Source organism: Bradyrhizobium sp. sBnM-33, from assembly GCF_032917945.1.
Lineage (GTDB): Bacteria > Pseudomonadota > Alphaproteobacteria > Rhizobiales > Xanthobacteraceae > Bradyrhizobium.
In genome coordinates this window covers 2,803,740-2,861,410 of sequence record NZ_CP136624.1, presented here as the reverse complement: position 1 = coordinate 2,861,410, position 57,671 = coordinate 2,803,740, and the positions used below count along the sequence as shown (strand labels likewise).

The 57,671-nt window shown below is 59.9% G+C and carries 50 protein-coding genes and 11 pseudogenes (1 of these 61 only partly in view); 26 read left to right on the top strand and 35 right to left on the bottom strand.

Annotated features, from left to right (window positions below):
* The 8 genes and pseudogenes from trbE to rlxS form a co-directional block, all read right to left on the bottom strand.
* Nucleotides 1-1,709, bottom strand: partial view of a conjugal transfer protein TrbE gene (gene trbE / locus RX328_RS13215; RefSeq protein WP_213253732.1) — the 5' portion only. It extends 880 nt beyond the left edge of the window; only the first 1,709 of its 2,589 coding nucleotides appear in the window; the start codon lies at nt 1,707-1,709; its stop codon lies beyond the left edge, outside the window.
* On the bottom strand, nt 1,703-1,960 hold the full coding sequence (locus RX328_RS13210; protein ID WP_108519140.1) for a VirB3 family type IV secretion system protein: 258 nt from the start codon (nt 1,958-1,960) through the stop codon (nt 1,703-1,705). The genes trbE and RX328_RS13210 overlap by 7 nt, the downstream gene beginning before the upstream one ends.
* Complete coding sequence (locus RX328_RS13205) at nt 1,960-2,331, bottom strand: TrbC/VirB2 family protein (RefSeq protein WP_249726848.1); 372 nt, start codon at nt 2,329-2,331, stop codon at nt 1,960-1,962. Before RX328_RS13205 ends, RX328_RS13210 begins: the two co-directional genes overlap by 1 nt.
* 20 nt (nt 2,332-2,351) lie before the next feature.
* Nucleotides 2,352-3,335, bottom strand: coding sequence for a P-type conjugative transfer ATPase TrbB (gene trbB, locus RX328_RS13200; protein WP_213253731.1), 984 nt, complete (start codon nt 3,333-3,335; stop codon nt 2,352-2,354).
* A complete protein-coding gene (locus tag RX328_RS13195) occupies nt 3,328-3,882 on the bottom strand; it encodes a CopG family transcriptional regulator (protein ID WP_145963679.1) in 555 nt (184 codons plus the stop codon). Before RX328_RS13195 ends, trbB begins: the two co-directional genes overlap by 8 nt.
* A gap of 11 nt (nt 3,883-3,893) precedes the next feature.
* Nucleotides 3,894-5,921: a conjugal transfer protein TraG gene (locus RX328_RS13190; protein WP_213253730.1), complete on the bottom strand. Its 2,028-nt coding sequence runs from the start codon at nt 5,919-5,921 to the stop codon at nt 3,894-3,896.
* 379 nt (nt 5,922-6,300) lie between these two features.
* A pseudogene (locus tag RX328_RS43575) lies at nt 6,301-7,447 on the bottom strand (GSU2403 family nucleotidyltransferase fold protein).
* 144 nt (nt 7,448-7,591) lie between these two features.
* The gene (gene rlxS, locus RX328_RS13175) at nt 7,592-9,559 is read right to left on the bottom strand and encodes a relaxase/mobilization nuclease RlxS (RefSeq protein ID WP_213253729.1); all 1,968 of its coding nucleotides are present in this window, start codon (nt 9,557-9,559) and stop codon (nt 7,592-7,594) included.
* A 286-nt stretch (nt 9,560-9,845) separates the two neighbouring features.
* On the opposite strand from rlxS, the gene tnpA reads away from it, so the two are divergent.
* Entirely contained in the window at nt 9,846-10,730 is an 885-nt protein-coding gene (tnpA, locus tag RX328_RS13170; protein ID WP_213253728.1) for an IS66 family insertion sequence element accessory protein TnpA, read from the top strand.
* Nucleotides 10,731-10,858: 128 nt separating this feature from the next.
* Here the strand turns inward: tnpA and RX328_RS13165 are convergent, their stop codons facing one another.
* The gene (locus RX328_RS13165) at nt 10,859-11,056 is read right to left on the bottom strand and encodes an integrase (RefSeq protein WP_249726859.1); all 198 of its coding nucleotides are present in this window, start codon (nt 11,054-11,056) and stop codon (nt 10,859-10,861) included.
* Between the two features lie 53 nt (nt 11,057-11,109).
* On the opposite strand from RX328_RS13165, the pseudogene RX328_RS13160 reads away from it, so the two are divergent.
* Both RX328_RS13160 and RX328_RS13155 read left to right on the top strand, forming a co-directional pair.
* Nucleotides 11,110-11,334, top strand: a pseudogene (locus RX328_RS13160) (tyrosine-type recombinase/integrase); the annotation flags it as partial.
* A gap of 113 nt (nt 11,335-11,447) precedes the next feature.
* Nucleotides 11,448-11,585 (top strand): annotated as a pseudogene (locus RX328_RS13155) (transposase domain-containing protein); the annotation flags it as partial.
* Between the two features lie 166 nt (nt 11,586-11,751).
* On the opposite strand, the gene RX328_RS13150 reads toward RX328_RS13155, so the two are convergent.
* The 7 genes from RX328_RS13150 to RX328_RS13120 form a co-directional block, all read right to left on the bottom strand.
* Nucleotides 11,752-12,291 (bottom strand): S26 family signal peptidase, encoded by a 540-nt coding sequence (locus RX328_RS13150; protein ID WP_213253727.1) that lies wholly within the window; start codon nt 12,289-12,291, stop codon nt 11,752-11,754.
* Nucleotides 12,281-12,499, bottom strand: a complete 219-nt coding sequence (locus RX328_RS13145) for a helix-turn-helix domain-containing protein (RefSeq protein WP_057849756.1) — start codon at nt 12,497-12,499, stop codon at nt 12,281-12,283. The genes RX328_RS13150 and RX328_RS13145 overlap by 11 nt, the downstream gene beginning before the upstream one ends.
* Before the next feature lie 153 nt (nt 12,500-12,652).
* Nucleotides 12,653-13,282 carry a DUF2285 domain-containing protein gene (locus RX328_RS13140; protein ID WP_213253726.1) on the bottom strand — a complete coding sequence of 210 codons (630 nt, stop codon included), beginning with the start codon at nt 13,280-13,282 and terminating at the stop codon, nt 12,653-12,655.
* A gap of 1,225 nt (nt 13,283-14,507) precedes the next feature.
* On the bottom strand, nt 14,508-14,825 hold the full coding sequence (locus RX328_RS13135; RefSeq protein WP_057849754.1) for a DUF736 domain-containing protein: 318 nt from the start codon (nt 14,823-14,825) through the stop codon (nt 14,508-14,510).
* Nucleotides 14,826-16,007: 1,182 nt separating this feature from the next.
* Nucleotides 16,008-16,946 (bottom strand): DUF2493 domain-containing protein, encoded by a 939-nt coding sequence (locus RX328_RS13130; protein WP_108523143.1) that lies wholly within the window; start codon nt 16,944-16,946, stop codon nt 16,008-16,010.
* Between the two features lie 348 nt (nt 16,947-17,294).
* Nucleotides 17,295-18,350 carry a toprim domain-containing protein gene (locus tag RX328_RS13125; protein ID WP_213253725.1) on the bottom strand — a complete coding sequence of 352 codons (1,056 nt, stop codon included), beginning with the start codon at nt 18,348-18,350 and terminating at the stop codon, nt 17,295-17,297.
* Nucleotides 18,350-19,306: an ArdC family protein gene (locus RX328_RS13120; RefSeq protein ID WP_213253724.1), complete on the bottom strand. Its 957-nt coding sequence runs from the start codon at nt 19,304-19,306 to the stop codon at nt 18,350-18,352. The genes RX328_RS13125 and RX328_RS13120 overlap by 1 nt, the downstream gene beginning before the upstream one ends.
* Before the next feature lie 921 nt (nt 19,307-20,227).
* Here RX328_RS13120 and RX328_RS13115 point away from each other — a divergent pair.
* The 7 genes and pseudogenes from RX328_RS13115 (at nt 20,228) to RX328_RS13090 (ending at nt 25,064) form a co-directional block, all read left to right on the top strand.
* The gene (locus RX328_RS13115) at nt 20,228-21,742 is read left to right on the top strand and encodes a GMC oxidoreductase (RefSeq protein WP_213253723.1); all 1,515 of its coding nucleotides are present in this window, start codon (nt 20,228-20,230) and stop codon (nt 21,740-21,742) included.
* Between the two features lie 217 nt (nt 21,743-21,959).
* The gene (locus RX328_RS13110) at nt 21,960-22,319 is read left to right on the top strand and encodes a hypothetical protein (RefSeq protein WP_213253722.1); all 360 of its coding nucleotides are present in this window, start codon (nt 21,960-21,962) and stop codon (nt 22,317-22,319) included.
* Nucleotides 22,288-23,280 (top strand): aminotransferase class III-fold pyridoxal phosphate-dependent enzyme, encoded by a 993-nt coding sequence (locus RX328_RS13105; RefSeq protein WP_312018081.1) that lies wholly within the window; start codon nt 22,288-22,290, stop codon nt 23,278-23,280. Before RX328_RS13110 ends, RX328_RS13105 begins: the two co-directional genes overlap by 32 nt.
* A gap of 209 nt (nt 23,281-23,489) precedes the next feature.
* Complete coding sequence (locus tag RX328_RS13100; RefSeq protein ID WP_312018080.1) at nt 23,490-24,050, top strand: sulfotransferase; 561 nt, start codon at nt 23,490-23,492, stop codon at nt 24,048-24,050.
* A 98-nt stretch (nt 24,051-24,148) separates the two neighbouring features.
* A pseudogene (locus tag RX328_RS43570) lies at nt 24,149-24,439 on the top strand (MFS transporter); the annotation flags it as partial.
* 77 nt (nt 24,440-24,516) lie between these two features.
* On the top strand, nt 24,517-24,699 hold the full coding sequence (locus RX328_RS13095; RefSeq protein ID WP_249726843.1) for a hypothetical protein: 183 nt from the start codon (nt 24,517-24,519) through the stop codon (nt 24,697-24,699).
* Nucleotides 24,684-25,064, top strand: a complete 381-nt coding sequence (locus RX328_RS13090) for a hypothetical protein (RefSeq protein ID WP_249726841.1) — start codon at nt 24,684-24,686, stop codon at nt 25,062-25,064. Before RX328_RS13095 ends, RX328_RS13090 begins: the two co-directional genes overlap by 16 nt.
* 168 nt (nt 25,065-25,232) lie before the next feature.
* Here the strand turns inward: RX328_RS13090 and RX328_RS13085 are convergent, their stop codons facing one another.
* The 3 genes and pseudogenes from RX328_RS13085 to RX328_RS13075 all read right to left on the bottom strand — a co-directional run bounded on the left by RX328_RS13085 (nt 25,233) and on the right by RX328_RS13075 (nt 27,694).
* Complete coding sequence (locus RX328_RS13085) at nt 25,233-25,415, bottom strand: hypothetical protein (protein ID WP_213253721.1); 183 nt, start codon at nt 25,413-25,415, stop codon at nt 25,233-25,235.
* 392 nt (nt 25,416-25,807) lie between these two features.
* Nucleotides 25,808-26,800, bottom strand: a pseudogene (locus RX328_RS13080) (IS91 family transposase); the annotation flags it as partial.
* Between the two features lie 11 nt (nt 26,801-26,811).
* Nucleotides 26,812-27,694, bottom strand: a pseudogene (locus RX328_RS13075) (tyrosine-type recombinase/integrase).
* Nucleotides 27,695-28,018: 324 nt separating this feature from the next.
* On the opposite strand from RX328_RS13075, the gene RX328_RS13070 reads away from it, so the two are divergent.
* Nucleotides 28,019-28,351, top strand: a complete 333-nt coding sequence (locus RX328_RS13070) for a hypothetical protein (RefSeq protein WP_057853677.1) — start codon at nt 28,019-28,021, stop codon at nt 28,349-28,351.
* A gap of 7 nt (nt 28,352-28,358) precedes the next feature.
* The gene (locus tag RX328_RS13065; RefSeq protein WP_244608661.1) at nt 28,359-28,592 is read left to right on the top strand and encodes a hypothetical protein; all 234 of its coding nucleotides are present in this window, start codon (nt 28,359-28,361) and stop codon (nt 28,590-28,592) included.
* A gap of 105 nt (nt 28,593-28,697) precedes the next feature.
* On the opposite strand, the pseudogene RX328_RS13060 reads toward RX328_RS13065, so the two are convergent.
* Nucleotides 28,698-29,427: pseudogene (locus tag RX328_RS13060) on the bottom strand (HAD-IC family P-type ATPase); the annotation flags it as partial.
* A gap of 260 nt (nt 29,428-29,687) precedes the next feature.
* On the opposite strand from RX328_RS13060, the gene hemN reads away from it, so the two are divergent.
* Complete coding sequence (hemN, locus tag RX328_RS13055) at nt 29,688-31,043, top strand: oxygen-independent coproporphyrinogen III oxidase (RefSeq protein ID WP_213253718.1); 1,356 nt, start codon at nt 29,688-29,690, stop codon at nt 31,041-31,043.
* Between the two features lie 399 nt (nt 31,044-31,442).
* Here hemN and RX328_RS13050 read toward each other — a convergent pair whose 3' ends face one another.
* From RX328_RS13050 to RX328_RS13025, 6 genes and pseudogenes are all read right to left on the bottom strand, one after another.
* Nucleotides 31,443-32,195, bottom strand: a complete 753-nt coding sequence (locus RX328_RS13050) for a 4Fe4S-binding leucine-rich repeat protein (RefSeq protein ID WP_213253717.1) — start codon at nt 32,193-32,195, stop codon at nt 31,443-31,445.
* 34 nt (nt 32,196-32,229) lie between these two features.
* Nucleotides 32,230-32,403: pseudogene (locus RX328_RS13045) on the bottom strand (insulinase family protein); the annotation flags it as partial.
* 261 nt (nt 32,404-32,664) lie between these two features.
* The gene (gene glmS / locus RX328_RS13040; protein WP_213253716.1) at nt 32,665-34,491 is read right to left on the bottom strand and encodes a glutamine--fructose-6-phosphate transaminase (isomerizing); all 1,827 of its coding nucleotides are present in this window, start codon (nt 34,489-34,491) and stop codon (nt 32,665-32,667) included.
* A 2,461-nt stretch (nt 34,492-36,952) separates the two neighbouring features.
* Nucleotides 36,953-37,459 (bottom strand): isochorismatase family protein, encoded by a 507-nt coding sequence (locus tag RX328_RS13035; RefSeq protein WP_213253715.1) that lies wholly within the window; start codon nt 37,457-37,459, stop codon nt 36,953-36,955.
* A gap of 69 nt (nt 37,460-37,528) precedes the next feature.
* A complete protein-coding gene (locus tag RX328_RS13030; protein ID WP_213253714.1) occupies nt 37,529-38,167 on the bottom strand; it encodes an acyl-homoserine-lactone synthase in 639 nt (212 codons plus the stop codon).
* 191 nt (nt 38,168-38,358) lie between these two features.
* The gene (locus tag RX328_RS13025) at nt 38,359-39,087 is read right to left on the bottom strand and encodes an autoinducer binding domain-containing protein (protein ID WP_213253713.1); all 729 of its coding nucleotides are present in this window, start codon (nt 39,085-39,087) and stop codon (nt 38,359-38,361) included.
* 445 nt (nt 39,088-39,532) lie between these two features.
* On the opposite strand from RX328_RS13025, the gene RX328_RS13020 reads away from it, so the two are divergent.
* From RX328_RS13020 to RX328_RS13010, 3 genes are all read left to right on the top strand, one after another.
* Entirely contained in the window at nt 39,533-40,411 is an 879-nt protein-coding gene (locus tag RX328_RS13020; protein ID WP_213253712.1) for a LysR substrate-binding domain-containing protein, read from the top strand.
* A gap of 210 nt (nt 40,412-40,621) precedes the next feature.
* Nucleotides 40,622-41,953, top strand: a complete 1,332-nt coding sequence (locus RX328_RS13015) for an IS1182 family transposase (protein ID WP_317258702.1) — start codon at nt 40,622-40,624, stop codon at nt 41,951-41,953.
* A gap of 135 nt (nt 41,954-42,088) precedes the next feature.
* Entirely contained in the window at nt 42,089-43,054 is a 966-nt protein-coding gene (locus RX328_RS13010; RefSeq protein ID WP_317258655.1) for an IS481 family transposase, read from the top strand.
* Here RX328_RS13010 and RX328_RS13005 read toward each other — a convergent pair.
* Complete coding sequence (locus tag RX328_RS13005) at nt 43,043-43,744, bottom strand: alpha/beta fold hydrolase (protein WP_213254911.1); 702 nt, start codon at nt 43,742-43,744, stop codon at nt 43,043-43,045. The genes RX328_RS13010 and RX328_RS13005 overlap by 12 nt on opposite strands.
* 429 nt (nt 43,745-44,173) lie before the next feature.
* Between RX328_RS13005 and RX328_RS13000 the strand changes: the two genes are divergently transcribed.
* The 7 genes and pseudogenes from RX328_RS13000 to RX328_RS43565 all read left to right on the top strand — a co-directional run bounded on the left by RX328_RS13000 (nt 44,174) and on the right by RX328_RS43565 (nt 47,108).
* Nucleotides 44,174-44,419 carry a hypothetical protein gene (locus tag RX328_RS13000; protein ID WP_213254909.1) on the top strand — a complete coding sequence of 82 codons (246 nt, stop codon included), beginning with the start codon at nt 44,174-44,176 and terminating at the stop codon, nt 44,417-44,419.
* Between the two features lie 157 nt (nt 44,420-44,576).
* A pseudogene (locus tag RX328_RS12995) lies at nt 44,577-44,796 on the top strand (cysteine desulfurase NifS); the annotation flags it as partial.
* A gap of 4 nt (nt 44,797-44,800) precedes the next feature.
* Nucleotides 44,801-45,023, top strand: a pseudogene (nifT, locus tag RX328_RS12990) (putative nitrogen fixation protein NifT).
* Nucleotides 45,020-45,154, top strand: coding sequence for a hypothetical protein (locus tag RX328_RS12985; protein ID WP_256441740.1), 135 nt, complete (start codon nt 45,020-45,022; stop codon nt 45,152-45,154). The pseudogene nifT and the gene RX328_RS12985 overlap by 4 nt, the downstream one beginning before the upstream one ends.
* Nucleotides 45,151-45,378, top strand: a complete 228-nt coding sequence (locus tag RX328_RS12980; RefSeq protein ID WP_057849738.1) for a hypothetical protein — start codon at nt 45,151-45,153, stop codon at nt 45,376-45,378. Before RX328_RS12985 ends, RX328_RS12980 begins: the two co-directional genes overlap by 4 nt.
* Before the next feature lie 597 nt (nt 45,379-45,975).
* On the top strand, nt 45,976-46,560 hold the full coding sequence (locus RX328_RS12975) for a hypothetical protein (RefSeq protein ID WP_213254905.1): 585 nt from the start codon (nt 45,976-45,978) through the stop codon (nt 46,558-46,560).
* 374 nt (nt 46,561-46,934) lie between these two features.
* On the top strand, nt 46,935-47,108 hold the full coding sequence (locus RX328_RS43565) for a hypothetical protein (RefSeq protein WP_375293266.1): 174 nt from the start codon (nt 46,935-46,937) through the stop codon (nt 47,106-47,108).
* 321 nt (nt 47,109-47,429) lie between these two features.
* Here RX328_RS43565 and RX328_RS12965 read toward each other — a convergent pair.
* Nucleotides 47,430-48,084 (bottom strand): annotated as a pseudogene (locus RX328_RS12965) (IS630 family transposase); the annotation flags it as partial.
* A 27-nt stretch (nt 48,085-48,111) separates the two neighbouring features.
* On the opposite strand from RX328_RS12965, the gene RX328_RS12960 reads away from it, so the two are divergent.
* Complete coding sequence (locus tag RX328_RS12960) at nt 48,112-48,990, top strand: hypothetical protein (RefSeq protein ID WP_190242232.1); 879 nt, start codon at nt 48,112-48,114, stop codon at nt 48,988-48,990.
* Nucleotides 48,991-49,050: 60 nt separating this feature from the next.
* Here the strand turns inward: RX328_RS12960 and tnpB are convergent, their stop codons facing one another.
* From tnpB to RX328_RS12945, 3 genes are read right to left on the bottom strand one after another with little or no spacing between them, the layout of a single operon-like run.
* Nucleotides 49,051-49,221 (bottom strand): IS66 family insertion sequence element accessory protein TnpB, encoded by a 171-nt coding sequence (gene tnpB / locus RX328_RS12955; RefSeq protein ID WP_249727018.1) that lies wholly within the window; start codon nt 49,219-49,221, stop codon nt 49,051-49,053.
* Nucleotides 49,209-49,370 carry a hypothetical protein gene (locus RX328_RS12950; protein WP_213254921.1) on the bottom strand — a complete coding sequence of 54 codons (162 nt, stop codon included), beginning with the start codon at nt 49,368-49,370 and terminating at the stop codon, nt 49,209-49,211. The genes tnpB and RX328_RS12950 overlap by 13 nt, the downstream gene beginning before the upstream one ends.
* Nucleotides 49,367-49,714 (bottom strand): transposase, encoded by a 348-nt coding sequence (locus tag RX328_RS12945; RefSeq protein WP_317258729.1) that lies wholly within the window; start codon nt 49,712-49,714, stop codon nt 49,367-49,369. Before RX328_RS12945 ends, RX328_RS12950 begins: the two co-directional genes overlap by 4 nt.
* Before the next feature lie 1,341 nt (nt 49,715-51,055).
* On the opposite strand from RX328_RS12945, the gene RX328_RS12940 reads away from it, so the two are divergent.
* On the top strand, nt 51,056-51,241 hold the full coding sequence (locus RX328_RS12940; protein ID WP_145963793.1) for a hypothetical protein: 186 nt from the start codon (nt 51,056-51,058) through the stop codon (nt 51,239-51,241).
* Nucleotides 51,242-51,513: 272 nt separating this feature from the next.
* A complete protein-coding gene (locus RX328_RS12935; protein ID WP_108523191.1) occupies nt 51,514-51,990 on the top strand; it encodes an Lrp/AsnC family transcriptional regulator in 477 nt (158 codons plus the stop codon).
* Nucleotides 51,991-52,236: 246 nt separating this feature from the next.
* On the opposite strand, the gene RX328_RS43560 is transcribed toward RX328_RS12935, so the two are convergent.
* The 4 genes from RX328_RS43560 to RX328_RS12925 form a co-directional block, all read right to left on the bottom strand.
* Complete coding sequence (locus tag RX328_RS43560; RefSeq protein ID WP_108523203.1) at nt 52,237-52,425, bottom strand: helix-turn-helix domain-containing protein; 189 nt, start codon at nt 52,423-52,425, stop codon at nt 52,237-52,239.
* A gap of 1,962 nt (nt 52,426-54,387) precedes the next feature.
* On the bottom strand, nt 54,388-54,945 hold the full coding sequence (locus RX328_RS43555) for a 4'-phosphopantetheinyl transferase (RefSeq protein ID WP_375293227.1): 558 nt from the start codon (nt 54,943-54,945) through the stop codon (nt 54,388-54,390).
* A 583-nt stretch (nt 54,946-55,528) separates the two neighbouring features.
* The gene (locus RX328_RS12930; protein WP_244608732.1) at nt 55,529-55,774 is read right to left on the bottom strand and encodes a hypothetical protein; all 246 of its coding nucleotides are present in this window, start codon (nt 55,772-55,774) and stop codon (nt 55,529-55,531) included.
* Between the two features lie 1,038 nt (nt 55,775-56,812).
* Nucleotides 56,813-57,286, bottom strand: a complete 474-nt coding sequence (locus RX328_RS12925) for an FkbM family methyltransferase (protein WP_283772422.1) — start codon at nt 57,284-57,286, stop codon at nt 56,813-56,815.
* Nucleotides 57,287-57,671: the final 385 nt, after the last annotated feature.

Below are 57,671 nucleotides of genomic sequence, written 5' to 3'. Positions count from 1 at the left end.
CCCTCATCGTCGACATCCCGGAGTGGCTGGAACGCAAGTCCGCCCTTCACCCCCAACTCATACCAGGCGCCGCCGAGTGCAAGCGTTGCCGCGCGGGCCGAACGGCCCTTGTCGAAGATCACAAGCTGGGATCCTTGATAGCGGCGGAATTGAAGAGCCAGTACCAACAGAAGGACAGATTTGCCGGCGCCCGTTGGTCCGACGATCAGGCTGTGACCGACATCGCCGACATGCAGCGTCAGGCGAAACGGCGTCGCGCCCTTGGTCTTGGCCAAGAGAAGCGGCGGTCCATCCAGATGTTCGCAGCGCGCCTCGCCTGCCCATACGGCAGACAAAGGACACATATGGGCGAGGTTGAGGGTATGGACGATCGGCTGACGCAGGTTCGCGTAGACCTGTCCCGGCAGGCTGCCGAGCCAGGCTTCCACCGCGTTGACGTTCTCCCGGATCGTGGTGAAGCCGCGGCTGTTGATGGCCCGTTCCACCGCGCGAATCTTTTCGTCGGCGGCGTGGGAATCCTCATCGTGAACCGTGACTGACGTCGTGATGTAGCCGAACGCCACGAGGTCATCGCCGAGTTCCTGGAGCGCCGCATCCGCGTCCACCGCCTTGTTATCCGCATCCGTGTCGAGCAAGGCTGCCTGCTCGTTGAACATCACCTCCTTCAGGATAACGCCCAGGGATTTGCGCTTAGCGAACCATTGCCGCCGATAGCGGGAAAGTGCTGCTTGGGCTTGCGTCCGATCGAGCGGTAAGAAGCGCGTGGCCCATCGATAGGCGACGCCGAGCCGGTTCAAATCATCGAGCACCCCCGGAAACGTAACGGCCGGAAAGCCCAGTACGGTCACCATACGAAGGTGGCTGCGGCCGATCGCTGGCGAGAGACCGCCGGTCAGCGGCTCATCGCTTAAGAATGCGTCCAGATAGGCCGGAATCTCGGGAACACTGACGGGATGCCGCTTCGTCGAGACGCAAGTGTGCAGATAGGTCAGCGTGTCCTTGTCGTCGAGCGGGGCGATTTCCGGCAGAACGGACGAGAGCAGATCGACGGCACGATCGGTTTCCTGAATGAAGCGCTGGAGATGCTCCTGGTATGCGCCCGGCCGCGCTGCGCGTTGCGGCGGTTGACGGTCGCTCGTGTTATCGTGTCGCGGCGTGGTGCGGTCGGCCACGTGCTGCGGGCGAACGGCGTGCTGTCGCCGAAATAAGCGAGACAGCGGGTTCGAGCCGGCCGTTTCATGGCCCGGATTTTCCAGAAATAGGCCTTCCAGCCTTGAGACTCGCTCGACCGGCGGCAGATACATGAGTGTGAGATGCGAGATGCTCTCAAAATGTTGGCCCCCCTGACGCGAAGGGTCATCCCATGCCGTGTCAACCGTTCCCTCAAAGGACGCGCGTCGCTCCTCGTCGACCAGCCAGGACACCGCATCGGGAAATTGCGACCGCGGGTATTCCGGGGCCGGTATGCGGGTGGCATCGAAGAACAGCGCCCAGCCTGACCCGAATCTCTTCAGGACATTGTTGACGCGGGATGCGGCGCTCATCAGTTCCGCTTCGGTTGCGCTGTCGAGATCTGGACCACGGTAACGAACCGTGCGCTGGAAACTGCCGTCCTTGTTCAGGACAATTCCGGGCGCAATCAGACAAGCCCAGGGCAGCCAGTCGGCCAGCCGATGTGCGTGAGAGCGGAATTCGCGCAGATTCAGCATGCGAGCCATCCCTTGTGCTTGGTGTGGCGCACCGCGATTTCGACAAAGGCCGGATCGCGCTTGGCAAGCCACACCGCGATCGCATGCCCGACGATCCAGAGCACGAGGCCCGCAAGCCAAAGCCTCAAGCCGAGCGCCAGCACAGCCGAGATCGTGCCAAGCAGGATCGCGGCGGCGCGCGGGACGCCTCCGATCAAAATCGGCTCAGTCAGCGAGCGGTGAAGAACAAGTTCAAAGCCATAGCTTCGCATCAGATCAGCGCCCCGCCGCCGAACGAGAAAAACGACAGAAAGAACGAGCTGGCCGCAAAGGCGATGGACAGGCCGAACACGACCTGGACCATCTTTCGGAAGCCGCCGGACGTATCGCCAAAGGCGAGCGAGATACCCGTCACCGTGATGATGATGACAGCGACAATCTTTGCGACCGGCCCCTGCACGGATTCCAGAATGCGCTCGAGCGGCGCCTCCCACGGCATGCCAGAGCCCGCCGCGCAAGCGGCCGACGCCGTCAGTAACGTGACAATGGCGCCGGCGCCGAAGTCGACGATGACGGGTTGGGCAACATGGCGAAGCCGTCCAACGCAACCACGCGCGGCTGAGACTTGCAGTCTGAACGTCATGAACTCTCTCCAGGTCTTGATCAGGGATGATTGACGGGGTTCGGCAGGCCGGGCGGTATCTCCAGGACGTAGTCGCCTGAAAGATCGAGGCCTTTGACCTCAACAGTTGTCTCGATGCGGCGTCCGGGGCCGCGTCCCTTGATGAAGACGACGAGATCGATCGCTTCTGCGATCAGCCGGCGGGGAACGGTCGTTACCGCTTCCTGGATCAGTTGCTCGATCCGATAGAGCGCCGCACGCGCGGAGTTGGCGTGTACGGTTGCGATTCCGCCGGGATGGCCGGTGTTCCAGGCTTTCAGCATGTCGAGGGCTTCCCCTCCCCGGACCTCACCGACGACAATGCGATCGGGGCGCAGCCGAAGGGTCGAGCGCACGAGATCGGCGAGCGTTGCGACGCCGGGCTTGGTCCTCAGCGCGACCGCGTCCTTGGCGTCGCATCTGAGTTCGCGGGTGTCCTCGATGATGATCACGCGCTGGTCGAGACCTGCGACCTCGGCCAGGAGCGCATTGGCAAGCGTGGTCTTGCCCGAACCGGTCCCGCCCGCCACCAGGATGTTGCGCGCTTCCGCGACTGCCTCGGTGAGGATTTTTGCCATCGCGGGCGAGGCAATCTGCGCTCTGACATAGTCTGACAAATGGAACGTGGTTGTTGCGGGCTTGCGGATCGCAAAGCAGGCCGCAAGCGCCACTGGTGGCAACAGCCCCTCGAAACGCTCGCCGGTCTCGGGCAATTCAGCCGACACGATGGGGGACAACCCGCTGGCCTCCGCGCGGACATGGCTTGCGACCAGACGGATGATCCGCTCCGCTTCGTGGGGCGTCAGGACCACGCCGGTATCGGCTCGTCCGGAACCATGGCGGTCGAGCCAGAGCCGGCCGTCGGGATTGACCAGAACTTCAACAACGTCCGGCTCATCAAGCGCTAATGCGATGGCAGGACCCATGGCGGTACGCAGCATGTTGCGCCGGCGCTCACGGGTCTCGGGCGAGAGGAGATCAGACATAGCCGACCTCCTCTCGTCCTTCCGGAGGATGCTCCGGCGGCTCACCCGTTGCTTCGGTTGCACGGGGGTCGGTTTTGTCTCGTGCCGTCGGCTGACCCAACGGCGCGCCCTCCTCCAGATTCCGCAAGAACAGATCTGGATTGGACGTGCTGACCCGCTCCATCACGTCGGCGACGAGCCGTCCGCCCGAGGCGACGCGTTTGCCGATCTGGGCCACGAACATCTCAAAGCGTTCGCGCCCTAAGGCGCGCGCGGCGTTCTGGTCACCCGACGGTAATGGCGGCGTGATGGTGAGGTAGTAGCGGACAAACAGCGCAATGGTTTCCGCCGTGATCGAAAGATCGCGATCCATCCGGTCGAGCTGCCGGCTCATACGATCGAGGCGGCGAACCAGGGCTGCATCGCCGCTCTGATCGCGCTCCGGATTGAGAAAGCGGTCGAGCGCCGCGTCAACAATTGCCGACTTGTTGGTTCCAGGCCGGCTGGCTGCCTGCGCAAGACGCTTGGCGACATGATCAGAGACATAGGCAGACAGTTTCGGTTTCATGGTTTGGTCCATCAAAAAGCTGGAAGCAGATCGTCATCGTCCCGCGTCACTGCATGGGCGCGGCGAACCGTGGCTGTCCCGCTGGCCGCGCGCTGCATCTGGCTACGATCGGAGGCCGCGTCGGAATCGTCTTCAAAGAGCCGTTCCTCGCCTGAAGAAGTCTCCCCGACGCCACGCGCAGGCTCGTCGAACAGGGGAAGTTGCGGCTTGAGGCCGCCCTCATGCTCGGCGTCCTGCATCAGATCGCGGAACGGAAGCGTCGCCAGCCGGAGATCGACCTGCCTGAGCTGATCCTGCCAATCATGGGTTCTCGCGGGTGGGCGATCAGCGTAAAGGCCGGCATCAAGCCGCGGCGTCGGAAGCAGCCGCCCGGTGAAGTTTGCGTCCTCATAGTGCCTCAGCTTTTGGGCGCGGACGGGCGCAAGGCCGGACACGAGAACGATTGCCTCACCCTGAGGGAGCTGCATCACCTCGCCCGGCGTCAGCAGCGGCCGAGCAGTCTCCTGCCGGCTGACCATGACGTGGCCCAGCCAGGGCGCGAGCCGATGGCCGGCATAGTTACGTTGCGCCCGCAGTTCCGTGGCGGTGCCGAGTGCATCCGAGATGCGTTTGGCTGTACGCTCATCATTGGCGGCGAACGCAATCCGCACGTGGCAATTGTCGAGGATGGCGTTGTTTTCGCCATAGGCCTTGACGATCTGATTGAGCGACTGCGCGATTAGGTAGGCGCGGATGCCGTAACCGGCCATGAACGCCAGCGCGCTTTCGAAGAAATCAAGCCGCCCCAGCGCCGGGAACTCATCTAACATCATCAGGAGTTGCCGTTGCCTCGGCGCTCCGTCATTTACGTTCAACGTTTCGGTAAGACGGCGCCCGATCTGATTGAGGATCAGCCTGATTAACGGCTTGGTGCGGCTGATGTCGGAAGGCGGCACCACGAGGTAGAGCGTGACTGGCCTGTCGTCGGCAACGAGGTCGGCGATCCGCCAGTCACAGGCCTCAGTATTGCGGCCGATGGTCGGATCCCGGTAGAGGCCGAGGAAACTCACCGCGGTCGACAACACGCCGGAGCGTTCATTCTCCGACTTATTGAGCAGTTCCCGCGCGGTCGCCGCGACCACTGGATGGACCTTCGGCGAATCCGTCGTGCCAAGATGGTTGGTCGCCAACATGATCCGCAGCGTTTTCTCAAACGATTGGGCGGGATCGGCGAGGATTTCGGTGACGCGGGTGAGTGTCTTGTTCTTCTCGGCGTAGAGGACGTGAAGGATCACGCCGACGAGCAGCGCGTGGCTGGTCTTCTCCCAATGGGTGCGGCGTTCAAGCGCTCCTTCTGGATCAACCAGAATGTCGGCGATGTTTTGAACGTCCCGGACTTCGGCAGCGCCCTTCCGCACCTCAAGCAGCGGATTGTACCGGGCACTGCGGGTGTCGGTCGGATCGAACAACAAACAATGCGAGAAGCGCGACCGCCAGCCGGCTGTAAGTTGCCAGTTCTCGCCCTTGATGTCGTGAACCACGGCCGACGAGGTCCAGGAGAGCAAGGTCGGCAGCACCAGACCGACGCCCTTGCCCGAGCGCGTCGGCGCAAAGCACATCACATGTTCTGGACCATCATGGCGGAGATAGTCTCCGTCGATGCGACCAAGGAAAACGCCCTGGCCCCGGAACAGTCCGGCACCAGCGATTTCCTTACGTGTCGCCCAGCGAGCCGAGCCATAGGTCGTGACCAGCTGATTTTGCCGGGCGCGCCACACCGAATTGATGACCGCAAACAGCGCACCCGCAATTCCTCCACCGGCCGACAGGGCGCCAGCGCGCTCGAATATCTCGGGCGCGTACGCTTCGTAGGCATACCACCACTCGAACAGCCGCCATGGCAGATAGACCGGATAGCCCGACAGCGTTATCCAGGGCGAGCCAAGGCCGTCCTGATAGCCGAGTGCGCTGGCCGTCCACTGCGTCGCGCCCCACGTCGAGGTGACGACGATGCCGAAGACGACGGCGATCTGTCCGACGTAGATTTTTGCCGGAAACATTCTCTGCCCCATTCATAGCGCGACGTGAACGGGGCGATGAAGAGGACGAGAACGATGCACATTCAATCGAAATAAAAATCGTGCTCCGCAACGAAATCCGCGTTGATCAAATGCGAACTGGAGAAATCACGCGCGCTCCAATGTCAGCGCATGTCAGGAAACACCTCAATAGAATGTGAGCAGTGCGACGACGTTTGCTTACGCTTCCAGCATCCATCTGGCGGACGATGGACTGCTGGGAAATTCCGATCGGGGCATCCCGACTCGGCGTTCTCTACGACCCAGCGATCCTCCGATTCTATTAGCCAATCCTAGATTTTGAGCCATTCAATCAATCGATCGCAGCTCGGACCGGTACGCGGTTCCCGTAATCCGCGCGTCATTTTGGGCGGAGCGTAGGGGCATCGGTTGGCTTATCTGCAAGATCGTAATCGGCAGGGTTGGAGCCAAGCTCGGTTACGCCCTTGGCAAGCTCGGTCCGGAACGAATGCTGGAAGCCGTAGTCGTAGGTCACGATGCTGGTACGGATCGCTGCTCTCCAATGATCGCCGCGGTCCCACGCTTCCGTAAAGGCAGAAGCAAGATCGGCATGCTGCCGGTTCGCGATCATCGCTTCGATGATTGACCGAGCCTGAAGCCGGTCTTTCGAACTCTTTGCGGTTGCGTCGCGATCCGCCTTCCGGCGGGATCCGACAATGAGTTTGTGGATGGCGTATCGCTCCGGTGATGGGATGAGAACTGGCACGCCGGCGCCGTGCAGCAGCACCGCGCGGATGGTTTCGTAGATCAGGTAGTCGAGGAAGCGTAGCGGGAGTGCCGCCGCGCCGCCCAACGCCGGCATCGGGACTGGCTTGCCTGCCTGGTCGTCGGACCACTGATTGGGCGTCAGGAATTCCACCTTGAAGTTTTCCCTCGAGACGAACTGGGTGGAGACCCTGCCGTCGACCGACTTGGCTCGGAATCTCGCGAAAGGTCTGATCGACCTGTCGAAGCACCTCCAGGATGGGTGGCATGGAATCCTTGATAGCCACCGAGATTTCGTGGAACTGCGCAAAGTCAGCATCGCCGGTCTGCATGGCGACTGCATCAAGGCGTGTACCGAGCACGGCAGAGTAACATTGGTAGGCAACGGTGCCGACGAGCACTCCCCGCAAGCGGAAGAAGCCGGCCTTGGCCAGTGCTTCCACCACCTGACCGGTCATCGGCAAAGGACGCGGCAGATAGGCCTCGCGCGTCAGTGTGGAAACGAGACGGCGGCGTCCTTTCAGGTCGGCCTTCAGATCCTTGAACGCTTCGACCCTTTTGGTGATTTCGGGATCGTCAACCGGACCAACGTAGCGTCGATTCTGGGCGCCGCCCTCAGGCTTGGGCGTGTCGAAGTACCAATACTTCTTGCCCTTGACCTCGACGGCCACGAATCTGCCGTTCGCCGAGAACTCGGAGGTAAAGCTCTCGTCGAGGCTACGCTGGACCAGTTCGGAATAGAGCGTCTGATAGGTGATATCGAGACGTTGGGTGGAAGCCATGGCGGATGATCCGTTATACTATTTTAGAAAAAATAGTATAACTGCTGGAACTCGAAAGACAAGTCAGTTATACTAAATCCATAAAACTAGTATAACTTACTGGCATATCAATAGCTTATATGGAACTTATGACGTTAAGCTGAACTATAAGCCCAAAACGCGCTTTTGTCCGATCGACCACGAGATCCCCTCGCCGCCGACGACGCCAGTGACCGCCTGGCCCTTGGCCCGCTCAAGCACTGGTCGCCACGGCACGAGGCTGAAGTCGCGCGTACGCTCAATCAGCGCGAACCGCCCGCTGCTGAGCGTCAGCATGCGGTGATAAATACCTGTGATCCGGTCGCCCGGTTTGGGCTCGGCGTAATCAAGGCCGGTATCGCGGGTTATGCGCGCGCCGACCTCGGCTAGTTCCCGCCGCTCCAGCGTTTGCAGCAGATTGCGCGCGTAGGCGATCCGTCCGCCCTGCTCGCGCGCAAGGCCTTGCGCCAGCAACCACTGTCGTCGCAAGCGAAGCGCGCCCTCGAATTCCGCCCCCAGTCCCCTCGATGAGATCACCTCCGGCGATCTGGCAACGAGTTGCTTGTCGAGCCAGGTCGCGCCGGACGCGCGGGGCAATTCGTCGAGGCTCTGCCAGGATAGCACCGTGATCCGCGCCGGGTTGCGCGATCGCTGCGCGGCCTCGAACTGACCGGCGCGTTCAAGATGATCCGCATCAATGGACCAGTCGCCGCTAATGGAGCGCTCGACCAGGCCTTGCCGCCGCATGGCTTCCAGCCGGCGGACATGCGCCTGAATGTACTCCCCGGAGGCCTTCGGATCGAACTCTCGATGCAGTTCGGCGCTGTAGACGCCACGGTTGCGGCCAGCGACCTCCGCGATCGTCCGGTCAACGTCGCGCGGGCTGACGTCGCGCGCGCGAACCTCGACGATCGTATTTCGGATCAAGGGTTCGTCGGTAGCCTGCCGGACTCCAAGATCGGCGTAATGCGTTCGCCCATCGATCCCGTCCACGATGACGTATCGGCGGTCGTGCAACTCGTCAGAAACCCCTTCCGCGACCAGCCGCCCGATCACGCGCGCGGCGCCGGCCTGCCCGTCGAAGATCACATGGTCACCGGCGGCACGGTGGATTCCTGCGGCGGTCAGATCGCGATGCATCGTCTTGATGATATCGCAGCGCTCGCCCATCCGCCGAAGCGCCTGCTCCATCTCCGGCATGACCCGCCAAACGCCGGGCGCGGTCTCCTGCGCCAGGCCCATCTGCTCCAGCGTTCGCAGCCGCCCCATACGCATGGCGTACCGCTCCGGATGGCGCTCAGGTTTGGCGGCAAGCCTCAAGGTTCCTTCGGTTGGGTCACGCAGGATGGCACGATCGAGTCGGGTAAACCGCTCGGCGCCGACTTCGTTCTCAAGCTTGCGCATTGCCTCCAGTTCGCTCTCCGGTCCCAACTCGCGGGTGATGAGCTCGCTGGCGCGCGCGCGGATGCCATGTGCGATGTAGTCGCGCGCGATCACAAGGTCCTTGCCCCGATCGTCCTTGCCGCGCACCACGATGTGGCTGTGCGGATGGCCGGTGTTGAAGTGATCGACTGCCACCCAATCCAACCTCGTGCCGAGGTCCGATTCCATCTGCCGCATCAGATCACGCACGAACGGCTTGAGATCGGCAAGCTCGTTGCTGTCTTCCGGGGCGACGATGAACCGGAACTGGTGGCGGTCTTCCGCGCCTCGTTCCGCGAACGTCTTCCCGTCCGCACGGTTGCTGCCAACATCATACAACTCGCCGGGATCGCCCTCACGGGTAACGCCGTCGCGCTGGATGTAGCGCAGATGCGCTCTCGCGGCGCCATTGTCGCCTGCCTTGGCGCGGACAATGCGGGCCTTGATGACCACGCGGCGCGTACCTGCCGAACGATGGCTCGCGGAAACTGCTCCCTTGGCATGGCCGCGGCCGATCCGCGAGCCGATGAAAACCGCCCGTCTGCGCGGTCGTCCCGTGCCACCTTTCGCGGCGATCTTGCGCACGCGTTTGACGTAGCTTGTGGCCTTGCGGCCGCGGCGGTTGCCAATCCGCCCGAGCCTGACCCTGAATTCATCGTCGGTGTCCGACATCGCCGCTCTCCGCCGTCGCGGCGGAGCATGTGCGTGCTCTCACGTCTAGTCGCAAGACGCAGACGTGTTTCGTCAATCGCGCCAAGGCGCTGCTGTCTCATTGGCGACAATGCCGTTACGGCTGGCGACAAATCCAGGATGTGCAGACAACGACTTAGGCGCGCCTCGGCGCCAGTGCTTTTATCTTGCCCTCCGGCTTCGCTCGTAAGCGTCCGGAGCTTGCACGACTTTCTGAGAGTGCGTTCTCGTTCCATTTCGGGTTCTCTGCTGCATTGGAGAATCTCCGGTGGGTCCAAAACATTTCCAAAGCAAAGCCAGACGCGAGTGGTGGTCGATTCACATCGAGGCCTGGCGGCGCAGCGGCGTTTCGCGTGTCGCGTATTGCCGTCGGCATCGATTGGACGAGGGAACGTTCGCGCGCTGGCTCAACGCGCTCACTGGGGAGGAGGCTGCACGCAAGCTTACGGAATATCAGACCGAATTGCGCCGCGAGAAGCGTCGCGAGGAGCGAGAAAAAGGACTGAAACGACGCCAGCGGCGGCGCTTTAGTGTGAGCACCGACACGCAATCGCGAGCAGTTCAGGCGTTCTGGGCTATGCACGTCGAGGCGATGAACTGGAGCGGAATGGGCGTTCGCGAATACGCTGCTGCGCTGTGTCTGTCGCCCTATGCGCTCCGCAAATGGCTTGACCGGTTGGACGGCGGCGAGATTGAAATCGACTGGCGCGCGCATCTTCACCACTCCGCCCGCCCCGTCGTTGGCACTAGTGCTAAGAAATCGGCCTCCGAAAGCCACTTGACAGGAGCAGCAAATGACGCTGCGCAAACGCCAGCGACGCCCGTCCGGCGCTTCTTCAGCGATGAACAGAAGCTTGCGATCGTAATGGAAAGCGAGCAGCCGGGTACAACGGTCTCCAGCGTTGTCCGCAAGCACGGCATCGTTACCGGGCTGCTGTTCCGCTGGCGGGTGGAGTTCGCCGTAGCGCAAAAGAAACGTGCAAGGCTCGCTTCCGTCGCGCTGGCGGACGACATAGTAGCCACGCGCTTTCTGCAACCGCCTGACGGAACGACGGCTGTTGATCCGCCCGACGGGCGGCAGGTCTTTGCTACCGCCGACAGCGATCCTGATGTCGTGCGGGCGCGCGTTAAAAGCGGAGAGATCGCGCCATGATGATCGTGCCCGCGGGCGTAAAGGTGCATGTGGCGCTGGGCTATACCGACATGAGGATTATGCGGAGCGCACGGTTATGCAGAGTCCGCGGCGGAATGTTGCGGCCGCCGCGGCTTTTCTCGTAGATCTTACTCCGCATAATCCGGCCTGCGTTTGACCGTGCTCAGCATGGCGAGCAGCTTGTCAGGCGCGCGGAAGCGTCCGGGCTTCAGCATCGGCGGCACCATGGCGGCGAGCGCTTCGAGCTTTTCGGTCGGGTCCGCGCGCAGGTAGACCTCGGTACTTGGCAGGTTGGCGTGTCCGAGCCAGAGCGAGACCTTCCGCACGGGTTGCCTACAGGGTGTGCATCGCGCAGGTATGCCTGCTATATCGACCAAGACATAGGCGACACAGCGCTGCGATGGAACTGCTGTAAGCCGGCGTCGACTGCTCCGTGATCGCGCTGTGACTCGGTCATGAATCGGTCGAGACGACGCAGACGTACCTGCACGCCCACCTCGCCCTCAAGGAAGCTGCCCTGGCGAAGCTCGAGCCGTACGAGCGCGGCAAGCGAACCCGCTTCCAGCCGAACGACCGCCTGCTCGCCTTTCTGGAGGCGCTCTGAACGACCAGATTATGCCGAATGGAATGGGGCTGCCGTCGACGCGATCGACGGTGCCAGCGTGACAACGGCGTGCCATACCAAACCCGTTCGGCATAGTTCGGCGGGCGACATAAACCTGCAAACTCAACGGTGTCGAACCCTACGCTTACCTGTGCAACGTGCTCATGCGAATGGTGGATGGTCACCCCATCAACCGCCTCGACGAACTGCTGCCGTGGACCTGGAAAACAGAAAATCATGTCAAGACCTGACTGATGTGCAAGCTCCGGACGCTTACCTTCGCTCGTTCACCCGTTGGTCTCAATGGAAGAGCTTGCTTGACCGCAGGTTCGCGATCTGCCCGAACGAAGGCTCAGCGGCATACCGGGGAAGGTGCGCGCCTTTTTCTGACACGCACGATCGCTGTCATGGGCAACTTCAAATATTTGGATTCCAGGTCCAGAGCGGATGCGCCACGCCCAGGACGTCGCAGCGCAGCACCGGGCCGAAGTATCGCGAGTCGAACGAATGAGGGTGCGGCTGCAGCAGGAAAAATTCTCCTTCAACAAGCCGCAAGCAGCCTTCCCAGGTTGGCAGGGGCCGTCCCCCTCGATCGTTCTGAAGCACCTCTACAATGACCTTTCCATTGACCAAGATCGATTCGATCGGTGCTTTGGCGCGGCACACTTCATCGCCGCCGGCCGCAGCCACCTGCTTCAGAAGGGGTACCGGCCCGGGCAAAACACCATGCGCGATGATCAGGAGCTCAATAGCCGGCGGCGGTCTGAACAGCGCCAGTTCACCGTGCGCGGGCAGCCGTTGCTCCAGATAGTAGAAGCCGAGTGGCGCGCTGCCCGAGGCATTATAGATCAACAGCGGCATCCCGTTCGCGAAGGAAATCAGCACTGCGATGATGCTGGCGCACATGGCCGAGAGCACGGCCAGTTGGCGCCAGGGACTTGCGCGATCAATCAGCATCGGAGGTTGACCTCCGCTTATTGGCTTGCGAATATTCGATGAGGTCTTCGATGTGGTAGCGGACATAGCGTCCGTGCTTGCGGTAGGCGGGCCCTCTGCCGTTCACCCGCATTTTTTCAAGGGTATTCTTGGTGAGGCGCAGCCAGGCGGCAGCCTCTACCGTGTTGAGAAACGGCTTATCGGACTCTTTGTCGTCACTCTTCGTCATTTCCGAGGCTCCTTGTCACCTACCTCATCAAGCACGAGGCGTGAGAAGAAGCGTCGTCACATTGGCAACCTAATTGGGAGTGGCGAATGCGGCAGGGTCTGTTTCGCCATCCCGCGAAAGCAAGTCTCGTCAAGCAGCCGCGACAAGAAGCGGCTAGCTCAGGAGATCGCGATAGCCGCCCTTCATCAATTCGGTTCCCTTGGCAACAAGCCGTCGCGTGCGATCCTTCAGGAATTGACTGTGCCCGTGCCATTCCTCCGCAACTTTTTTCTCCCCGAAGATCGTGATTGCGATCTGGCGGTAGGTCTTGCCCTCCAGGCTTTCATCGAGCGCGATCAGGGCGTGGTGCATACGTTCGTCGCTTGCGAACGGCGGCGTTTGTATCGTCCTCTGGCCAGGCTCGGTGAAACGCTTCAGGCGCTTCAGAAGCTCGATTTGCGCGGAGAGGTCGCCGAGGCCATGGAGCTCAAAGACCGGCGCAAAGGGCGCAGTCAGGGCAGGAAGACCGCGAATTTCGAGGGGGACATGAACGCCCGCTCCCTTCACCAACACCAATGGGATTTCGTCGACACCGATGACCGCCATTCGATTGACCTTGAAGTCCGCAAGCGTGGACGGCGGCGTGTTTTCGTTGCCATTTCGCATTTGGGCGTTGAGGCGGATCACCCGCTTCAGGGCATCGACGTGCCAGAACACCGGTGCCTGCCGGGCGCGTAGCGCGGGGTCGGCAAAGGCATAAAGTCCCCATCGTTCGGCGCGAGGAAAGCGTCGCCGCAGACGCAACAGCCACGTCCCATCGCTAAGTCTGATGTACGGCAGACGTCGAGGAACGGAGCCTCGCCACTCGGCGATATAGTCTTTGTTCCGGCGCAAGAACTCCCACGCCCAGTCGCATGGGTCATAGCCCGCCGGATCAAGGCGAGCGATGCCATCGCGCGGACGGCGGTGCGAAGACATGTCGGGATGGTTCAGGGCCTGCCCCAAGCTAGAAAGCACTTCGGAGTGCTGATCGTTTCGGCCAAATGGGGCAACAGAACGGCCCAGCGGGTACTTTTGGGCGCCGATTGCATCAGTCCGCCAGTGTCCCGATCATACCCGCGCAAGTTTCTGCTGGTGTCTTAGCGGATCGCCCAACGCCGGATCACATAATGAAAATCGGCCGTGGTTGCGAGAACCCTTCTCTCGCCCCCGTGCTGACCCCACGGCAGACACTCGAGCGCGGTAGCCCACGAACAAGACGTCTCAATGTCAATCTTGCAAATTCCATGGTACGCTTTCTCGTGTGCGGGCCGATTCCGGTCTGCGCAGTAAGCGATCTCATTTGAGATTTAACGGAGGGGCATATGGCCAAGAAAGCGAAGAAGGCGAAGAAGACCACCGGGAAAAAGGCCAAAAAGAAGAAGATGAAGAAGTAAGTCTTCGACGACCTTCTGCTCGTTCCGAGCAAGATGCAGGCTGCGGCAACGTTTCGTCGACCTCGCTTTGGTCTGAATGGACCGATCAATGGTTGGGCCGGACCGCATGGCGCCTTAGGCACCGTGCAGTCCGGCCCTCAAATTCTTACAGCCTTTCCGGCAGCTCTGCCCTGAGTTGGCCGAGGCCTTTAATGAAACCCATTCATCACCGTCACGACCTTCGATAGCAGGACGCCAGTCGACATCAGCGCGGCAAGGCTGATGATCATTTGCGCCAGGCAAGTGCGCTAAGCGTCACCGCTTGTGGATCGGGAAACACCATGAACGGACTCGCCATCGTCAGCTCCGTGAAGCGGTGAACGCGTTTATAGTGGCCGAGAAATAGGGCGTCGCGCCGATCGCGATGCAGTATATTTGTTGCCCGTAAGGTTGACTCTTCACCGACTCGGCTGCGGCAAACTCGGGGGCACGAATTGAGGCGCCGCGCCGAATCGGTTGGCCTTAAGTTCAGGTAAACAAAAGATTAACGGCTTCCGTCGCACGGCTAAAAGGCCCCGCCCGAGTGGGTCGGGCGGGGCTCGGTGGAGAGAACCTCAGTCGCCGTTCTTCCGCGGCCGCGACCAGAGCAGGGCATGACCTTCGTTTTCATCCTCGAACAGGTTCGCATAGATCGGCGCGTTGAACGAAGGATCATCGAGCTTGAGCGAGAGGTAGTCGCGGCCCTCCTCCGAGCGCTTCGACCAGGCTGCCCCGATCTCGGCCCGGCCGACGTAGACGCGGTGGCTGGGCGCGTTCTCGTTTGTGCGGTTGGGCTCGGCGACGATGCGGACGCCCTTCGCCTGCACGCTCAGGGTGACGATCTCGCCCTGAAAATCGTTGCCGACCTTCTTAAAGGAACCGATGTTAGCCATGTCACTTCTCCTTGAGTTTTCGAGCCCGCGACCACCGCGGCCTCGATGGTGATCGAGAGGCCGAATGACGATCGGCGACGCACCCGCTCGCGGGCCGGAGCGTAGCGGAGGACGCTAGCCGGAAGACTTTCTTGGCTCGCGAGGAATGGGCGTGAGCCCAGGGGAAGAAAGTCTTAACGGCGGCGTTGCGGCTCAGACGATCGAGGCGGAGCCGGTCTTCGGCCAGATCAAGCCATCAAGAGGCAAGGTGCGTCCGTGCGCTGAACAGCCTTAAGGAGACGGGGCGGCGGACGTCGGTCGTCCTGTACAAGAGGTCGAGAGGTTCAGGCGAAGAAAGGAAACAACGTGCGGGAAAAGTCGGGCGTCGGCCGCCCCGAAATAGCCGTTAGAGAGCGCCCGCCTCGACACTCACAGGGTCGCGAATGATGGGCATAATGGCCGTGTAGTACTCTGAGGAGACCGCCTCTCGCTGCGACACCCGTCGTTGGCATTCTCGACGCGCCCAACGATTGAGGAGAACCCTGGGCGTCGAGCCGAAGGGCTATAACCGTCCTGGCCGCGAGAACTGATTGACGTTCGGTTCGCCCTGCCCTGACTGACTGAAGCGGGCCAAGCTCGGCCAAGACGGTCATGCGCGCCCGCTCCCGTGTCACCGATGAAGATCGAACCGATGTAGCCAAAGATCTCGCGGCAGAGCGGGGATGGCATCCCAACGTACGATATCCGAGAATCACATGATAACCGGCAACGGCCGCCGGAATGGCAAAGACTGCCGCGATGACGGCGCGCAAGACGAATGACGGCGCCAGGGCGAAGGTGATCTGACCGATGAGGAGCATCAGCGCGGCGGCAGCGATGCCGACGAGCAAAGCGCCGATGGTGCCTGCGCACTATGAAATACCATCACGCCGGCAGTGAACCTAACCAGGAATGGAAGGGCGTCTACAGCGAGAGCAAAGATCGGAGCAGAATAGGCCGATGCGAAGGTATTGAGGAAGTCCGAGAGCAATTCGCGCCTTCCACCACCACCTGGACGCGAGGTTACTCAAGCCGGAACTAGTTAGAAGTGCGGTGCACTGTTTAACCACGGTTCGAGGTGGCGAATGTGCTCGGGTGGCGCGATTGCGTCGGTTACGACGCTAGCCCTATGCAGAGAGATTTCGAAATCGGCATGGACGGCGCTCACGCGCCGCCATCGCCAAACTTCCAGACCGGGATGCCGAGCCGTTTCGCCTTGTCGGCGAGATTGCTCTGGATGCCAGTGCCGGGGAAGACCATGACGCCGATCGGCAGAATCTCCAGCATCGCGTCATTGCGCTTGAACGGTGCGGCCTTGGCGTGCTTGGTCCAGTCTGGCTTGAAAGCAATCTGAGGCACCTTGCGATTGGTCGCCCATTTGGCGGCGATCAGTTCGGCGCCTTTTGGCGAGCCGCCATGCAGCAGCACCATGTCAGGATGCTTGGCGTGGACCTTGTCAAGTCGATCCCAGATCAGATGATGGTCGTTGAAGTCGAGCCCACCGGTCAGGGCAATTTTGGGGCCGGCCGGCAGCAACACTTCGGTCTCCGCCCGGTGTTTGGCGGCGAGGAAATCCCTGGAGTCGATCATCGCCGCAGTAAGCTTGCGATGATTGACCAGCGATCCAGAGCGAGGACGCCAGGGCGAGCCGGTATGGACCTGGAAGCTCTCGATGGATTGATCGCGGAAGAGCTCCATGCAGTTACGACGTTCGACCAGCGTGATGCCTTCGGCCGTGAGCCGCTCGAGTTCCACCGATCTGATTTCCGAGCCGTCCTGCTCACGCTGGCTCTTCCGCTGCGCTTGCTCGTTGCTGTCGAGCTCGCGCTCGATGCGCTCTGTTGCACGGTGGAACAGGTTGACCGTCGACCAGAGCAGGTCATCGAGATCCGGCTCGAGGCGAGTGTCGCTTAGGGTTGCGACGAGGGCGTCGAAGATATCGGCGACAGCACCCGCGATCATCTTGCCTTCGGGAAGCGGCCTCGGGTCTGGCTCGTCGTTGAAAGGACGGTAGCCAAAGAGCTGAAGTTCGCTAATGACGTGATCATTCGGGAATGAGCCGTGCGTTGGTTCGAAATCGAGGTCGTTGCGATCGGATGTCATGGTCGAGGTCCTTTGCCCGGATCGGCCGCGCCCATCGCGGCCTTCGTGGCGATCATCTGACGGCGGGCGGAACGGACCAGAACCCGAAGCGAAGCGAAGGGCCGCAGCAATAGCGGAGGATGGCGAAGTCCGGCTATTTTGTTTCGCGAAGCAAAGGCGCGTGGCCGGGGCCCCGCGAAGCTTTCTTCGTGGGGTGAACACCGCCGGCGGAAAATAGCCGGGCGCAGCCATTGCCGGTCCGGTCCGAATGCTGTCCGATCGCCCACTAGAAGGCTAGGGCGCCGCCTCTCCTCGGCACCATGGACCTACCATCGACCTGCCGTGACGACGGCGCGAGCAACGCCGGCTTTATCCCTTCTCCGCCATAACCAAGAAGCGGGTAACGTCCTGCGGCGCGAGCTGAATGCGCATGGCCGCTCGAAGCTCGTGGATGCCGAACGTGCGGAGATCGTCATTAAAATCTCCCAACCGAGGAGACAAAGCGATCGCCACGATACCAGCAGCCTCCGAGCGCTGCCTGAGGGCGGCCGTCGCCGCGTCTCCCGCCGCATCCGCATCCCGGACGATGTAGAGGCGACGCAGCGTCGGCGGGAGCAGCATGGCAGCGAGGTGATTGGCCGATAGTGCGGCGGCCATTGGCAAGGTAGGCAGTACGTAGCGCAGCGACAGGATGGTTTCGATGCCTTCGCCAGCGACAAGCACATCATTCGCCGTACCGAAACGAACTGCGTTGCCGAGCAGATCGCCCATTGCCCGTCGTGGTGTGTCGATCGGCGCCTTGCCGAGCCGGATCGGGTCAAAGCCCTCAGGATTGAGCCAGGTCCGGTGCGCGCCTGTTATCCGGCCATCGAGATCGGTGACGCGGGCAATCATTGCAGGCCAAATCTCGGTCTGCGCGTCCTCATCCGGCCGACAGTAGCAGCGTGGGTGGAAGCGCAGGCTCGCTCCGTGGTGCAGCTCGAAAATGGCGCGTCCGCGCAGATATGCCTCCACGAGGGTTCCGTCGATCGGCCGAGATATCGCAAACAGCCGCCGCGCCGCTTCCGGCGATCCTGCCTTTGCTGTTGCACGGACGGGCTTCGTTGGGAGATCCGGGTGCGGCCGAGGCAGCTTAAGGAAGCGCGTTGCCTCGTCCACGACATCGCGGAATTCTATGAGGCCGCAGGTTTCGCGGATGATGTCGAGGAGATCACCGTGTTCGCCCGTGGCGGCGTCGGTCCATTTGCCCGCAGGCCCCTTCTGTGATTTCTGTAACCGCACGAACATCGAGCGGCCTGGCGTGTTGCGGACGTCGCCGACCAGCCAGTAGCGCCCCACGCGCCGACCATTGGAGAGATAGTGGCGGCACACCGCCTCGGCCTCGCGCGCGAGGCGGTGTGCCAGTTCGGAAGCGTCGAACAGCATCAGGCGGCCTCGCAGTGGGCGGGTTGTTCCGCCGGGCTCGAAGCGAGATCAGGCAAGAACGCGAGCAGATAATCCGCGACTTTGCTGGCCTGCGAAGCGGCGCGGACGATCGCGCGATTGTCTTCGCGGAGCACCTCAAGCCACGAAGCAATGTAGTCCGCATGCCGCACGGTCGGCACGATGCCGAGCGAAGCACAGCAGAATGCAGCGGATATCTCCGCGATGATTTCCTCGAAGGCGTATTTCTTGGTGCCGTAACTTCCGGATAGATCCCGGTTGAGCCGTGAGGAGTGGCCGCTGGCATGAGCCAACTCGTGCAGAGCCGTGCGGTGCCAATTGATCGGCTCAAAGTAGGCAGCCGGACATGGCACCTGAACGTAGTCCTCAGAAGGACAATAGAAAGCTCGGTTACCGCCGATTCGAAGATCGATGCCGCTGGCACTAATCAGCGCTTCGACTTGCGGCTCGATCATGTGAGGTAACGGGAGAGGCGCCATAGTCGACACCTCGGCTGGCAGCCCGTCACATTGGTCGGTATTGAAGACCGTAAAACGTTTCAGAAAGTTAATCGCTTGGGCTTCGTCGGCCGCCTCAATCGCCCGCTTCCTCTCCTCTTCGGGCACGAAGCGGTCAGCATAGACGACGGTCGTTCCTCGCTCTCCTTTGCGGACGTGGCCACCCAGCGACAATGCCTGCCGGAAGGTGAGCCAGCTCTGGCCGGAGAAGCCCCGCTCGACCACAGCGCTCCAGAGGATCAGGATGTTAATGCCGCTATATCGCCGATGTGTTGCTGCATTGTGAGGCATGGCAAGCGGCGCCTTCGCCGCGGCCGTTCCCCACGGCTGGACCCAGGGCACACACCCCACCTCTAGTTCGGCAATGAGTCTATTCGTGATCTCGTCATAAAAATTGGTCCGGCTGGGGCTGCTCTGCGAAACTTGGTTGTGCCTGGACATCGCGGTTCTCCGCGACGGGCACCGCGAGCCTCTCTCGCGGCTATAAACCCGTCACGGCAATCCAGGCCGCCACTCTTGGCTCTCTGGATATCTCCTCGTCTCGGCCATCTCGGTGCGTCGCGACCGTGAATGCGATCCAGAGTCCCATCCTTCAAAGCCCAGGTCATGGAAACCGGTGTGGCCTCCGTCAATGCCGGGCGAGTGGGTTACTCGATAAGTGGGGAAGCTTATGTTGCTGACATCGAAATCGTGCGCGAGTATCGCGGCGTTCTGACTCTAAGTGCGAATTTGCGATCCGATCGAAATGCGTAGCATGGGTACACGCCGGTCACGCGCGGGCGTTGTCTAATTGCCGGCGCAGGGTCAACTTTTTGTGGCTCTCAGCCCCCGAGACTATAGACCTCGGCAGCATGGACGGGCGGCCTCAGTTAGTTTGCTGTAAGCGCGGCATGGACCGTGAAATCCTCTTGCAGCAGTTGGCGGTAGTCCACCGCAAGTCTCCCAGGACGCCGCGCGCATTGCCAAAAAAAAGGAAGTGCCTTCAACCTGGATCAAGTCCGTGGGGCAAGGTCCGGATGCGTCAGCCCCTCGATCCTTGTCCGCTTTCTGACAGCGGCACACAAACCTGTGAGATTCAAAACACCGTGCGCCGTTTGCGAATCGCGAACTGTTTCAAAGCACAATCAGGCGCTTAATGCGCGTGAGGAGCGCTGGCACGGCCGTTGCTCTATCTCACCGTAGGGCAATAAGGGCCAATGAACATGAACGGCACGACAGGATCTTGGATTTACGGAGAAAAAGCGCTGATGCCGAGGAAAGAACAGACCAACGCCAAAGAAGTTCGCGGCACTTCGATACGCGGCGGTTTTGGGAGCATATCACAGGACGCGATAGTTGCGGCTAGAACGGCCAGGTAAGACAATGACGGCCAGAGCCGTTGACGTATGCGTCGTCGGGAGTGGTGCCAGTGGCTCGATAGTCGCCCACGAGATCGCTCGAAACGGATTCCGGGTGCTCGTCCTCGAAGAAGGCCGGACGCTTCCCCCCGGCGCGTCACTGGCGACTGTCCAAAGTGGTTTCGATGACGCCTTGGTGCCCTCTCCTGCCGGGACGTTGACGCCGTTCGGGCGCCCCTGGACCGTGTCGGCGCTCGGCGGTGGAATGACGCTGTACGCCGGGATCGCCTTCCGTTATCGGACCGTCGATTTTGACGCGCGAGCGCATGTGGCCGCGGACGCGCTCGACCCAGTCTGGCCGATCGACTACGCCGAACTACGCCCCCATTACGAGGAGCTCGAACGGCGGATGGGGGTGGCCCGGCTCCCCGGCGCGGACCCGCTCGAACCGCCCAGCGATCCCGCCGTGCTGCCGCCGCACGAGTACAGCCCACAGGGCCTATTGATCGCCAAGGCGGGCGGACGCCTAGGCCGGCTGCCGTTCCCCACCCCGCTGGCTATCAACTCGTTGCCGTATGGCGGTCGCCCGGCGTGTCACTGCTGCGGCCCGTGCAACGAACACCTGTGTCCGACCGGTGCGAGGGCCGACGCGCGGTCCCCGTTCACTGACGTGCCCCTGCCTTCCGGCGCACTGACAGTCGCCCTGGGCAGCAAGGCCGTGCGTATCGACCTGGGCAACGCGAGCCGCGCAGACTCGGTGGAATGGCTGGACACCGTCACCAGTCAACGCGCTCGGGTCCGCGCCCGCTGCGTGGTGCTCACCGGCAACGCGGTGCAGTCTGCCGCCCTGCTGCTACGGTCGGCGCAGTCAGCGGCGCCCAACGGCATCGGCAACGCCACTGGCATGGTCGGCAGCGGGATCTCGTTCAAAATCAGTGGTTACGTGTCCGGCAGCACCACGCTGGACCGGCTGCCCGCGCGGTCGCCGGGCGGCCCGTTCTCCACGGTTGCAATGTCGGATCACTACCTCGACGACGAGGCGCCCTCCGGGCTGGGCGGAATGATCTACGAAGCCAGTCCTGCCGAGCAGGCGGTTTGTGACGGCAATATAGCGCTACGACTTCATTTTCTGGCGGCCGATCAGCCCATGCGCAAAAACACGGTCCGACTGGCCAACAGTCGAGATCGGCTAGGTCTGCAGAAAATCATTCTTGAATACTGGACCCATCCGCTGGACAAACGCCGATTAGGCTATTTGTCCCGACGCGCGTCGGAATTGCTCACCGAAGCCGGCGTGAAAAAAGTCGATTACCAGGATTCCAACTATCAGTCCGGTAGCGGGCATCTGCATGGCGGCTGTCGAGCAGGGGTCGATCCAACAGAGTCTGTAGTCGACCGCTGGGGTCGGGTGCACGACGTCGACAATCTCTATGTCGCGGACGGCGGGTTCTTTCCGTATTCCGGAGGCGTTAACCCGACCTTCACTATTCAGGCGAACGCGCTGCGGATCGCTCGAAGAATAGTCACGCAGCTCGCCTAACCGACCATGGGCGGACAATCAAGCGGAGATCGTTCATGTCCATGAACACGCCCAGTGCCACCTTGGCCGCGAGCGACGCGCAAAAAACGGCGCTCCGCCGCGCGCTGCGGATCACCGCGTCGGAGAAATGGGATCTTAACCGGCGTTTTCCAGTGGTGATGAGCCGCGCTTCCGGTGCGCATGTCTGGGATGTTAATGGAAAACAAGAAAACAATACGTGGATTTCACCTCGTGTAGCGGGGCCGCGCCGTTGGGAGCCGGATACGAACCTGTGCTCGCGCACGTCACCACGGAAATGCGCCGCACCGGCTGCATCCTACCCGGGCCGTTGTCCGTGCACCGGGTCGAAGTGGCCGAACGGCTTGCGGAAATCTTCCCGGTCGCGCAACGCTCGGTGTTCTTCCGCACCGGCTCATGCGCCACCACCGCCGCAGTCCGCCTCGCCCGCGCGCACACCGGCGTCAACCTGGTGCTTACTAACGGATATCACGGCTGGCATGACTGGCACTTACAGGACCGGCCAGCCCAGGCGGGACCAGGACAGCGTGGAGTTCCGCTACGACCTGGACCTGCTTGAGAAACTGGCCAGCGTCCAGCGCGTCGCCGCGGTGATCATCACCCCCGAGGTCAACTTCTTCCCTGCCGAATACCACCGGCGATTGCAGACGCTGGTGCACCAGCACGGTGCGCTGTTGATCCTGGACGAGGTTATGACCGGTTTCCGCTACGCCCTCGGCGGATACCACACCGCAGTCGGCCTCACGCCCGACCTGATCACACTGAGCAAAGGACTGGCGAACGGCATGGCGCTATCTGCGGTGGCCGGTCGGGCGGACGTGCTCAACGCCACCGAAAAGACCTACCTGGGCAACACCTATCAGCGCGAGGTTACCCCGTTCGCGGCCGCGCTGAGCACCCTAGACGCGCTGCGCGACGGGACCGCGCTGGCGCGGATGCGTCAGGTTGGCGAGCAACTCATCAACGGGCTCAACGAGGTCTTCGTCGGCCAGCAGGTCGAGGCGTGGGCGTTCGCCTGGCCCACCATGTTCGACGTCATGTTTGCCGACGCCGAACTCGGCCACGCGTTCTTCCAGGAGATGTGGTCGCGGGGCTTCCTCATGCAGTACGGCGGCCGGTTCATGCCATCCGCGGCACTGTCCGACGCTGACCCGCGATCGAAGCCGCCGGACAGGCTTTGCCGGCGGCATTGGCGCGAGTGGATAGCACCGGCGGCGACCCGGATCCGGTGGCCGCCGCCGTGCGGTTCGCCGGTGATCACTTCGTGGCCACCCCGGATTCTGTCCGACGCTGGTTCACTGCGCCCAGCCACCCATGAGCACCAGCTGTCAAACAGGGGACACCGCTATGCCCGAGGCCGACCCATTTCCCACTTCGCCGGTTCTGCTCGGCGGCGACAACAGGTCCGGCACGACCTTGCTGAGCGTCGTGCTGGACTCGCATCCCGATCTGGTGATCGGGCCGGAAATCGACTTCCTGGAGCCGCCGAACCTCGGTCCGCACATCCTGCGCGCGATTGACCTGCTGGATGCCCGCGATCCCAAGGTCACCGGCACCACAAAAAGCACGATCGATCCATTCTGGTACGACGGCGTGCACTTCGCGGTGCAGTGCCGACGCTTTGGCCTGGACTTCGACGACGTGCGCGAGCTGGTCACCAAGGTAATGGTCGAGGTGGCCAATGACATTGTGTCGTTCGCCGACCGGTGCCGGCTGATCAACGAGATCGGTGAGTTCCGCAGGGCTCACACCGGAGCCCGGCGGGTGGGGACTAAAACTACAGCGCAAGATCGCTCAGGTCGATTCTTACGCCCGGCTGTGGCCGAGGGCGCATTTCGTGCACATCGTGCGCGACGGTCGGGACCTGGCCGCCTCGCACCTGAAAACCGTGCCGGATTGGGGTTACCGGACCGCCGCCGAAGCCGCGCGGGGCTGGCTTGAAGTGGTATCCCGGCCGCATCGGGTCGCGCCGCCGGACAGCTACCTCGAGCTGCGCTACGAGGATCTGGTAAGTCGTCCTCGACCCATCCTGACCCAAATCCTGGACCACCTCGGCTTGCCTTGGGACGAGGCCGTGCTGCGGCACGCCGAGTATCAGCACGCGCTCTTCGACCATCCGTACGGCCACCCGGCGGCCGAATCCGCGGGCAAACCACTGCACTCGGGCCGGCTCGGTCGCTACGCCGAGGATCTGACGCGCGCTCAGATCGCGGAGTTCGAGCGGATCGCCGGCAGTGAACTGGCCCGGCTGGGCTATCTATCGGCCCCGACCTCGACCGTCGAAGCGTGAGCCGCGCCCACTGTTCCGCCGCCCTGCTCCGACCGCCGCGCGGCGACCTGGCGCTGCTCGTTGGCCAGACCGTGTCGTTGCTGGGCTCCCAGGTGACCATGCTGGCGCTGCCGCTTACCGCGATCACTCTGCTGGGCGCGGGACCCGTGCAGACCGGGCTACTGCTGGCTTGCGGTCGGGCGCCGTACCTGGTGGCGGGCCCGTTCGCCGGCGTCATCGTGGACCGCCTCCCGCACCGGTGGATCCTGCTGATCGCCAACTTGGTGATGGCGGCAACGCTGGCCACGATTCCGCTGCTGGCCGGCCTCGGACACCTCGGAATGGTCCAGCTGTGTACGGCAACGGCGCTGGTCGGGGTGGCGCCGGTGAACGCCGAGGTGGCCTATCTGGCGTGCGTACCCACGGTGGTGGACCGGTATCGGCTGGTCCAGGCGCAGAGTTTGTTGGAGCTCAGCCAGGAAGCGCGGTGGCAGCCGGTCCGTTCCTGGCCGGCTGGCTGGTCAGCACGTTCTCCGCGCCGACCGCGATCCTGGCCGACTCAGCCTCGTTCCTGCTCGCCGCCGCGTTGCTGTCGCTCGTGCCGAGCGCGCGGCTGCCGGCTCAGCGGCCGGGTCGACCCAGCTACTCGGCCAAATGGCCGAAGGGCTGACCACCGTGTTCGGCACCCCGATTCTGCGGGCAGTCACGTTGGCCACTGGCACCTTCATCTTTTGGTACAACGCATACTCGGCGGTCTTCCTGCTGCACCTGACGAAAGATCTGGGTTTGGAGGGCGGAACTGTCGGCGTGGTGCTCGGCATCGGTGCACTCGGTGGCGTCGTCGGCGCGGTCACCGCACCGTGGGCGGGACGTGCGATCGGGCTTGGGCCGTTGCTGATGGTTGCGCTGGCGCTGAGCGCTGGAGGCATGAGCTTGGCGGCGCTTCTCGCCCAGCCGTGGTGGGCCGCGGTAGTGTGCTGGCATTGTCTCAGTTCCTGCTGTCGGTTGGCGACGACGCCCTTGCTGTTCGGCTAACGGTTCCCATCACCAGGGTCTGTAGAGGACTCTCACCTCCAAGTCATCGACCGGACACCACTCCGATCAAATCGCGCCACTCACGGCGCTCCGCGCCATGCCTGGCGCACCAAGAAAAAGCCCAGGATGACCTCCCGGGCCTCTTCACGTAGAGCACTGCATCAGCACCTAGCGGAAATAGGCGCGGATCGCGACCGCGTCGGCCTCACGCGGTGTTCTGCCGGCGAGATGGCCTTCGATCACGCGTCGGCAGATGAGTTGCATTGACGTGTCGCTAAGGTCCTTGGCCGCCGCAAGCACAGCCCAAGTTTCCGAGATCAGGGAATTGCGTTCTGATGTGATCACGTTCATGTCGTGTGGCTCCTCACGCATCGACGCAAACAGGAGAGCCGGCCAGACGCGGCGTGGATTCCCCGACGTAGCTGCCTCCCATTGAGACGCTGGCGTCCTTCGCCACGTATTGAACGGCACCGCTGCGCACGGCGCGGATGCCCTTCATGCCAAGCAGCAGGCGATCGTTCGGCAGCCGACGGAACGATGTGATGGTTAGGTAAAAATGGTTGCTGCATTTCTGCTCTCTTGCACGAGCTTAGCGCAAAGTGCTTCTGCTTGAATGCGGCGAGCGGAGGTCAAGCGCGTCTCGTCCGCCGGTTCACGATGGCGGGCCGCCAACTGAGGCGGTCCTACTCTTGCAGGACTTCATGTTTGGATTTCCTCGACTGGCCCAGCTCATCACATCCCTTCGCGAGCTTTTCTGCGCAGTAGCGATTGGCCAGGAAGCCGAAATACCGAATACGTTGAAACCCGTCGGGAAGTACGTGAAGCAGGAACCGACGGATGAATTCGTCAGCGCCAAGCGTCATCGTCTTTTGACGGTGGCCATTGCGATAATCTTTCCAGCGAAACTGAACCTTGCCGTCGTCGACATCGAGGAGGCGATTGTTAGAGATGGCGATGCGGTGCGTGTATCGTGCGACGTATTTGAGGACTTGTTCAGGTCCGGCGAAGGGGCGCTTCGCGTAAACCACCCAATCCTTCTTCTGGATAGGCGCGATGTGACGCAAGAAGGCGTCGCGCGTCCGAAGGGATTCCAGCGAGGAAAAGAACTGCAAGTCTCCGGCGTCGAAGGCCTTCCGGAGATAATCGAGAAACAGTCGCGCCAACACGAGAACGGGCAAAAAGAACTTGCGCCGGCAGGAAATCCATCGTGTACCATCCGGAGAAATGCCCCCACCCGGAACCACGCAATGCAGATGCGGATGGTGAAAAAGAGCCTGACCCCAAGTATGAAGCACCGCGAAGAATCCGATTTGTGCGCCCAAATGCTTGGAGTCAGCTGCGATGGTGCGCAACGTCTCGCTGGCGGCCCGGAACAGAATGCCGTAGACGATCTTCTTGTTTTGAAGGGCAATAGCTGCAATGGACTGCGGTATGGTGAAGACCACATGAAAATACTGGGTGTCGAGAAGTTCTGATCGACGGTCGTCCAACCACTGGGCACGAGCCAGTGATTGGCATTTTGGGCCGTGGCGATCACGACAACTATTGTAGCAGATGCGCTGGTGGTCACAGTGATCGCAGCGCTCAACATGACCACCAAGTGCCGCAGTTCGACACAATTCGATCGCGCTCATGACGCGACGCTGTGCGGTGCATAGCGAGGCGTCATGGCTCTCACGATAGGCTGCGCCGTAGCGGCGGAATATGTCCGCCACTTCCGGCTCCGAGCGGGCCATCGGTCTGAAACTCAGAAGTGTTTTGGCGGCGCCGGCTGTGGTTCGGCTGGAACTGGATGCGGCAAGAGGTCCAGAGGGCTGGACGTCGCGCAGACCTTGTTGGTCGCGATGCGCAAGTACTTGGCCGTGGTGGCGAGGCTGCGATGACCGAGGAGGAGCTGAATGGTCCGCAAGTCGGTACCTGATTCGAGGAGATGTACAGCGAATGCGTGCCGAAGCGAATGTGGGGTGACGGGTTTAGAGAGATCGGACAACCGATGCGCCTTTTTGGCAGGCTGCTTCTACGGCGTCCTTCGTGATTGGCCGATCATCGTGAATGCCAGGGAACAGCCACTCCTTCGGGCGAACGGCGATCCAGTAGCTGCGCAGGATCTCCAGCAGCATGGGCGACAGCATCACGTACCGATCTTTGCGACTTTTACCCTGCTCGACGCGAACAACCATACGGGCGCTATCGATGGCGGCGGCCTTCAGCCGGACGGCCTCCGAAATGCGCAAGCCTGCCGCGTAGCAGGTGGTCAGGATCACCCGATGTTTGTTGCAATCCACGCAGCTGAGGAAATGCACAACTTCTTCAGGGCTCAGGACGACGGGTAGCTTCTGCGGCTTTTTTGGAAGCGGGATGTCTTCTCCAAAGGTCCAGTCCTCCTTGAGCGTAATCCTGCAAAGGAACCGAAGCGCCGCGACAGCCGTATGGATTGAATTGGGGGCCAACCTCTTCTCGTTCGTGAGGTAGATTTGATAAGTCCGGATGTGCTCGGGGGTCAGCGCATCCGGCGACATACGGAAGTAACGTGCAAACAGCGATACCTGTTGGAGATACGATGCCTGTGTATGCGGCGACAGATTCCGCACCTGCATGTCCTCAGTCATCCGTTGTCGAAGAACCGTCATGGGAAGCTCCTTAAGCGCTGCAAGCAGCGCCTCCAGCATCTCGCAATCGAACTTCGTCGGGAATGCAGGAAGATCAGATGGTGGTACCGAAGCTTGCCACGAGTCGCCTACCGCGAAGCGGTGATGCGCCGGAGGGGGCGGACTGCGTTGTATTAGCGAGGAAGCGGGGTAATGCCCGTGAGGTCGTCGCTATTGGATCGGGTCAACCAGCAATGGGAGGAAGGCGAGTTGTGCGACGGATAGGGAATATGGCTCTGTTGAGCCATATTCGCTATCATCGCTGACCGTCGGCTCTCTGATTCGCCCGTTAAAGATGGACGACCTATGCTCGACAATCCGGAGAAGACCACCCGGCTGCTCGCCGCACTCAAGGCAGCTGCGCCATTTGACGTTGAACTGGCACCATCGTTGATCGAATATCTGCAGGCCGAGAATGTTGCCGATGCTGATCGGATGCACCACGTCGTCTGGGATTTGTCATACGCCGGTGACGAGGGCGGTATCATTTGCCATTTGTCTCGCTCGGAAGAAACAGGCAGAGCGCTTGTCGTCTCCCTCACACATGTGCGCGTGCCGCGCTCGATGCCACTTGCAGCGGCCGTTCTGGATTATCAGAAGCACCGAGTGAAGAAGCTCAAGAAGCAGGGCCGGAGGTAGCATAGAAATGGCGCACGCGATTATCCGAGGAAAGAATGGTCGCCGATATGAAGTGGAGTTTGAAGACGCGCCGGTACGCGTCGAAGTTCATGCCAGTGAGGAGACCGTCGAGATTTTTGTGGAGGCAGATTTTGAAACGCACCCGGAAGAACGGCGACGTTATGCGATAATCAACATCCCCCGCCACCTGTTCAGCGAGGCCACGGGTCGGACGGCGCGACGCACAGCGAAGAATCGTTAAGCTGCCGCGCACTCTGTGCCGCTTCCTTCTTCAGGCCGCCGCCATCGCTGCCTACCGCGGAGCGGTTTAGTCCAATCGGCCCTATGCCGCGCGCGGGATAGGGCGGCTGTACATCACCGCGGCACGGTCGCCGCCGCGATCGGAGCCGCAGAATAGCCAGGACTTGCGCCCCAGCCCGAGTGCACAGGGACAGGTGATGATGAGGACGGCGATGCCGGTGACGATGGCATCATGCCAGCTTGCGCCTGCGATGACCCAGCCGAGGATGGTGAGCAGCGCAGTCGCATGCACCACCGGCGCGTAGAGCCGAGAGGCGCGGTCGGCGAGCCGCCTGTAGCGCGAACGGGCCTGGAGCGCATTGTCGAGCAGCCTCGTGATCTCGGCGAGCAGCGTCGCCTCCGAGGCGGCCGAGACCCGCACCGCAGCGTGCCGGAAATATTGATCGATCCGGCATAAACCGGCGTCCCTGCCCGGCCGTGACATAGAGCGTTTCGCCGGTGATCAGGCTCTGGTCGATCTCGGAGCGCCCCTCGATCACGGTGCCGTCGACGGCGCAGCGCTCGCCGGGCCGCAAGAGCACGATGTCGCCGGGATGAATCGCCGCCACCGGCACCTGCGAGATCTCATCGGGTCCCACGAATTTGGCCGCCGTCTCCGCCTTCAATGCGGCAAGATTGCCGGCGACCGCGCGCGTCCGCCGCCGCGTGTTCTGGTCGAGGACGCGGCCGACCAGGAGGAACGTCAGCAACATGACCGCCGCGTCGAAATAAGCGTGCTCGGCATGATGAATGGTCTCCACCACGGACATGCCGAGCGCCAGGATCACCCCGATCGCAACCGCTAGCGCCTGCACAATCTCGACGCCTGATCGCTTTCACCCGGCCGACGTTTCTCCTCCGCGACTTGGCCCGCCGAACGCATTTCGGCCGGCTTTTTTTGCCGCAATCAAGCCGCGGGCCGCGTTTCGGCCAAGAGGATCAGAGCTGCCAACTGCTGCTGGCGGAGTTGAAGCCCAAAACGACCAAAGGATTGCGCCAGCGCAAGGTGCCTCCTCAGCGAAGTCGTTAGACAATCCGGCAGCTGAAGGAGAAACAGATGAGATCGGATCTGGCGCAATCGTACGGTCACGACAGGCTTCCCCTCTACACAAGCTATCCGACCGCGCCGCACTTTTCGCCAGCGATCGGCGAACCTGATTACCGGATGTGGCTTGGATCCCTGCCGCCCCGCCAGCCGGCCTCGATCTATGTGCACGTTCCGTTCTGCCGGTCTATGTGCTGGTACTGCGGTTGCCACACCTCGGTCACGCAGAAAGACGACCCCATCGCAGTCTATACATCGGGCCTGCGAGCGGAGGCGCACCTAATCGCCGAAACTATCGGCCACCGCCTTCCTATCTCGCACATCCATTTCGGCGGCGGCACGCCGACGATCATGACGCCCGAGACCTTCGCCGATCTCGTCGGCGCGCTCCGCTTCTCGTATTTCGTGTTGCCCGACGCCGAAATCGCCGTGGAGATCGATCCGCGTACCCTGACCGAGCCGATCGCGGAGGGTTTGGGCTACAGCGGCGTCAATCGCGCGAGCCTGGGTGTACAGAGCTTCGATCCTGTTGTGCAGCGCGCCATCAACCGCCTGCAGACTTTCGAGCAGACCGCCACGTGCGTTGAGCGCCTGCGGCGAGCCGGCGTCGGCCGGCTCAACTTCAATCTTATCTACGGTCTGCCGCTTCAGACCATGCAATCGTGCCTAGACACGGTAGCCAAATGCATCGAACTCCGGCCGGATCGCTTGTGGGTGTTCGGTTACGCGCATATGCCCTCCTTCAAGAAGCATCAGCGCAAGATCGACGAACACGCCCTGCCCCAGCCAGTCGAGCGTCATCTTCAGTCGGAATTGATTGCGGAAGCCCTGGTCGACGCGGGCTACGTGCGCATTGGTTTCGACCACTTCGCCCTACCACGCGACAATCTTACCGCGGCGAAGCGCGAGGGGCGGCTGCGTCGGAACTTCCAGGGTTACACCGACGACACCGCCGAAACACTCATCGGGCTAGGGGCAAGCGCCATCGGGAGGATGCCGCAGGGATTCGCACAGAATGTCGTGGTAACCCGTGATTACCTGGCGCGCATCGCCGAGGACCGGCCCGCCACCCTCAAGGGGTATGGCTTCACGGGTGACGATCGCTTCCGAGCCGATCTGATCGAGCGACTGATGTGCGACATGGCCCTCGACCTGTCGAAGATCGCTCTGTCGCATGGCCGCGATCCGAAGTCGGCCATCGTCGATCGCTCGCGGCTCGATAGCCTCATTGCAGACGGCGCAGTGACCATGGACGGCGACGAGCGACTGTTCGTCAGGAAAGGCGCCGAGTTTCTCGTCAGGACCGTAGCGTCCGCATTCGATGCTCATCTGGCGCGGTCAGTCGCGACTCACAGCCGCACAGTATGAGGCTCCTGGAGCTGCCACACTAGTAGCTTCCCCGAGCATCGTGCAACGGGCCACTGCTCTTGCGACCTTCGCGATAATTGGCTCGTTAAATGTTGCGTCCTCCCGGGCATCGTACTCAGGTGGTTGCACCATTTCCTGCAACTTGCCCCGCCGCGGGGCTTAAATTCGCTGCGCGAGCACCTTGTTTGGCGCAAATTCGACCAAGGAGGCATTGCCTGGATCGGAAAAGGAACAGATCTCCGCAGAATGGATATGTGGCGCGTCACATATCCGTATGCTGGCGATCTCTACATCTTCCGGGAACGCCGCGGCGATCTGGTCAAGATCCTCGGCATGACGCAATAGGCATATCGCGGCAAGTTCATCTGGCCGTCGGCGTCGGCCGACGCGGTATCGATCTCAGCGGCGGTCTCCTGCAATCCGCGAGCTCGCGACTTCGCGCACGAGACTATACGGGTCATCGACGAGGCTAAGGATCTCAGTCACTGGCGCACGGCTTGCGACCTCGTAGCGGATGCGCCAGTCAGGATCATGCCGCAGCAGCGGCACAAGCTGCACAGATAGTCGTCGGGCTATCTCCAGTCTTACCGACGCCTCACGATCGTCGATCATGCGGAGCAACCATTCATTTGGAATGCGCCGTGCCACAACACGGCGGACCTCGGCTTCCTCGTCATCCACCATTCGGGGGAGCAGCATAGGCTCGATCCGACTCGCGACGACAAGGCGAACATAGTAATATTCGTCCGAGGCCATGGGTAGCAATTCTTCACCGTCGAACAGGCTCGCCACCCGCTTCCTCAGCTCGGGATGCGGATGCTTCCGTAATTGCAACGCGTAGCGTCTAGGCAGGCGAAGCATCGCATTCCATTGCACTTTTTCATTGGGATCATCGATCAGCGGCGGCAGCAGCAAGACATTGGCAAACTTCGCCGCGATTGCCCTTACCTCAAAATGCGGATGGCAGAGATAGCGGTCGGCGAGATCCGGATTCCACTCGAAGAACCTCTCGATACCGCGGGGACAACGGTCGTTGACGCAGGCGTGCTTGAGCCGACATCCGCCGGTTTCGCTCAGTGCGAGGTGCTCGCACGACGTGCAATCAAGCCGGTTGCCCTCCCAGTCAAGAGCCTTGTCGATATCATCAACCATTGTCCTGCCCACATAGGTCAGGCACGCGCACCTTGGCGTCGACGTCGCCCGCGATCACCAGGATCGCATTGTTCGGTGCGTAGAAGCGCTTGTAGAACGCCAGCGCATCCTCGCGGTCGAGCTTTTCGATCTCCTGGTGCCAGCCGATCACCGGGCGGCCGTAGGGATGGTTGAGGTAGAGCGCGGCCATGATCTGCTCGGTCAGCCGCTCGTGATCGCGCCATCCGTGAATCCCGGTCCGGGAGCTGAACTCCAGTTGTACTCCTGAGGTCATTATCGCATTTCGAGATACGAACCATTCATGTCCGGAAGGCGATATGGACGCACGCAGCAACGACGATCGGCATCAACATGGATAGGAGAGAAATTGAGGATCTGCTCGGTTTTGGCTTCCACAGAACGGACATAACCGAACACGAAGGCCTATTCGCTGAAGTCTCACGACCACTGCGACTTTGGCCCTGCCCGCCTATTCTACGGTCACCGATTTCGCGAGATTGCGTGGCTGATCGACGTCCGCTCCCATTAGGACAGCGGTATAGTAGGCCAAAAGCTGCACCGGAATGGCATAGACCATGGGTGTAAATGTTGCAGCCATGTTTGGCAGCACAATTGTCATGAGCGAATCCACCGTCGCTTCCGAAGCACCTGTCGCATCGGTCATCAGGATGATGTTGCCACCACGAGCGGCGACTTCCTGCATGTTTGAGACGGTTTTTTCGAAAACCCGGTCGTAAGGAGCGATCACCACCACTGGCATGCTATCGTCGATCAGCGCAATCGGGCCGTGTTTGAGCTCGCCGGCGGCATAGCCCTCGGCGTGGATATAGGAGACTTCCTTCAGCTTGAGCGCGCCCTCCAGCGCCAAGGGGAACGACGTGCCGCGGCCGAGATAGAGCACAGCGCTCGTTTTGGCGATGTCGCGCGCGAGCTTCTCGATCTGCGGTTCGATCGCGAACGCCGCAGCGATCAGCCGCGGAACTTCAATCAGCTCACCCACGAGCTTCAATTCATCGATGTCGGACAATTCTCCGCGCTCTTTGCCTGCGGCGACCGCAAGGGCGGCCATCACCATCAGCTGACAAGTGAAAGCTTTGGTCGAGGCGACGCCGATTTCCGGGCCGGCCAATGTCGGCAGCACGGTTTCGCTCTCGCGCGCAATCGTCGACGTCGGTACGTTGACCACGGAAACCGTGTGCAGACCCTGCGCCTTGGCGTAGCGCAAAGCGGCCAGCGTGTCGGCGGTCTCGCCAGACTGCGAGATGACGATCGCGAGATCCCCCTTGCGCAAAGGCGCCTCGCGGTATCGGAGTTCAGAGGCCACGTCGATCTCGACCGGCATACGCGCGAGCCGCTCGAACCAATACTTGGCGACGTGACCGGCATAGCTTGCGGTACCGCAAGCCGTGATCGAGATGCGCCTAATGTCATTGAAGTCGAATGGCAGTTCGAACGGAAGCGCGATGCGCTTTGCGGCTATATCAACATAACGCGCCAGCGTCTGCCCGACCACCTCCGGCTGTTCGTGAATTTCCTTGGCCATGAAGTGGCGATAATTCGCCTTGTCTACCATGAGCGATGACGCGCTAGACTTCAGCGTTTCCCGGTGGGCGACGGCGCCTTTCAAATCATAGATGACGCAGATCGTACGGGTAAGCACGGCCCAGTCACCGTCTTCAAGATAGGTGATTTTATCGGTGAAGGGCGCGAGCGCGATAGCATCCGATCCCAAATACATTTCGCCGTCGCCATGCCCGATCGCGAGCGGCGAACCCCTGCGCGCGCCGATCATGAGATCGTTATGACCTTTGAATAGGAATGCCAGCGCGAACGCGCCGCGCAGCCGCGGCAGCAACGCTTTCACTGCGTCCTGCGGCGAGTAGCCATGCTTTAGATAGGATTCGACGAGATGCGCCACCACCTCGGTATCGGTCTCCGAGGCGAAGTTAGCGCCATTCTGCTCTAGCTCAGCGCGCAGCTCGCGGAAATTCTCGATGATCCCGTTATGGACGACGGCGACATTGTCCGTCACATGCGGATGGGCATTGCGCTCGGTCGGCTTACCATGGGTGGCCCAGCGCGTATGACCGATACCGGTATGACCCGACAGCAGATCGCCGCGTAGCCGCGCCTCGAGATTTTTCAGCTTGCCCTCGGCACGCCGGCGCTCGAGATGGTTGCCTTCAAGCGTCGCTACGCCTGCGGAGTCGTAGCCGCGATATTCCAGTCGTTTGAGTGCCTCGACCAGCTGCCCCGTGACCGGACCACGCCCCAAGATGCCGACAATCCCACACATACCGATCAATGCCCTCCAGCTTCAAGGAAATCATCTTCAAAACCGCAGAAACTTCTTAACCAAATTCACTCGTCTGAACGTACTCAATACTCATAGCCGATGGCGACATCGTTGGCGGTTCAACTCTGAAAACTCCCTGTCAGAGCAATTAGTCTCGCCGCGTGCACACGCGTAAGCTAGGTCTTAGAAGTTTCAACCATCATCGGTTCGCCCAACCGCAGCGCGGCTTTGGCGAGCACAATCGAATACCAGTAGGAAACGGCAGCAAGCGCTGCGAACGAACTGAGGGTTTCGAGGTGAGCCAAATACTCAGGCGCGAGTCCATGGTCCCGTGCGACAGCGAGACATGGCGCAAACAGACTCTTCGTCCGGTAGCGAAGATAGCAATCGTAGTCGCAATAGGGCTGCTGGGTGGAGATACCTTGCTGGTAGCGCGACCTTAGTGATCGACGACACTCGATGCAGATCGACGGACCGCGTGGCGTCCTGCGATAGAACTTCATAATCGTCCGTCAGCTCGTCTTACTTCCTTGCCGAGAGCCATTCAGGATGCTCCGGCCCGCTTCTCGACGAGACTAAAACTATTGCGATTGATGGCTCAATTGTACGTAAGTAGGCCTTCAATATTGAAAGGGTTTGGAGGGCTATACGAAGGTTTGTAATCCGCCGCTCCTCCGTTAGTACTGATGTCAGCGGTCCCCCTTGCGCGGCCAGCTTGCGCGATCCCGTTAGCGGAAACAGTTTGCCATGAACAGCCTCGCGCACTTTGCCGTGCCGCCTAGGCCGCGGGATCTGTTCCGGAGTTGAACGCACGGTTGTTCCTAGGCGGAGCTAGTACCTCGACAGAGTTTTTGACTGATTGGTTTGGCATCCAAGACGGGTAGCTGCTGAGGAGGGACCGGCACTTCGATGCTGCGCGGCGAGTCGGGCTGCCGCCTGATGAGGCCCGCATGTTCGAGGGTTAACACCACCTCGAAGTGGCGTTTGATTTAATCGAAGATACCTGCCCGAGCGCCCACCGAGCGATTGACGTGAGCGGCTTGCGAAAAAAAGCCGTGCCACGCTGCCCTCGACAGTACGCTCGGATTCGTCTTGGTGATCGAGTTGACCGAGATCAATGACGGCCGCGCTGGGCTTCTATTGAGCTGTCAAGGCGATGCTTCAGGCGAGTTCTGAAGGAGTGCGGCCCTGGAATTGCAGGCCACCAAAACAAGGAGGCGACAACATCTGTGTGTAGCAAATATGCTTTGCGAGCGTTCGGGAAGAAAATGCGTCTGCCAGACTGCTCGTATCGTTCGTGATTCGGAAGAGTCGGACGATCACGCCGGTTCGACGGAATTGGTGTCCCAAAGAGTTGTTCAATGCTCTGACGCCGGTGATGTTCACCGCCGAGCTATCCGTTTTGCGCGCACGTTGGAACAAGTTGTGGCCAGAATTGTATACTGAGTATGACGCGAGGCATCTGGAAAAGGAGTTGTCCATCCGCAACTTGATCTCTACCGAGAAGCTGCGGCGTTCTTTGATGCCTGGGCCGCGGACGAGGAGCGTCACGCCGAGGGCGTTATCCAGATTATGGAGCTCGTCGCTGATGGATCCGAAAAGGATCTTTGGGAGAGATTGGACGCTCGATCACACAATTTTAGTGCAATCAATGAATACCTGAAAGACGAATTCTCTTTGATGGTTATAATCGCCTTTGATGAAATGTGCACCTGCCACGCCTATGCTGCGGATAAGGGTTTTTATGCCGGACTTGGGAACGATAGATTCGTTCGTTGGCTAAGAGAAGTGACTGCCGACGAGGCAGTTCACTCGATGAACGCGGTTACGTTATCCGCGCCCGGTACTCCGATCGCATCCGCGAAGTCGGCACAATCCTCGACGGCCTAACCAGCGGTGTCGCCGATGAGTCGGACTATGGCGGCACCTTCGTTCTGGATTACTTCGGCGAGAAGTACACGAAAGAGATGCTAGCCAACTGCCGCGCCACGATCCTGAGAAATGTTGCCAAGCCGCTCACGACCGCAGAGCGAGATGGACGGAACGGTCGGCCAAGTTGACCTCAACGACGTCGCACCGGCTGCGGAGTGATTCCGGCGCCGAGGCGCCCAGCCTGCTCCTTCGGCTCGTACATGAGCGGCTGCCGCGCAGCGGAACAACGAACGCAAATGACCGCGGTCGCTTCGGGCGTCGATCGATTGATCGTTGTGCTGTTTCAGCCTTCCACGTCGCTGAATTTTCTAGACCTGAAATTCCGCCAGACCTCGGATCAGCGACCGTTGGCCTCTAGCGCATGCCGCAGTCGACCATGCTCTATGCCTACACCCGTGGCTCGTGCTGATAGCGGTCCGATATGGGGCTGATCGACCGGGATCTGCTGACTGTAGACGAACAGGCGATCAAAGAGACCCGGGTCGTTCGGATGATCTTTCGTGGGCGGACTTGCCGATGGCAACCCAGATCACGATAGAAGCTGCTGAACTTTTTGCGTCAAAAGCGGTTCATGCAGACATACCGCCCATTCCAGCAGCATCTGGCGCACAGTGGTCGCCAAGATGCCATGAAGCGCCATCCGATCCAGAGCAAGTGAACGATCCGCATCGACACGCGTCGCGATCAGGTCCGAGAGGAGGCGTACGTCATATCCACGCTCGGCGGCCTGCAGAGCGGCAATGAAGATATCTTCTTCGAGCCAACCTCCTCCAAAGAAAATGATACCGGTCTCGCGTGAAGCCAGATTGTCCGTAAACCGCCGATCGTGCCAAATGGAAAGAGCGTCAACGTCCAGCTGCGTCATCGAGTGCACGAGTTGCTGACCCTTAATCCCGAACGGCTGGCATTCGCCGATGAGGGTCGACGCGACGGCGAACATCTCCAAGCCCGTCTGCAGCAACGAGAAACTGACGTGCCGCGGGGCAAGACCGGCCGAAGCCGGCGTCTCGCCGCGCGTCATATTGATCAAAACCACCCGACTATGTCGTGGGTCTGCAAGCATCTACGTGTCAAATGACCTTGGCTGGATGCTGCTCACGGGGCATCAGGCGGCCGCATTAACAAGATCCGATGACACAAGCACGGGGCCGTTGACGCCGGCTTGTTCGTACATCCTGTGAAGCGTTTGTTCGGACATGTCGAGAAAGCCGGCGACCGCCATGGTCGATCCGACCTGCTGCGGTGCAGCGATCCGCCTCAATGGCCAGCCCGCTCGCCGAAGAATGCGCTCCATACGTGTATCAGTGACTGTCACGATGCTGTCTGCGCGCGCGCCGCGTACTGCCTCCATCATGGCGGCGAAGAGGATAAACGTTGCGCGGTTGAGACTATTGGGCGCCTGCTCCGCGACAAGACTGGTGTCAACGCAAAAGCGTGAGCTTTCGAGAATTCTTTCGTCATGCGGCGCTGGCGTCCCGCCGAGCAGAACGGGAAAGGTGTCGGCCAACATGGTTGGTCCGGTCGTCGGAAGCAGACGAACCGAACCAACCGGCTCTCCGGCGTCTGCCATGAGCATGAGATAAGTCGGCCCGAGAGTGTCATACACATCGAGCTCGAATTCACCCGAGACCGACACTGACCAGTCGAGCCGGTCCTTGAAGACCCGGCGCCGCAGCCGATACATCGCCGCGAGCAACTCCAGATGACGACCAAATTGAGAGGTGTGAAGTGCGATGGCATGCATAGCGACCTCCTGAAATTATCGGGAGGCCTCAAAACCAGAAAGAGAGTTGCTAATCGCCTGTCAAATTTTACAGGTAACACTTATTCAGTTTGATTACGCTAGACCTTTTTGGACAGAACACAATACAACATGCCCGGCGCGACGAGCGCCAGGTCTTTTGTGCATCTCGCGAAATGGGAGGGTGTGGATGATTAGGACAACAAACCGCGCCGCAGCGCCTCGGCGACGCATTGGGCAATAGATGCTGCACCTAGTTTGCGGCGCGCGTTCTCAAGATGAAACACGACAGTTCGCGGTGCAATCTGGACCAGCACCGCGATATCGACGACAGCTTTTCCGCGCGCGGTCCAGGCAAGGCATTGGCGCTCGCGCTGAGTGAGTTCACTTGCGGCGAGTTTACTGGCAGAGAGTTCGTCAAGTCTGGCGGCGACATAACAATGAAAGTGCAACCCGACGAGGTGTACCAGATCCTTCCCGTCGGCCACGAGCCGCTCCGGGTGAACCTCCCGGTCGCCCGTCGCCAGCGTAAATGCAGCCATCCGTCCAAATCCACTCCTGATTGGCACAGTGATGCCTGATCTAATCCCGAAGGTCGTCGCTTCATCGAAGAACCGGCGCTGCTCGCGGTTTCCGGCCAGGGTTGACGCCTCGCCTCCCCAGCTGAACAGCGCGTGCTCGGCACGCGCGCGGCGCACCACAGGATCGAGCTGCTGATATCCAAGCTGGAAGTACCGGCTGGTCCAGGATTTTGGATAGGACGAGATCAACATCGGCGTCTCGCCCGTCAGGCGCAGATAGGCAAATCGCTGGAAGCCGAGCCTCTGTGTTAGCCGCGTTGCGACACGCTCGAATTCATCCGCGTTGGTTGCGGTTTGGATGGCATCAATAAATTCCTGGAAGATGCTTTCGACCGGGCTCATTCCGGCTCTACCATTTGAACATAATCGACGTGCTTCCTAATGACCTCACCCTCGCCCTTGGCGAAGAAGCTGCTCGGCCTACCAGGTCGCGCGAGCTCCCGCCAGAACAGCCACGCGCTCGAGACCGGGTGGCCGAGCTGGAGGCGCACACGAAGACCCTGCCCGTCGATGTACCGGCATCATCTATGCAACCCATTCGGACAGGATTTCGGCAAACTCGGAAAAGCCGTGCGAACGGTGAGCCCCGCCAAGAGACTAAATTGCCATCTTATCCTTTTTCAAAGTGAAAACCTGCAACGCAGCCGTACAAGAGCTAGAGAATCTCTTACAATCAACCTTGTTGTCGTTTCCCTTGAAGACTTTCAATCGCCCGAATTAACAGGGTTTCCGTCATCTTGAAAGTATCATTTCTTGAGATCCATGTTAGAGAATCTAACACCTAGGCATGCGCAAAATTCCACCTTTCACCGCTCTTCGTGCCTTTGAGGCGGTGTCACGCCATGAAAGCGTCACGCAAGCTGCCGCTGAACTGAATGTCAGCCACAGCGCTGTCAGCCAACAGTTGCGCCTGCTGGAAGGATATTTCTCCCGCAAATTGGTGCGGAAGGCTGGCAACCGCATTGAATTGACGCCTGCAGCACGTTCTTACGCTCATGATGTACGCAAGAGCCTCGATCTGTTGGCCGTTGCTTCGGAGGACTTTGCCAGCTCCGGCTCCGCACACTGCATCCGCATCAACGCGACGCCGTCGTTTGCGATGCGATGGCTCATCCCCCGTATCGCGGCCTTTCAGCGACTGAATCCGCGTATCGAAATTCGACTTGAAACCTCTAACACCGATGAGTTCGAGTCGAGCGTCGAGCAAAGTGATCTTGTCATCCGCCGCTATCCTATGAAAAAGGCCGGACTAGCTTGCCGTCATCTTCTCGATGACGAAGCCGTGGCGGTCGTCTCGCCAGTGCTGCTGTCGGAATTGAAAGTACGTCATGCTAAGGATTTGACGCGGTGCCCGCTACTGCACATGAAAAGCCGTATCTCGGCTTGGCCAGACTGGTTCCGCAAGGCTGGTATAGATATCAGTCAGACGCCACGTGGCCAAGTCTTTGACCACTTCTTTCTCTGCATAGAGGCAGCAATCAACGGCTATGGTATTGCTCTTGTGCCGGAGGCTCTCGTTTCGCTGGACATTGCAGAACGGCGCCTTGGAATTCTTTTTCCTCAATCACGCATCATTGGCTCTGGGTTCTACGGCCTATTCAACCCCTCAGCGCGCAAAGCAAGAAGTGTTGAACAGTTTATCACATGGCTGACTCAAGAAGACTAACTCCACGTGAAGACGTCGACTGGGTTGAGTGGCTCTGCCTGTCGCCCCCCGCAATTAAACACTTCGCGGCAAAGCCGGGCACGTCAGGTTGAAGAGCTCCCACATGGACCCGGATCTCGGTGGTGCCGCTTTCGTCCACATCTTCTAGGAGCCTGTCCAAGTAATCGGATTTTTCTCGACGAAGAACAAGCGTCGTGATTCAAACGGTGGATGAGCAAGACATTTCGTCCTTGGGACGTTGATCAGGTTTGGCTGCTGCCGCCATCGATCCAGGATTTGGTGCCTTCCGGGCACACGGCCCACTTTGTGCGCGACACGGTTCGCACCGGCTTGGACCTGTCGCGGATCATGGATGTCTACGACGAGGAGCGCGGCTTTCCGCCCTATCATCCTGGCATGATGGTAGCGCTGCTGCTTTATGCGTACAGCCAGGGGATCTACTCGTCGCGCAAGATCGCACGGGGCTGCGAGGAGCGGCTGGATTTTGCGGCTGTAACGGGGATGCAGCGTCCGGACTTCCGCACGATCAGCGAGTTCCGCAAGCGGCATTTGGCTGCGCTCTCCGGATTGTTCCGGCAGGTTCTTGCGCTGTGTCGCGCGGCGGGGCTCGTGAAGCTTGGCCACGTGGCGCTCGACGGCACCAAGATCAAGGCCAATGCCGGGATCAACAAGGCGATGAGCTATGGCCGGATGAAAGAGGCCGAGCCGAGGCTTGCGGCGGAGGTCGAGGGCTGGCTGGCCCAGGCCGCCCAAGCCGACAAGGCTGAGGATCGTCAGCTCGGAGCCTCGAAGCGTGGCGACGAAATGCCCGAGTGGATGGCCAACAAAGAGAAGCGGCTGGAGAAGATCCGGACCGCCAAGGCTGCGCTGGAAGCTGAAGCCAAAGCCAAAGCGGCCTCGAAGCCGGGCGACGACCGCTCCGGCGACGGCGGCAAGGGCCGGCCGGGATGCAAGTCCAAGCCCGTCACGGCAGAGCCGAGCGACAAGGCGCAGCGCAACTTCACCGATCCCGACAGCCGCGTGATGCCGACCAAAAACGGCTTCATCCAGGGCTACAACGCACAGGCCGCCGTCGATGGCGCCCATCAGATCATCGTGGCGCACACGCTGACCAACTCGCCAAGCGATCAGGCGCAGCTTGCGCCATTGCTCGATGCCATCAAAGCCAATCTCGGGAAGAACCCGGATGAAGCGTCGGCCGATGCAGGCTATTGCTCGCAAGCCAATCTTCGCACGCTCATTCGACGCCGGATCGAGGGCTACGTCGCCACCGGACGGCAAAAGCACGGCACCAAGGCGGCCACGACAAAAAGAAAGCTCAAATCCGGCACGCTCGTCGCCAGAATGAGCACAAAGCTCAAGCGCGCAGGCTATCGAAGCCGATATCGATTGCGAAAACAGATCGTCGAGCCCGTCTTCGGTCAGATCAAGCAGGCAAGAGGCTTCCGCCAGTTCCTCCTGCGCAGCATCGACAAGGTCAAAGCCGAATGGGCCATGATCTGCATCGCCCACAACCTCGCGAAACTCGCCGCCGCACGCTGAGGAGAACCTGTCTCCCCAAAAAAAGCTTCAGAACCCGCTTCGCTTAATCCTAAGTCCATTATAGGGACAGGCTCCTAGGTGTTTAGTCCCGAGCTTTGATGGTGCATTCTTATCGCACGATTCGAAGGATGCGCTATGGGACAAGTTTTACACGGCTGCGCCACCACGACGGAGGCAGTCCGTCGAGCAATACAGAATAGTCAAGAGAGCCTGAGGGCGCTCGCCAAGCGCTACGGGATCAACCAGAAGACCGTCGCGAAGTGGAAGGAGCGCGAGACTGTCGCCGATCTCCCGACAGGCCCGAAGGAAGCCAAATCGACCGTGCTTTCCATCGAGGAGGAGGCGATCATCGTCGCTTTCCGGCGGCATACGCTATTGCCGCTCGATGATTGCCTCTATGCGCTCCAGCCGACCATCCCGCATCTGACGCGATCATCCCTGCATCGCTGTCTCCAGCGCCACGGCATCAGCCGATTGCCGGAGGTCGAAGGCAGCAAGCCTCCGAAGAAAAAGTTCAAGGCTTACCCGATCGGTTATTTCCACATCGACATTGCTGAGCTCCAGACCGCTGAAGGCAAGCTCTACCTCTACGTCGCCATCGATCGCACCAGCAAGTTCGCCTTCGTGCAACTGGTCAGGAAGACGGGAAGGACCTCCGCCGCGGCCTTCCTCGAAGCTCTGATTGCGGCTGTCCCCTACAAGATCCACACGGTTCTCACCGACAATGGGATCCAGTTCACTTTCCCGCCGCGCTACGCAGACGGCCCGACGGCAAGATACGTGACACATATGTTCGATATGCGCTGCCAAGAGAATGGCATCGAACATCGGCTAACCAAGATCAAGCATCCCTGGACCAATGGCCAGGTCGAGCGCATGAACCGCACGATCAAGGAAGCGACCGTCCAACGCTACCATTACGATCGACACGATCAGCTCGAAGCACACCTTGCCGACTTCATTAACGCCTACAACTGCGCTCGGCGGCTGAAGACCCTGAAGGGTCTCACGCCCTACGAATACATCTGCAAATGCTGGACTTCCCAGCCAGAACGATTCAAACTTAATCCGCTCCAGAAAATGCCGGGACTAAACACCTAGGCCGGTTTCTAAACATGGCATGTCCTCGTCACCCACCGCGAGCAGTACCGGGACCGTCATCCGTGAAAATTCGTCGCGGAAGTTGTACAAAGCCGGTCGCACAGCTTGGCACTGAAGCAAAGTATTGGCCATCCCCTGCGCCGAATGCTGCTTGAGCCGATCTACGAACTCCTGCCAGCCCCTCGGATCCTTGTGTTTCAGTTGAATTCGCGTGGAGTGGCGTGCCATTTTCTCTGCCATGGCATCCATACCTCGCGCCGCCAATGCGCGCGCGAGAACAGACGTGTTCTTCAACCACCTTTCACGATCCGAGGCTGGAGATCCCGCCCCTGCTCCGGCTGCGACGATCGCGCTGCTCCTTTCGCGGTACCGCAACCCAAACAGCAGAGCAGCATAGGCGCCCATGCTAGATCCAACCATGTGGGCGCGCCCGATCGAGAGGTCGCGCATGACGATGCCGATGTCTTCCACGGCGACCTCCCAGCCGTATATGGCGGGATCATCAGGAACGTCGCTCGGTGGATATCCACGCGCGTTGTAGGCGATGCACCTATAACCACGCGAGAAATAACGGATCTGCGCTTCCCAGCTGTGCAGGTCGGATTCGAATTCATGAACGAAAATGATTGGATAGCCCCGCCCATATTCCTCGAAATACAGCCTTATTCCACCTGAATCGATATAAGGCATTGCCACCCCTTTTCTTGGAGCGCCGGCAAGACGCTGCCGCGCATCGAGTGGCGTTGTGGATGAGCAGGGATAAGAATGGAGGTGTCGATAACCGGCGGATCGGATTTCGACACACCTCTCTTGTCTGACGCGCTTCGGCCAGGCCCTTCAGGTCTATATCGGGAGCAACTCCTTAAGCTCGCCCGAGAGCACGATCTGGCTGAAGCGACGGGCGAGCTTCACGCGATCTCCTCGAGAATGAGCGCGTGTCCGTTGAGTAACCCCTCCGAAAGGGAGCTTAGACGCATTACTCTTGGCGCGTTGGCGTGCCGCCGACCCCAGCGCTGGTGTCCCATCGTCTTGGCGCGGCGCGCGCGAACTAGGTCTTCGCCGAAAAGTCGTCGTTCTCCGACTGTAGGCGCCTTATCGGACGCGAACAGTTTTGTTCACGTGGGTGACAATCAATATGTGCTTGACCCTCGGCAGCACCCCGACAAGTGGACGCTGAATGAGGAGGGAAAATGGCAGCGGGCGGACAAGCCTCGACTATATCTCTCCAAAGCTGAGAGTGGTGATGACGAAAACGAAGAAAGCGTCGAGGAATATTCCGGCGAAGAATATATCGAAACGGATTCGTCTGGGGATGATCCTTCTTGGTACTTCGATCCGCTCAATTTAGTCCCGGTGACCGGCTAGCAGAAGTCGCGCCAGGTGCGGCTTGGACTGAAAGTGGCCGACTTCTCATAGCCGCATGCACCGGGGCGAAAGTGGGGCTGCAACGGGAGCGCCCGCCACGCGCGGGCGTGCTGCTGATGTGACGCGCGAGCGGATATAGATTCGGAATCGGCACAGGCTCGGGTCAGCTTGCAGCTCCGGCTCAATGGAAGCATCGCATGTGCTGCGCGATGAATGTGCCGGCGACGAGCCTGCGGGGCGCGATCCGCTTTCCGCTTTCGCGTGAAACCACGATCGGAGAGATCGATCAGCTCTTGCGCGCGCTGTCCGGCATCGTGGCGCGCTTGCGCGCTGGACGCTCGCAGTCCTGCGGGCAATGTCCTTCGAACCAGAGTTGATCTTATGAAAGTCATGATTGCCGCTCGCCCGAGGCTGGCCTGTCGATTTACGTGCCGAAGAAGGACCTCGAAGAGTCGGTCGCTTGGATCGGAGCACGACACGCTGTGGGGCGGGTGGATAAGAATAGCCAATGGCTGGGTGCTCGATCTGCCTGAGATGGCGAGTGACATGCCGTTGCCGATCACGTAAATGCCAGGAACGTGGTGAGGACGGGGATGACCGATGAAGACGACCCCGCTCAATGCGAGCGACGCGGAGATGATCCTCATTGGCCTCGGCCTCAGGCAGCGTGCCCGCAGCATTATTCCCTATCTCGGCCCTTGCCTCACCGAGTTGTCCAAAGCGATGTGCCGATGACGCCGGAGGCCTTGGCTACCTTCTTCGCCGGCAACGTCGCGCTGCCCCGCCGGACCAAGGGCAATGTCTGCGCGTCGGCGCAGTACATCGAGACCAACAAACATCGCTCAGCCTTGACGGCACTGATGGCGCAGGCTTTTGCCCCACCGGTCGAGCTGACGGCACTTTATCATTATCTCGCGGCGCTGTTTCTGTTAAATGCGACCGTCTGGAATGATGATTAGGGCAATTCCATCTAATCGTCTATGCGTCAGTCCGGGCCACCATCCGAGCCATTGGCCTGAAGCGGGCGTGAGCAGTAGATCTTATAGACCTGGGCTCGGCCTGTCCCGAACCATCTCTGCCAACCGGAGAGCAGAGCAATTCCCCGAAGCTGCTGAGAACGCGCTCAAGCAGCAGCAGGCTCGGAAGAAACAAGACGAACAATGGCGCGAACATCAGAGGGGTCACACTCGAGAATGATCGGGGTAGCCGGGTTCGAAGCGAAGATGTGGCGCACGACCTGACACAAAGAAAGAAGAGACGTGGTGAGACAATAACGCCAATGAAGGTAAAACACCCGTCTTGGTAAGATCGCCGAGCTGCTCTATTGCTGGGCTAATGGCACAGGATCTCATTCCCGGAGTCCAGAAGATCGAGTTGGGAACGCGGGCGCGGGTACAGCTGTGTCCCGAAACTCGTCAGCTTCCTGACAGCTAAGCTCCCTAACATGAGAACGTGGTCTCTTGACGACGGATGCCGCCGATGGGTCAACTGGTGACAAGCCCAAGGAAAGCTCTGGCGGATTTGAGCCCACGTTCTCAAACCAATAGGAGAGCTGTATGGATTTCAACCGGATCGACGGTGCTGGGTCTCCAGGGTCCCCAAGTGCCTACGAGTGGACTCAAGAAGATCATGACCTATTTAGTCGAGTGATGAATGAAGCCGGGCCGTCCTCGTCTGCCGAGCCAGACAAGACGGTATATGATGTCTCATGGGCCGTTCCCGAAATGTTTTCGCACGGCTCCCAAGTCGCCCCGCTCCGAATGATCGAGAAACTGACCTACCACGGTCTCCTGCCCGACTCGGAGCAGCCGACGATGAGCTACGAGATCCGGGGTCACCTCTACACGGCCGCATTGGATCCGTCTCAGAGCGTACGCCTCATTCATAACCCACCGGAAGCTCAAATGCCGCGACTCGGGTCGACGGGGGCGCCAGATTTCGGAGCGTTCTTCGTTGAGACCCGGCGTGGTCGTGTGCCCCGCCCGGAGCAATGGGCCCCGCTGGCGCTTATTGAAAAGCTGCGCGAACATGGGCTCATGCCTACCGCAGACCACCCAACAACCATTTCGCTCGGCAGCAAGCTTTATAACGCCGAGCTAAAAGAAGGAGGGTTCGTTAGGCTTACGCGCCGCCAGACCTGAAATCTATGCGGTGGCTGAGCCAACTTGGCTGGGCGGGAGCCCTCCGGTCCAGCCGGCTTCTACTACATAGACAATTCACCGTTCCCCACTAACTGTCCGCATCGCCAGCGGGTGCGCATTTTGTCGAACCCGCTGGCAGCTGGCGAGCATGAACGCTGTGGCAGTTGAGTGGCTGCGCAAGCTGATGGCGGTCCGGCGGATTTCCTGAATGCAGTACCGGCCAATAGCGATGCTGCGGTAGCGCTCGCGATCGCGCTCCTGCCATATGGCGCTACTCGCAGGGAGATGGGGCTAAGCATCAAGCATCGGCAGCATAGAGGATTAAACATCGAACAGAGAATTCCCACCAGCCCGCTCGCCGAAGAGAGCGGCAGATGAAGCGCTTCAAATCGGCACGACAGGCGCAGCGCTTTCTTTCTATCCACGATCCCATCGCGAACCTGTTTCACCTAAGGCCCCATCGCTTGACTGCTAGCACCTATCGCGAAGCCCATGGGGTCGCCTTCGAGACATGGGCGGACATCACCTCGGTCGCGCTCGCTGCCTGAAAACTATGCTCTTCCCCGCCCAAGATCCGTCGGATGCCCGTTAACGTGACGATGCCCTTCCTCATGCTCTCTAAGCCGGGTAACACCTGCGCCCGTCAGCTTGTCATCAGCTTGTCTGAGTATCATGCAGCCCGACGCGCTTGCGAAGAGACTTCGCCGAAGGGAAACGCGAATCGCCATGTATAATCGAATTAGTGGCTCATCCACACGCGCTAGCCAAGCTGACGAACCGAACCAGTCGGTGGATAGCGACAGCTTTACGGAAACGCTTGCGGGCATGCCGTCCCAATCGGCGCCGGATCCCGATGCTAGTACCCGGAATCAGAGTTGAGTGATACGGCGGCCTTTGAATCTGCGTTGACGGACTTTTTTCTTGGTCCAGACGAAGGGCTCGGCTTTGTCGTTGTAGGCGTCGACGTAGGCATCGATGTGTTCCTGCAGCTGCTTGAGGCTTGTGAAGGAGGTGCCGCTGAGCGACTGCCCCTGCAGGATCGAAAACCAAACTTCGACCTGATTGAGCTAGGATGCGCTTGTCGGCGTGAAATGAAATTTCACATTGGGGTGGGCCTTTAGCCAGTGCTCGTTCTTCTTGTGGGTGTTGAGGTTGTCGAGGATGACGTGAAGCTGGCGGTCCGGAAAAGCCGAGGTGACGCTGTCCATGAAGTCGAGGAACTCGACACGGCGCCGCCGTTTTGAATGCATCGCGATGATCTTTCCGGTCGCAACCTCGAGCGCCGCAAACAGCGTTGTCGTGCCATGCACGCGTGTAATCGTGGCTCTGACCGGTCAAGGCGCGACCATTGGGCAACTTCAGATAACCTTGCGCTCGCTCCAAAGCCTGGATTGAAGGCTTTTCGTCCACGCATAGCACGATAGCCTTCTCGGGCGGGGCGACGTAGAGGCCGACAACATCGACGGCTTTGGCCGTGAAGTTCGGGTCATTGCTCTCGCACCCGGACTTGCGAGCCACGAGGTCATCCGTGCTCCCCGCGTCGACGCCGCCGTGGCGCAAGCGTTCCTCACAGCGCTGGCGCCGGCCGAGATCGACGCGTTGTCGTGCGCTCGTCGCGCTCAGCAACAGACGTACAAAGCAATACGGAGCAATGCCGAGCAGCAGCTCGAGCGCCGGCGCTACGAATCAGCGCTCGCCGAACGTCAGTTCAACCGCGTCGATCCTGACAACCGGCTTGTCGCCGCCGAGCTCGAGCGCCGTTGGGAGGAGGCTCTGAAGGAGGTCCGAGCGGCAGAGGAGGTCCTGGCCCGTTTGGAGTCTCCCCAGGCTATCGCTCAGATCACCGTCGGCAACAAGGCGCTGAACGACAAAGTCGTCCGCCTCTCCGGCCGTCTGCCTGCGATCTGGACAGACCCGAGCACGACCGACGCAAAACGCAAGGCGCTGCTGCGCTGTCTCATTGACAAGGTGATCCTCGACCGCGGCGAGCACGACGTCGTCAGGGTGAGGATCGTCTGGCGCGGCGGAGCTGTCACCGAGATCGAGGTAAAGATGCGTGTCAACTCAGTAGCGAGTCTCACCCAAGGCGCGGAGATGCGAGAACGCGTGCTCAAGCTCGCCCGCACCAAGATGCACGACGACGAGATCGCTGCCATGTTGACGAACGAAGGACACCGGTCACCAAATTGCCCCGACAAAGTGCTGCCGATCACCGTCCAGCGCATTCGCTTGCACGCCGGCCTCAAGGGGGCTTACCGAGCAACGTACGCGATGGCGGCATTCACCGGACTTGCTCAGCGCCCAGCAACTCGCCGGCGTATTGAACATTCCAGTGAACTGGCTGTACGTTCAGATCAGGCAAAGGCGCCTTTTGATCGATCGTCACTCTTCCGGCGCGCACCTGTTCTCCAACACGTCGCACGTGATTGAGGCTGTTCGAAAACTACGCAATCACGCGTTCGATCATCTTGATCTCAGAATCACTGAGCCTCACGAGGAGGGGCATTCGCATGGATAGTCGAGCAGCATCGCGAGCTGCGTCGCACTTAGATGCACCACGCCGTCGCGGACGGGCGGCCAGGTAAAGCGTCCCTGGTGCAGCCACTTCGTCACCAGCACCATGCCGCTGCAGTCCCACGCCAGAAGCTTCACTCTGTCCATACGCTTGCTGCGGAACACGAAGACGTCGCCGCAATACGGATTCGCGCGCAGGCTTCGCTCACCAGCGCCGACAGCGTGTGCACCGACTTGCGGAAATCGACCGGCTGTGTCGCCAGCACCACCTTGAGGTCGGACCGTAGCGCAATCACCGGATGCCCCGAAGCGCTGCCAGCACGGTCGACAGCGTCGCCAGCTCCACGCCCGGCTCGCCCCGGATGCGCGCCCCGCTCACCTCGATCTCGATCACCCCGCAGGCCTTGGCCCGCGGCGCGCTGATCTCCAAAGGCTTCGTTTGTACCGGCGAAATACGCTCGGACTCGCCTGCTGTCCCGCCACCGCTCTCGGCACCAATTTGGATCGGCACGAAGTTTGGCGGCTTGCCCGCTACCGCCGCCGCAACTTGGCGTCGCCACACCGTAAGCAGCCCGCGGGAAACGCCATTGCGCCGCGCCACCTCGGAGATGTTCGCACCCTCCTCAACGCTCTCCGCCACGATCCGGGCCTTCTCCTCGCCCGTCCACCGTCACCGTCGGCGCTCCCCGGTGATCACCTCGACGCGGCGATAAGAGTCACCTTCCTGCCTGGCATCAAGCATGGCATTTGCCATCGCGCCACCTCCACAGATCAGCTCATGCCAAGCTGTATCGCAGGTGAACCTCGCGATGGCGAGGTGGGGGCCTCATGCCGGTTACCGTAGAAAGCGATATGGTGCACTCCTTCCATCCAGACGACCATGATCGGAAGAAATGTGGAGAGTAAGCATTCTCCGCCCCCGTAATGAAAAAGGAAGGCCGAGATCGACATCTCACACGCTCTGCCGGTAACACATGGCTCGCGTTAAAGCTTGTTCGCGTGCCTGTATTGGCAGTGGCGACTTCACGAGTGCTGCTACAAACCCATCGCATCCCGGCCGCTTGAATCCATCAAAAAAATGTACCAAAGCGCAGAAATTCCACGAAGATGCGCTGCTCATTGCATTAATCAAGATCTAAATATTCGTTAAACTCAGCAAACCTCGCAAAGCACTCCGATGGAGCGAGCCGCTTCGCCAACAAGGCGGACCTCAGACTTGGGATCGCTGCACCTCACCTGCGGGCATGGTGAAGCGGAAGACAATGTAGGGAGGCTATAGACGTAATGCCGACTGAAGGCGAACATGCGCAAAGCTTCCACCGTGGCTCGATTGAGAGCCTAAGATTTATGGTGGCCCCGAGATCGGCGCGCGAGGCCTGCATCTATCGATGCTATCTTGATGCCATGAATGCCACTGTCGGCCTGATCTTCCGGCCATCCTCAACACACCTGAAACGTTCGTGATGAAGGCGATTCAGTGTGCGGCTTCGCCGAGGATGACACTTTGATAAGTTTTCAAAGGTTAGTTCCACACTGTGTCGGCATCCATGAGTACTTCGATTGATGATAGCTTAAGTGAGATCAGATCAGTGCGCAATGAAATTTGGCGTTGTCTTAAGTTGCTTCAAAGCGAGTTGCCTGATGAGGAGCGAAAGCTCATCGAGCAACGCCTGGTTGAACAGTGTTCCGCCTTCGAACGGCTGTTAGCGACCACATTTCCTTTCACGTTGAGGCTCAAGTCAACTTCAGTACCTGTGCCGCTCAACACGTAACTAAGTCTACCGGCATGAGCCCCTCACCTCCATCCTTCGGCTCACCTGCGATCCGGCCTAGACTGAGTTCATCAGTGGAGGTGGAATGGCGGCAATGCGATGCATGATTTCAGGCAGGAAGTTGATTCCTATCGTTGCATCGAGGTCATCGCCCTGGGCCGCCGGCGGCAGCGCCCCAACGATGGATAGGCGAGGAGAAGGCCCGGAGCGTGGAGCAACGTTTTCAGAAGGATGCGAACATTGTAAGCGGTCTTTGGCGCAATCGCGTTGCCAGCGGCAAGGCCGAGATCGGCCGCCAGCTTGAGCAAATCCGTCAGCAAGTTAGAGCCGAGGGGCCCGCAATCTCCGGAACCCAAAAGCTTCGCAAGAGAAAGCAGAGCCAGCTTGAAATTTGAGCATAGGCCCTCCTTTAAACGAACGATCTTTGGCAAAGGTGGGGAGCAGCAGGTGATCGCACCAACGCCTCATACCATTCACACGTCGTCGTTAACGTTCACTGGCTGCTCTTCATCCGGCAGGATGATCAACTCCTGGCGGAGCAGACTCACTACCAGCGGCCAAGACGGTGCGATGGCCCACGCGGTCATTCGTTGAAATCATCGCATGCATTTGGAATATTTTGGACGCCTTTCGGGATGAAATTCACCTCAAGGCCGGGGAGCCGATTATGCAATACGATCGGATAGACGCCCGCATCCTCGAGATTGTGCAAAAGAACAACCGCCTAACTTCCGAGGTGATCGGCGCACTAGCAGGGCTTTCTGCTACCGCGTGTCAACGACGACTGAAGAGGCTCCGTTCGGAGGGCATTATCGAGGCCGATGTTTCAATCGTTTCGCCGAAAGCGGTGGGCAGACCTATTCAAATGCTGGTGCTGGTGACCATGGAGCGAGAGCGTTCAGATATAATCGATAGATTCAAGAAGGCCATCAGATCGTCCGTTGAGATCGTCAACGGCTTCTACGTCACCGGCGACGCGGATTTTGTCCTATACGTTACCGCGCCCACAATGGAAGATTATGAGGAGTTCACTCGGCGGTTCTTCTATGTGAACCCGGACATTAAGAGCTTCAAGACGATGGTCGTATTGGATCGCGTAAAGGCGGGCTTTGCTGTTCCCGTTGAAGCACCATCCGAGAATTGACAACACGCTGATGCAGGCGTTTCACCCCGCGGATCGACGCGTTTGCGCGCTTTTCATCACTTAACGCGCATAGAAACCGCGGATGCTATCGCTTTCTGCTTGTATGCTGATGAGGAAGGGTTCGAAAAGCTTCCGTGCTCCCTTTCGGTGCGACAGCAAGCGATAGGTGTGCCGTACCTGCCAGCTGAGCGGACGACCTCCACTTTGATCAGCGCCTTTGAGTTGAGCCTCTCCCGTCGTTCAACTTCACGGAAAAACGCCCAGGTCATTACCTAATCTCGCGCAGAAACTTTCAAGCAGCACAATGCTGACGGTCGATTGCCTCGTTTCGAACCGACTGATCATCCGGACTGAAATACATGCTGCCGATGCACCATCGCCAAGCGTAAGCCCGCTCTCGAGCCGGGCACGCCGAATGGCAGCCCCCCTTCTCATCGATCGGCGCCTTTGCGGTCGCGCAGCGGTAGGCGGAAGCCGCTCCGGCACGCTTCCTTCTTAAGCTTACTCGGGCGCTTCCAATCCGCTCGCTTGACTTACCCAACTCGACGTCCCCCGCAGAAATTGCTTGCACAAGATTTGACGGCTAGACGCTTCGCGACTAGCAACGCTCGTTTGTCGCCATTGGTTCTCCTCGCCGATCCACAACAGTGCTCCGGCTTGAGATCGCGTCGAGGACATTCGCCCGAAGCTCCAGAAACGTTCATCGAAATTTTTATCGGCAGTCCTTAGCCAAAGGTGACGGATCCGACCGAGAGGACCGCACCATGTTTGGCTCGGTACGATAGGCCGTTCCGGCAACGAATGCGAGACTACTAAGGCCCGACAACCCTTCGAGTGTCATGATGCGGTGCTCGATCAATGTGATTGCAACATTCATCTCCTTCGAGAGCAAGCGGAGTAGACACTCGACGCACCTCACCTACTCCGATGTTAGGGGGTTAAGCGTGCCACACGCAGCCATCACGAATGTCCGATTCCTCGAGCCCCAGCCTTCTCGTCGTCATAGCTTCGATTAGCGCATCGATCTGGTGCTTGGTCGTGCCCGGCGTGACGACCAGGTGGCTGACGTCCTGCGTCGCAATCTACCACTTGGTCTTGATGCATTCTCCAACGGGAGGGAAGACCACGGTCAGCGCATCGGGATTGCGCCACGCTCTCACGCCATGGGCATTTAGCTCTTCGGCTGCGTAGGCCGCGAGTTGCTCACATTGACGGAAGGTTCGCTTGATCCCTCCGATACCTAGGCTGCGGATCGCATATCAGAGAACAATCGGGGTACCCTTTCGGTTTCCGCTCGCCTGTACTCTGGAACGCTCCCGAGCAGGAACTTCATCATCCGCGCGTCGTTCCGATGCATTTTGTCGGTCTGCCACAGAAGCGCGCCTTTGTCGCCGTTATCGAAATATGCCGCTTCGATTGGTGTATGGATCGCCGCAGTAATGCTCGATGAACCCGCTGAATGGCGCAAGTAGCGCTCCGGCTCCGGATAGAGCCACCTAGATAAGGGGCACATTGTAAAAGCCGTCGTCAGAATGGCGTTGACACTCGATTGGCTCTCAGGGGCGACGGTCTTGATCGATTCGTTCTCACTAGACGCGGATTTCATCATTACACCTATGTCGAGAACCGTGCGAACAGCACCGGTCCGCAAGCGTAACGAAGCACAGCGGAAATGGGTTGAGAGGCTTAGAAACCCAAAAAGCTCCCAATGCTCCGCAGCTCGCGATTCCCCTTTCAATTGCAACTTCGGACTTCTGCGACCGGCTTGGCCCTACTGCCACCTGGCGCGGTGCAGGATTTGAGCCACTGCGACGCAACCGCAAATTGGCTGTTTTTTTCGCTCGCGATGTCGCATTCGCAACAGCTTGGCGGCTTCTAGACAAGAGGCGCGTTTGCTTTCGTACGGAAGCGCGCGCGCAGGCCAAGGCGAATTGCGACTCGGCAGCCCGACGGGCGCCCACCGCCTCGATCATCTCTGGCTTGGCTGTTGCTTGCGGCGTCGCTCTCACCACGTTGCGTATCCGGCAGTTACATAGCTTGTTCGATGTTGGATCTAACGCCGCCATCGCTATTGCGAGCGTGGGCATCATCGCGCGAAACCCGGATAACGGCAGCTAGTCGTGACCTATCAGGCGCTCCCTTTTCACGGTTTCCTGATTGAGAGACCCACATGATGACCGGCATCTCAGCTCACGTTCGATCAGAAAGGGCTCGGTGAAGGACCTTGTCTGGTCGGATCGCGGAGAGGGCAGCGGGGCGCTACGGAGTCATACACATTAAGCTTCTTATCGGAGTCAAAGCGCCCACTCGCTACTAGAACAGAAGAATATTCTTCAATTGCAAGGCAACCTCGATGAGGTCTCGTTTGGCCTTCCAGCATTTAGCTGACGAGATGCATCACGCGCCTCGAAATCGCACGGCTAGTGCTAGAATTCCTCCAACAAATGGACGATAGATTCCATTTATGGTTCGACTGCCGAAACTAGTAGGCTTTTCCGGGTTGACAATCTCAGCCTCGAAGACCCCGCTCTGATCATTCGTCCTGACACTGACATCTTGAAAATCCAAGAATTCACCAGTTGCCGGCGCATATGATTTGTATACGGCTTCCTTTATTGCGAAGAACAATTTCGGGCCGAAGCGACTGCTGGACCACTCCTTACGTTCGATTTCCTCGGAGGTGCACACGAGCGGCAAAAGGTCCGCACCTAGCGGTTCATGATCTTCAATGTCCAACCCCAGAGCGAGCACAGTGTTGGACTTTCCAGCAACAGCTCCGCAATCAGACGAAGAGTGGGAAATGCTGCCGACGACCCCCGAAGGCCAAAGAGGAGCCCGATCCACTCTCGACAAAATCGGAACAGGAGCGAAACCCAATTTGCGCAAGACCTCATGAGCGTGATGCCGTCCCCAGGCGAACTCACGCCGACGACGAAGCGAGACGTTCCCCAACATGTCGTCTTCGGCCGGAAATGGGAGGGGGACCGGGTCACATATCGATCCGCCGGAAAAGCTGATGTCATTTGCCAAAGCTGCGCCGATAGCAGCCCCTAACGTCGTTAGCGTTTTCATAGGTTGGACCAACCTTTGTTCTGGAACAATCTGAAGCTGCAGATCTGAGCTCGCTTTACGTTAGCTAGCCTGAGATCGCAGGCCGCTCAAGGCCCGCAGCGTCCGAGACGAAGTCATGCTCTGCGACGCTCGATATTTCGACGGCAGGATCGGACCGATCGAGCGTGCATCGGACGAGCTCTGCGCTGACGCGACCCGCTTTCGAGATCGACAGCCCTCGCGCCACACCTGGCTGGCCGAATTGCATCACCGTTGTCGGAGCTGTCGCAGAGTGCTCAGAGTGGACGGGTACGGCCTTCAACAATTCCGGTGAGGCAGAGGTCGGGGCGGATTGGTACCCTGCTTGTGGACGTCGAGCAGAATTATGCAGTCTATGTGGAACCTAACCTGTCGGTCCTACCCTCCATTATGATGCCGGACCAACGAGGGCGACTTTGTGCTGCGCGGTCGTGCGAGGAGCTCTCGCTCACTGCATTTGATCCGTGGCGCGACCGATGAACTCGAGCACCGACTGCGCCTTGTGGATCTCACGTGCGACGCAATTGAAGATTCGGGTCGCAGATTCAAGCGTGACGACAAGTCCAACCTCCTCGCATGATAGCTCAAAATGATGCGCAACCTGTTCGTTGGTAGGTGCAATGCCACTTTGCAGCGAGCTGATCGCTAATGATGCGAGCATGTGCTCGACCACGTCTTTTTCGGCCTGAGTCAAGACATGCTTCCTTTCTGAATGTTGGCTCGCCTGTCGGCGAAGTTGTGGTCGCCGTTGAAAGACCGGCCAAAGCCGCTCCGCCTCCGCGCCTGTGTTGCCACGACGGTCACATCATGCGGGCTCAGGAAACTTGGGCGAGACAGCTTCCGTCGACTTCTAGACTCTACTTATGGGGCTGCAGTAAGCAGAGTAAGGCTCAAAGACGACCCTGCGCATACGATCTCGGAAGTTCGAGACGTCTGCCGGATCCGCAGCCTCACCCATTGGGGCGCTTCGCCGTGACACGAACTCGAAAGCGGCGACGTCGACTTCTGCACGCATGGCGGGAGTCCGAAATTACACGAACATGATGACCATGCCGGCGCAACCGCCGGCCCCCGGTGAGCAGCGGACTGAGGTTTCCCAACATGCTCCACGAAACGAGGAGAAGGCAGCAAGCATCACAGTAGTTCAGCTCCTTCGCAGCGATACCGCACTTCCTAAAGAATACGGCGCCCTCGCCACCTGCATATCAAGATCGGCTGAGAAGATCGCAACGTGCCACGCAGCCCAGCCAATGCGGCGCACGCCTCACCCACATGGGTGACTCTGCCTAAGGGTGGCCGGCCCTCCGAAGCGCTTGCACGGACTGATCTACCTCCCACGTCGCACCACTACGAGCCCTCTTACGAGCCCTCTTGGATTTGTGGATCTTTCCTTGACTCCGATCTGTTTCTGCCTGCCAACACGCGAAGTGACTCAGCCTCTCGAAGCACACTGAATGAAAGCGTCACGAGGATGCTCGAGAAGACGCGAATCCCTCAATGGGAACGTTGCGTGGCACTCGTTTGAGTTGCTAATGATGGCTTTAGTCAGCATTTTTTCAAGCCTACAACCTGACGCTACGTGAGATTCAAGCTGTTTTTGTTGGGCTTGCGGCTTTTCGGGATTTGGGTACTTGCGAGTTCTTATCGAAGAGCTGATCGCAGGCGAGTAAGGGTTCATCGCCGGACGAACGAAGGTAACAGGTCAAGATTGGCTTGCAGGGACTGCTGCCCTTCATAGAGCTCCTGGTCGCTGCATTCCGTGTAGACGAAGCGCGTGTTGCTCAAGGTATTCCTTGCCGCCAGCGATCACATCGGACTCGGCTCCCTGCACGTCCATCCAGATGAAATCGATGCGTTTTAAGTTCGCCTCACGGCACCAATCATCCAACCGTCGAGTTTCAACTGAGATGGGATGATCAAACCGAACCCAGTCATGTTCCACGAGATGATTCTTGGGTCGGCGTATTGAGCCAGAGAGATCCCATTCCTTCGCATCTCCATTTCCATTGCTTGGATGGAAATCGACCCTGCCATTTCGCTCACTGACCGCGATCTCGAATAGCTTCACTTTGTCGAGGTACAGATCCATGTTTTTCTTGAAGCGAGCAGCCGCTCGGGGATCTGGCTCAAAGCAGTAGAGCTGAGCCTGCGGGCAGAGCTCGAGAAACTTTCGCGTATCGGTTCCGTCGTTGCAGCCGATGTCCAAGATAACGCGATCCGGCTTTTGGAAGAAGAGAAGCAATCTGCCGATTGTACTGTTAAGGATGATGTGGGTTCCATGGAAATATGCGGTCTCTTAGAAAAAGGCCTGCCGAAGCCTAGCCAGCAGTCCTGTCGAGAACTTTTGGAGCGCTCGGCAGCTGCCTACTTACAGGGCCTCGCGGAGGTCCGTTGAACTTTGTCCTTGAATTCTCGATTACACGCACCCCCTTCCTGCGCAATGTATATCAATGTATATATAGTGTATGCGCCGGCCTGACGATAAATCGGATGGATTATGCGCGCCTCTCGATCAACTCGTGGCTTTTAGGATGCGTCGCCAGCGTATTTCGGGCTCTTCAATAGGCGCGTCGTACCATGTCATTGCTGTC

Coding starts and splice junctions, on each gene's coding strand:
- RX328_RS43565 (WP_375293266.1), top strand. CDS start 46,935: ATGAAGCGCTTCAAATCGGCACGACAGGCGCAGCGCTTTCTTTCTATC.
- RX328_RS13015 (WP_317258702.1), top strand. CDS start 40,622: ATGAGCAAGACATTTCGTCCTTGGGACGTTGATCAGGTTTGGCTGCTG.
- RX328_RS13085 (WP_213253721.1), bottom strand. CDS start 25,415: ATGAACGTGATCACATCAGAACGCAATTCCCTGATCTCGGAAACTTGG.
- RX328_RS13210 (WP_108519140.1), bottom strand. CDS start 1,960: ATGCGAAGCTATGGCTTTGAACTTGTTCTTCACCGCTCGCTGACTGAG.
- RX328_RS13195 (WP_145963679.1), bottom strand. CDS start 3,882: ATGAAACCGAAACTGTCTGCCTATGTCTCTGATCATGTCGCCAAGCGT.
- RX328_RS13135 (WP_057849754.1), bottom strand. CDS start 14,825: ATGGCTAACATCGGTTCCTTTAAGAAGGTCGGCAACGATTTTCAGGGC.
- RX328_RS12975 (WP_213254905.1), top strand. CDS start 45,976: ATGGATTTCAACCGGATCGACGGTGCTGGGTCTCCAGGGTCCCCAAGT.
- RX328_RS13145 (WP_057849756.1), bottom strand. CDS start 12,499: ATGACGAAGAGTGACGACAAAGAGTCCGATAAGCCGTTTCTCAACACG.
- RX328_RS13010 (WP_317258655.1), top strand. CDS start 42,089: ATGGGACAAGTTTTACACGGCTGCGCCACCACGACGGAGGCAGTCCGT.
- hemN (WP_213253718.1), top strand. CDS start 29,688: ATGAGATCGGATCTGGCGCAATCGTACGGTCACGACAGGCTTCCCCTC.
- RX328_RS13150 (WP_213253727.1), bottom strand. CDS start 12,291: ATGCTGATTGATCGCGCAAGTCCCTGGCGCCAACTGGCCGTGCTCTCG.
- tnpB (WP_249727018.1), bottom strand. CDS start 49,221: ATGGACAGAGTGAAGCTTCTGGCGTGGGACTGCAGCGGCATGGTGCTG.
- RX328_RS13120 (WP_213253724.1), bottom strand. CDS start 19,306: ATGTCCAGGCACAACCAAGTTTCGCAGAGCAGCCCCAGCCGGACCAAT.
- RX328_RS13020 (WP_213253712.1), top strand. CDS start 39,533: ATGCGCAAAATTCCACCTTTCACCGCTCTTCGTGCCTTTGAGGCGGTG.
- RX328_RS12980 (WP_057849738.1), top strand. CDS start 45,151: ATGACGCCGGAGGCCTTGGCTACCTTCTTCGCCGGCAACGTCGCGCTG.
- RX328_RS13125 (WP_213253725.1), bottom strand. CDS start 18,350: ATGCTGTTCGACGCTTCCGAACTGGCACACCGCCTCGCGCGCGAGGCC.
- RX328_RS13005 (WP_213254911.1), bottom strand. CDS start 43,744: ATGCCTTATATCGATTCAGGTGGAATAAGGCTGTATTTCGAGGAATAT.
- RX328_RS13130 (WP_108523143.1), bottom strand. CDS start 16,946: ATGACATCCGATCGCAACGACCTCGATTTCGAACCAACGCACGGCTCA.
- RX328_RS12985 (WP_256441740.1), top strand. CDS start 45,020: ATGAAGACGACCCCGCTCAATGCGAGCGACGCGGAGATGATCCTCATT.
- RX328_RS13025 (WP_213253713.1), bottom strand. CDS start 39,087: ATGAGCCCGGTCGAAAGCATCTTCCAGGAATTTATTGATGCCATCCAA.
- RX328_RS13090 (WP_249726841.1), top strand. CDS start 24,684: ATGGCCGAAGGGCTGACCACCGTGTTCGGCACCCCGATTCTGCGGGCA.
- RX328_RS43560 (WP_108523203.1), bottom strand. CDS start 52,425: ATGAGAAGGGGGGCTGCCATTCGGCGTGCCCGGCTCGAGAGCGGGCTT.
- rlxS (WP_213253729.1), bottom strand. CDS start 9,559: ATGTCGGACACCGACGATGAATTCAGGGTCAGGCTCGGGCGGATTGGC.
- RX328_RS13065 (WP_244608661.1), top strand. CDS start 28,359: ATGGCGCACGCGATTATCCGAGGAAAGAATGGTCGCCGATATGAAGTG.
- RX328_RS13205 (WP_249726848.1), bottom strand. CDS start 2,331: ATGACGTTCAGACTGCAAGTCTCAGCCGCGCGTGGTTGCGTTGGACGG.
- RX328_RS13115 (WP_213253723.1), top strand. CDS start 20,228: ATGACGGCCAGAGCCGTTGACGTATGCGTCGTCGGGAGTGGTGCCAGT.
- RX328_RS13030 (WP_213253714.1), bottom strand. CDS start 38,167: ATGCATGCCATCGCACTTCACACCTCTCAATTTGGTCGTCATCTGGAG.
- RX328_RS43555 (WP_375293227.1), bottom strand. CDS start 54,945: ATGTTGGGGAACGTCTCGCTTCGTCGTCGGCGTGAGTTCGCCTGGGGA.
- glmS (WP_213253716.1), bottom strand. CDS start 34,491: ATGTGTGGGATTGTCGGCATCTTGGGGCGTGGTCCGGTCACGGGGCAG.
- RX328_RS13050 (WP_213253717.1), bottom strand. CDS start 32,195: ATGGTTGATGATATCGACAAGGCTCTTGACTGGGAGGGCAACCGGCTT.
- trbB (WP_213253731.1), bottom strand. CDS start 3,335: ATGTCTGATCTCCTCTCGCCCGAGACCCGTGAGCGCCGGCGCAACATG.
- RX328_RS13190 (WP_213253730.1), bottom strand. CDS start 5,921: ATGTTTCCGGCAAAAATCTACGTCGGACAGATCGCCGTCGTCTTCGGC.
- RX328_RS13070 (WP_057853677.1), top strand. CDS start 28,019: ATGCTCGACAATCCGGAGAAGACCACCCGGCTGCTCGCCGCACTCAAG.
- RX328_RS12935 (WP_108523191.1), top strand. CDS start 51,514: ATGCAATACGATCGGATAGACGCCCGCATCCTCGAGATTGTGCAAAAG.